The 57,042-nt window shown below is 68.2% G+C and carries 47 protein-coding genes and 3 pseudogenes (1 of these 50 running past the window's edge); 21 read left to right on the plus strand and 29 right to left on the minus strand.

The window, feature by feature from the left end; genetic code table 11:
* Both ACIBGM_RS04285 and ACIBGM_RS04290 read left to right on the plus strand, forming a co-directional pair.
* Positions 1–314, plus strand: partial view of a response regulator transcription factor gene (locus ACIBGM_RS04285; RefSeq protein ID WP_360517484.1) — the 3' portion only. The gene continues 355 nt to the left of window position 1, outside the view; only the last 314 of its 669 coding nucleotides appear in the window; its start codon lies off the left edge, out of view; it ends in the stop codon at positions 312–314.
* A complete protein-coding gene (locus ACIBGM_RS04290; protein ID WP_396384448.1) occupies positions 299–1,576 on the plus strand; it encodes a sensor histidine kinase in 1,278 nt (425 codons plus the stop codon). The genes ACIBGM_RS04285 and ACIBGM_RS04290 overlap by 16 nt, the downstream gene beginning before the upstream one ends.
* 337 nt (positions 1,577–1,913) lie before the next feature.
* On the opposite strand, the gene ACIBGM_RS04295 is transcribed toward ACIBGM_RS04290, so the two are convergent.
* Positions 1,914–2,495, minus strand: a complete 582-nt coding sequence (locus ACIBGM_RS04295) for a 4'-phosphopantetheinyl transferase family protein (RefSeq protein WP_396384449.1) — start codon at positions 2,493–2,495, stop codon at positions 1,914–1,916.
* Positions 2,496–2,519: 24 nt separating this feature from the next.
* Here ACIBGM_RS04295 and ACIBGM_RS04300 point away from each other — a divergent pair, with 24 nt between their 5' ends.
* The 4 genes from ACIBGM_RS04300 (at position 2,520) to ACIBGM_RS04315 (ending at position 8,728) form a co-directional block, all read left to right on the plus strand.
* Complete coding sequence (locus ACIBGM_RS04300; RefSeq protein ID WP_396384450.1) at positions 2,520–5,114, plus strand: AMP-binding protein; 2,595 nt, start codon at positions 2,520–2,522, stop codon at positions 5,112–5,114.
* Complete coding sequence (locus ACIBGM_RS04305) at positions 5,093–6,130, plus strand: iron ABC transporter substrate-binding protein (RefSeq protein WP_396384451.1); 1,038 nt, start codon at positions 5,093–5,095, stop codon at positions 6,128–6,130. The genes ACIBGM_RS04300 and ACIBGM_RS04305 overlap by 22 nt, the downstream gene beginning before the upstream one ends.
* Before the next feature lie 79 nt (positions 6,131–6,209).
* A complete protein-coding gene (locus tag ACIBGM_RS04310; protein ID WP_396384452.1) occupies positions 6,210–7,697 on the plus strand; it encodes an ABC transporter permease in 1,488 nt (495 codons plus the stop codon).
* Complete coding sequence (locus ACIBGM_RS04315; protein ID WP_360517502.1) at positions 7,694–8,728, plus strand: ABC transporter ATP-binding protein; 1,035 nt, start codon at positions 7,694–7,696, stop codon at positions 8,726–8,728. The genes ACIBGM_RS04310 and ACIBGM_RS04315 overlap by 4 nt, the downstream gene beginning before the upstream one ends.
* 88 nt (positions 8,729–8,816) lie before the next feature.
* Here the strand turns inward: ACIBGM_RS04315 and ACIBGM_RS04320 are convergent, their stop codons facing one another.
* From ACIBGM_RS04320 to ACIBGM_RS04340, 5 genes and pseudogenes are all read right to left on the minus strand, one after another.
* Positions 8,817–9,812 carry a sigma-70 family RNA polymerase sigma factor gene (locus ACIBGM_RS04320; protein ID WP_396384453.1) on the minus strand — a complete coding sequence of 332 codons (996 nt, stop codon included), beginning with the start codon at positions 9,810–9,812 and terminating at the stop codon, positions 8,817–8,819.
* Entirely contained in the window at positions 9,809–9,934 is a 126-nt protein-coding gene (locus ACIBGM_RS04325; RefSeq protein ID WP_396384454.1) for a hypothetical protein, read from the minus strand. Before ACIBGM_RS04325 ends, ACIBGM_RS04320 begins: the two co-directional genes overlap by 4 nt.
* Positions 9,935–9,999: 65 nt before the next feature.
* Entirely contained in the window at positions 10,000–10,998 is a 999-nt protein-coding gene (locus ACIBGM_RS04330; RefSeq protein ID WP_396384455.1) for an NADPH:quinone oxidoreductase family protein, read from the minus strand.
* Between the two features lie 586 nt (positions 10,999–11,584).
* Complete coding sequence (locus ACIBGM_RS04335) at positions 11,585–12,412, minus strand: substrate-binding domain-containing protein (protein ID WP_360517582.1); 828 nt, start codon at positions 12,410–12,412, stop codon at positions 11,585–11,587.
* 51 nt (positions 12,413–12,463) lie between these two features.
* Positions 12,464–12,670: pseudogene (locus ACIBGM_RS04340) on the minus strand (LacI family DNA-binding transcriptional regulator); the annotation flags it as partial.
* Positions 12,671–13,090: 420 nt separating this feature from the next.
* Between ACIBGM_RS04340 and ACIBGM_RS04345 the strand changes: the two are divergent.
* From ACIBGM_RS04345 to ACIBGM_RS04365, 5 genes are all read left to right on the plus strand, one after another.
* Entirely contained in the window at positions 13,091–14,434 is a 1,344-nt protein-coding gene (locus ACIBGM_RS04345) for an extracellular solute-binding protein (RefSeq protein WP_396384456.1), read from the plus strand.
* Positions 14,434–15,381 carry a carbohydrate ABC transporter permease gene (locus tag ACIBGM_RS04350; protein ID WP_396384457.1) on the plus strand — a complete coding sequence of 316 codons (948 nt, stop codon included), beginning with the start codon at positions 14,434–14,436 and terminating at the stop codon, positions 15,379–15,381. Before ACIBGM_RS04345 ends, ACIBGM_RS04350 begins: the two co-directional genes overlap by 1 nt.
* Positions 15,378–16,256 (plus strand): carbohydrate ABC transporter permease, encoded by an 879-nt coding sequence (locus tag ACIBGM_RS04355; RefSeq protein ID WP_396384458.1) that lies wholly within the window; start codon positions 15,378–15,380, stop codon positions 16,254–16,256. The genes ACIBGM_RS04350 and ACIBGM_RS04355 overlap by 4 nt, the downstream gene beginning before the upstream one ends.
* 54 nt (positions 16,257–16,310) lie before the next feature.
* On the plus strand, positions 16,311–18,569 hold the full coding sequence (locus ACIBGM_RS04360; RefSeq protein ID WP_396384459.1) for a glycosyl hydrolase family 65 protein: 2,259 nt from the start codon (positions 16,311–16,313) through the stop codon (positions 18,567–18,569).
* Positions 18,570–18,639: 70 nt separating this feature from the next.
* Positions 18,640–20,928, plus strand: a complete 2,289-nt coding sequence (locus ACIBGM_RS04365; RefSeq protein WP_396384460.1) for a glycoside hydrolase family 3 N-terminal domain-containing protein — start codon at positions 18,640–18,642, stop codon at positions 20,926–20,928.
* Here the strand turns inward: ACIBGM_RS04365 and ACIBGM_RS04370 are convergent.
* The 4 genes from ACIBGM_RS04370 to ACIBGM_RS04385 form a co-directional block, all read right to left on the minus strand.
* Positions 20,912–21,190 (minus strand): hypothetical protein, encoded by a 279-nt coding sequence (locus tag ACIBGM_RS04370; RefSeq protein ID WP_396384461.1) that lies wholly within the window; start codon positions 21,188–21,190, stop codon positions 20,912–20,914. The two genes, ACIBGM_RS04365 and ACIBGM_RS04370, sit on opposite strands and share 17 nt — an antisense overlap.
* Positions 21,191–21,408: 218 nt before the next feature.
* Positions 21,409–22,044: an SMI1/KNR4 family protein gene (locus ACIBGM_RS04375; RefSeq protein ID WP_360517534.1), complete on the minus strand. Its 636-nt coding sequence runs from the start codon at positions 22,042–22,044 to the stop codon at positions 21,409–21,411.
* Positions 22,045–22,052: 8 nt separating this feature from the next.
* Complete coding sequence (locus ACIBGM_RS04380) at positions 22,053–22,352, minus strand: MFS transporter (RefSeq protein WP_360517537.1); 300 nt, start codon at positions 22,350–22,352, stop codon at positions 22,053–22,055.
* Between the two features lie 227 nt (positions 22,353–22,579).
* On the minus strand, positions 22,580–23,206 hold the full coding sequence (locus tag ACIBGM_RS04385) for an SDR family NAD(P)-dependent oxidoreductase (protein ID WP_396384462.1): 627 nt from the start codon (positions 23,204–23,206) through the stop codon (positions 22,580–22,582).
* 154 nt (positions 23,207–23,360) lie between these two features.
* Here ACIBGM_RS04385 and ACIBGM_RS04390 point away from each other — a divergent pair, with 154 nt between their 5' ends.
* Both ACIBGM_RS04390 and ACIBGM_RS04395 read left to right on the plus strand, forming a co-directional pair.
* Positions 23,361–24,380 (plus strand): sigma-70 family RNA polymerase sigma factor, encoded by a 1,020-nt coding sequence (locus ACIBGM_RS04390; protein WP_396384463.1) that lies wholly within the window; start codon positions 23,361–23,363, stop codon positions 24,378–24,380.
* A 24-nt stretch (positions 24,381–24,404) separates the two neighbouring features.
* Positions 24,405–25,664 (plus strand): AlkA N-terminal domain-containing protein, encoded by a 1,260-nt coding sequence (locus tag ACIBGM_RS04395; RefSeq protein ID WP_396384489.1) that lies wholly within the window; start codon positions 24,405–24,407, stop codon positions 25,662–25,664.
* Here the strand turns inward: ACIBGM_RS04395 and ACIBGM_RS04400 are convergent, their stop codons facing one another.
* The 10 genes from ACIBGM_RS04400 to glyA form a co-directional block, all read right to left on the minus strand.
* Entirely contained in the window at positions 25,665–26,444 is a 780-nt protein-coding gene (locus tag ACIBGM_RS04400; RefSeq protein WP_396384464.1) for an isocitrate lyase/phosphoenolpyruvate mutase family protein, read from the minus strand.
* Positions 26,441–26,737, minus strand: coding sequence for a putative quinol monooxygenase (locus ACIBGM_RS04405; protein ID WP_396384465.1), 297 nt, complete (start codon positions 26,735–26,737; stop codon positions 26,441–26,443). Before ACIBGM_RS04405 ends, ACIBGM_RS04400 begins: the two co-directional genes overlap by 4 nt.
* A gap of 278 nt (positions 26,738–27,015) precedes the next feature.
* Positions 27,016–27,306 (minus strand): proline racemase family protein, encoded by a 291-nt coding sequence (locus ACIBGM_RS04410; protein WP_396384466.1) that lies wholly within the window; start codon positions 27,304–27,306, stop codon positions 27,016–27,018.
* A 39-nt stretch (positions 27,307–27,345) separates the two neighbouring features.
* Positions 27,346–28,209 (minus strand): formyltetrahydrofolate deformylase, encoded by an 864-nt coding sequence (purU, locus tag ACIBGM_RS04415; protein WP_360517555.1) that lies wholly within the window; start codon positions 28,207–28,209, stop codon positions 27,346–27,348.
* A 15-nt stretch (positions 28,210–28,224) separates the two neighbouring features.
* Positions 28,225–29,595 (minus strand): L-serine ammonia-lyase, encoded by a 1,371-nt coding sequence (locus ACIBGM_RS04420; RefSeq protein ID WP_396384467.1) that lies wholly within the window; start codon positions 29,593–29,595, stop codon positions 28,225–28,227.
* Positions 29,595–30,167 (minus strand): sarcosine oxidase subunit gamma family protein, encoded by a 573-nt coding sequence (locus tag ACIBGM_RS04425; RefSeq protein ID WP_360517561.1) that lies wholly within the window; start codon positions 30,165–30,167, stop codon positions 29,595–29,597. Before ACIBGM_RS04425 ends, ACIBGM_RS04420 begins: the two co-directional genes overlap by 1 nt.
* Complete coding sequence (locus tag ACIBGM_RS04430) at positions 30,160–33,033, minus strand: sarcosine oxidase subunit alpha family protein (RefSeq protein WP_396384468.1); 2,874 nt, start codon at positions 33,031–33,033, stop codon at positions 30,160–30,162. Before ACIBGM_RS04430 ends, ACIBGM_RS04425 begins: the two co-directional genes overlap by 8 nt.
* Positions 33,030–33,317, minus strand: coding sequence for a sarcosine oxidase subunit delta (locus ACIBGM_RS04435; RefSeq protein WP_396384470.1), 288 nt, complete (start codon positions 33,315–33,317; stop codon positions 33,030–33,032). Before ACIBGM_RS04435 ends, ACIBGM_RS04430 begins: the two co-directional genes overlap by 4 nt.
* A 29-nt stretch (positions 33,318–33,346) precedes the next feature.
* Positions 33,347–34,570 carry a sarcosine oxidase subunit beta family protein gene (locus tag ACIBGM_RS04440; protein ID WP_396384471.1) on the minus strand — a complete coding sequence of 408 codons (1,224 nt, stop codon included), beginning with the start codon at positions 34,568–34,570 and terminating at the stop codon, positions 33,347–33,349.
* Positions 34,567–35,856 (minus strand): serine hydroxymethyltransferase, encoded by a 1,290-nt coding sequence (gene glyA, locus ACIBGM_RS04445; protein WP_396384472.1) that lies wholly within the window; start codon positions 35,854–35,856, stop codon positions 34,567–34,569. Before glyA ends, ACIBGM_RS04440 begins: the two co-directional genes overlap by 4 nt.
* 72 nt (positions 35,857–35,928) lie before the next feature.
* Between glyA and ACIBGM_RS04450 the strand changes: the two genes are divergently transcribed.
* On the plus strand, positions 35,929–36,621 hold the full coding sequence (locus ACIBGM_RS04450) for a GntR family transcriptional regulator (RefSeq protein WP_396384473.1): 693 nt from the start codon (positions 35,929–35,931) through the stop codon (positions 36,619–36,621).
* A gap of 27 nt (positions 36,622–36,648) precedes the next feature.
* Here ACIBGM_RS04450 and ACIBGM_RS04455 read toward each other — a convergent pair whose 3' ends face one another.
* The 6 genes from ACIBGM_RS04455 to ACIBGM_RS04480 form a co-directional block, all read right to left on the minus strand.
* Entirely contained in the window at positions 36,649–37,530 is an 882-nt protein-coding gene (locus ACIBGM_RS04455; protein WP_396384474.1) for a glycine betaine ABC transporter substrate-binding protein, read from the minus strand.
* Positions 37,531–37,594: 64 nt separating this feature from the next.
* A complete protein-coding gene (locus tag ACIBGM_RS04460; RefSeq protein ID WP_396384475.1) occupies positions 37,595–38,518 on the minus strand; it encodes an ABC transporter permease in 924 nt (307 codons plus the stop codon).
* Positions 38,511–39,536, minus strand: coding sequence for a betaine/proline/choline family ABC transporter ATP-binding protein (locus ACIBGM_RS04465; protein WP_360536161.1), 1,026 nt, complete (start codon positions 39,534–39,536; stop codon positions 38,511–38,513). The genes ACIBGM_RS04460 and ACIBGM_RS04465 overlap by 8 nt, the downstream gene beginning before the upstream one ends.
* Before the next feature lie 269 nt (positions 39,537–39,805).
* Entirely contained in the window at positions 39,806–41,113 is a 1,308-nt protein-coding gene (locus ACIBGM_RS04470) for an MFS transporter (RefSeq protein ID WP_396384476.1), read from the minus strand.
* 178 nt (positions 41,114–41,291) lie between these two features.
* Positions 41,292–42,866 carry a helix-turn-helix domain-containing protein gene (locus ACIBGM_RS04475; RefSeq protein ID WP_396384477.1) on the minus strand — a complete coding sequence of 525 codons (1,575 nt, stop codon included), beginning with the start codon at positions 42,864–42,866 and terminating at the stop codon, positions 41,292–41,294.
* A gap of 77 nt (positions 42,867–42,943) precedes the next feature.
* Entirely contained in the window at positions 42,944–43,642 is a 699-nt protein-coding gene (locus ACIBGM_RS04480) for a GntR family transcriptional regulator (protein ID WP_360536167.1), read from the minus strand.
* Positions 43,643–43,762: 120 nt separating this feature from the next.
* On the opposite strand from ACIBGM_RS04480, the gene ACIBGM_RS04485 reads away from it, so the two are divergent.
* The 4 genes from ACIBGM_RS04485 to hrpB all read left to right on the plus strand — a co-directional run bounded on the left by ACIBGM_RS04485 (position 43,763) and on the right by hrpB (position 50,297).
* The gene (locus ACIBGM_RS04485; RefSeq protein ID WP_396384478.1) at positions 43,763–45,184 is read left to right on the plus strand and encodes an NAD(P)/FAD-dependent oxidoreductase; all 1,422 of its coding nucleotides are present in this window, start codon (positions 43,763–43,765) and stop codon (positions 45,182–45,184) included.
* 11 nt (positions 45,185–45,195) lie between these two features.
* Complete coding sequence (gene dapA / locus ACIBGM_RS04490; RefSeq protein WP_360536171.1) at positions 45,196–46,095, plus strand: 4-hydroxy-tetrahydrodipicolinate synthase; 900 nt, start codon at positions 45,196–45,198, stop codon at positions 46,093–46,095.
* A gap of 29 nt (positions 46,096–46,124) precedes the next feature.
* On the plus strand, positions 46,125–47,633 hold the full coding sequence (locus ACIBGM_RS04495; RefSeq protein ID WP_396384479.1) for an aminobutyraldehyde dehydrogenase: 1,509 nt from the start codon (positions 46,125–46,127) through the stop codon (positions 47,631–47,633).
* Positions 47,634–47,747: 114 nt separating this feature from the next.
* The gene (gene hrpB, locus ACIBGM_RS04500) at positions 47,748–50,297 is read left to right on the plus strand and encodes an ATP-dependent helicase HrpB (RefSeq protein WP_396384480.1); all 2,550 of its coding nucleotides are present in this window, start codon (positions 47,748–47,750) and stop codon (positions 50,295–50,297) included.
* Between the two features lie 487 nt (positions 50,298–50,784).
* Here hrpB and ACIBGM_RS04505 read toward each other — a convergent pair whose 3' ends face one another.
* Positions 50,785–51,000: a hypothetical protein gene (locus ACIBGM_RS04505; RefSeq protein ID WP_360536175.1), complete on the minus strand. Its 216-nt coding sequence runs from the start codon at positions 50,998–51,000 to the stop codon at positions 50,785–50,787.
* A gap of 88 nt (positions 51,001–51,088) precedes the next feature.
* Here ACIBGM_RS04505 and ACIBGM_RS04510 point away from each other — a divergent pair.
* A pseudogene (locus ACIBGM_RS04510) lies at positions 51,089–51,313 on the plus strand (RNase H family protein); the annotation flags it as partial.
* Between the two features lie 129 nt (positions 51,314–51,442).
* Here ACIBGM_RS04510 and ACIBGM_RS04515 read toward each other — a convergent pair.
* Positions 51,443–52,417 (minus strand): alpha/beta fold hydrolase, encoded by a 975-nt coding sequence (locus ACIBGM_RS04515; protein WP_360536217.1) that lies wholly within the window; start codon positions 52,415–52,417, stop codon positions 51,443–51,445.
* A 259-nt stretch (positions 52,418–52,676) separates the two neighbouring features.
* Between ACIBGM_RS04515 and ACIBGM_RS04520 the strand changes: the two genes are divergently transcribed.
* On the plus strand, positions 52,677–53,657 hold the full coding sequence (locus ACIBGM_RS04520) for an LLM class flavin-dependent oxidoreductase (protein ID WP_360536177.1): 981 nt from the start codon (positions 52,677–52,679) through the stop codon (positions 53,655–53,657).
* A gap of 170 nt (positions 53,658–53,827) precedes the next feature.
* Here the strand turns inward: ACIBGM_RS04520 and ACIBGM_RS04525 are convergent.
* A pseudogene (locus ACIBGM_RS04525) lies at positions 53,828–54,502 on the minus strand (hypothetical protein); the annotation flags it as partial.
* Between the two features lie 568 nt (positions 54,503–55,070).
* Between ACIBGM_RS04525 and ACIBGM_RS04530 the strand changes: the two are divergent.
* Positions 55,071–56,534, plus strand: coding sequence for an MGH1-like glycoside hydrolase domain-containing protein (locus ACIBGM_RS04530; protein ID WP_396384481.1), 1,464 nt, complete (start codon positions 55,071–55,073; stop codon positions 56,532–56,534).
* Positions 56,535–57,042 lie beyond the last annotated feature (508 nt).

The raw sequence follows: 57,042 nt of genomic DNA on the forward strand, positions 1-57,042 counted from the left end.
GCGCTGCCGAGCGACCGGCGGTGCTGGAGGCCGGTGAGCTCCGCCTCGATCCGGCGTCGCGGCGGGCCTGGCGCGGGGAGGTCGAGTTGGTGCTGACGGCGAGGGAGCTGTCGGTGCTGGAGTTCCTGATTCGTCGGTGTGGTCAGGTGGTGTCGAAGCGGATGATTCTGGATCACGTCTGGGACTACGACTTCGAGGGCGACCCGAACATCGTCGAGGTGTACGTCCGTCGCCTTCGGACGAAGGTTGGGGAGCGGTGCATCACTACGGTGCGTGGCTCGGGCTATCGGTTGGCGACATGCGGATCCGAGTGACGCTGGCCGCCGTACTGGTCGTGGGACTGGCTCTCTTGGCGGGTGCCTTCGTCCTGGTGACCCTGCTCGGCTCGGTGCTGACGGCCCAGGTCTGCACCGCCGTTCGGGAGCGTGCGGCGGAGTTGTCCGGGTCCGCCGTACGAGCGTCGTCGACGAGCACCGAGTTGGTGCAGGTGATCGACCGGTCCGGCGTGGTGGTCGGCGGCAAGGACATCGGAAGGCTGGCGTCGCCGGGCCCGGCGTGCGTGACGGTCGAGCCGTCCGGCTATCCGGAGGACTTCGTGTTCGCGGCGTCGTCGTTGGAGTCCGGTGGAGAGGTGATCGTCGGGCGGCCGCTGGTCGACGTACTGGACTCGACGCGGTTCGTGAGCCGGGTGCTGGTGGTCGGGGTGCCGGTGATGATGCTGGTCGTCGGTGGCGTGACGTGGGCCGTGACCGGGCGCATGCTGGCGCCGGTGAGCGCGATCCGGCGTGAGGTCGACGAGATCACAGCCGGCGAGTTGCATCGCCGGGTGCCCGCCGTACGCAGGGATGAGATCGGCCTGCTGGCGCGGACGATGAACCGGATGCTCGACCGGCTGCAGAGCTCGCACGAGAGCCGGCAGCGGTTCGTGTCCGATGCGTCGCACGAGTTGCGGTCACCGATCGCGGCGATCCGCCAGCATGCCGAGGTGGCGCAAGCTCATCCGGAGCGCACGACTGTCGACGAGCTGGCTGCGATCGTCCTCGACGAGGACCTGCGACTGCAGCAGCTCGTCGACGATCTCCTGCTGCTGGCCCGGTCCGACGAGGACCACACCGAACCACGCCTGACTCCGGTGGATCTCGACGACCTGCTCTTCGCCGAGGCCGAATGGTTGCGTAGAGCAACGAGCCTGACGATCGACACCTCGGCGGTCTCGGCCGGCCAGGTGCTGGGTGACGAGGGCGCCCTCGCCCGGATGATCCACAATCTCGCCGACAACGCGGCTTGCTACGCTCGCAGCCGGATCTCCTTCGCGTTGACCGAGTCCGCCGGCACCGTCGTCCTCATAGTCTCCGACGACGGCCCGGGGATCCCGCCGGAGGACCGCTTCCGGGTCTTCGACCGCTTTGTCCGTCTGACCTCCGCTCGTTCCCGCGAGACCGGCGGCACCGGCTTGGGGCTGGCGATCGTCGCCGAAGTGATCCGGCGTCACCGTGGCACGATCCGCATCACCGCCGCGTCCACCTTCGAGGTCCGCCTCCCGCGAGGCGATCGCGCAGTCGCTCAGTCGAGGTAGCTGCTGCTGCCGAGGCCGAGCGCGAGGCCGCCGACGATGAGCAGGCTTGCCCAGACCGCGCGTTGGCGGAGCGCCGCGACGATACCCAGGACGGCGAGAGGTCCCGGGGCGCATCTGCAGTTCGTCTTCGCCCACGAGCGCCGGCATCCCCCATCTCCAGGCGATGAGTCCCGGCTGAACGCATCTGCTCAGGCTGGATTCAGCACCGGCCGCCGTTGCGGCATGGCGACCATCGAGGCAATCGGCCTCACCATGCGGTTCGGCACGCGCAACGCCCTCGAGGGGCTCGCGCTCGTCGCGGAGCCGGGCGAGGTGCTCGGCCCGGACGCTCCCGGCACTACTCGGGATCGTGGTCCTCGCCGGGCGCCGCCGTACGGCGAAGCAATCCACTTGATTCGACCACGGTGACACCGGCGGTGGGCTGGTTGGTGGCCAGTGTCATCACGTGTCCGGGTGCGGGGTCCGGGAGGCGGTGAATGGTCAGGCCGGATCCGCCGCCGGCTTTGAACTGGGCTTCGGTGAGTGTCCAGGCGATCACCTCTGGAACCGGGCGGTCGTTGATCCGCTCGACGTCGACTCCGACTCGGCCGCCGCCAGGAAGGACCGCGACGGCGACCACCATTCCGCTGTGGGAGACCGACACGTCCAGATCGGTGCCGGGCAGGGTTGGGCGGCCGTGCCAGCCGCCGCATTCCGGGCAGGTGCGATCGACGACGACCTCTCGGGCCGGGATGCCGAGCATGGAGCCTGCGACCGAACGCAGTAATGCCGCACCGATCAGGATTCGGGCGCGATCGGCTTCACCTGCGATGCGGTCGATGCGCAGTCGATCACGGTCGTCCAGCAGGTCCAGTAATTTACTGTCGGCGACCGTCAAACCGGCAGTGAGCACCGTGATTCTCGACGCCTGGACGGCCATAAGACCTTAGGTTAGCCTCACCTTGTGTCCCTGCTGGATTCGCGGCGGGCGTGCGCCGCCGTCCCGGTGTCAGACACGGCCGAAGCGGATCGCCTTGCCCTGATCGATTCGGCCGGAAGCCTCACGTACGGGGAACTGACCGAGCGGCTGGCCGCGCTCACCGCCTTGCTGCCTCCCGCCCACACCGGGCGGCGACTGGTTCATGTGCCGCTGGCGCCAGAGCGCGACCTCGTGCTTGCCTACCTTGCGGTGCTGGCGGCGGGCCATGTGGCCTTGGTGACGCCGCCCCAGCATCGGCTGATCACCACCGCCTATCCGCCGGACGTTTGGCTGCGGGCCGACGGCACCTTCGAGCCCACGTCGCCGGACGTCGGGCCGAGGCACCTGCTTCATCCGGATCTCGCGCTGTTGCTCAGTACGTCGGGCAGCACCGGCTCACCGAAGCTGGTCCGGCTCAGTCACAGCAATCTGGTCAGCAACGCGAAGGCGATCGCGGCCGCGTTGTCGATCACTCCCGACGACCGCGCGGTCACCTCGCTGCCGCTGCACTACTGCTTCGGCCTCTCTGTGCTCCACGCCCAGCTGCAGGCGGGGGCAACCACCGTGTTGTGGTCTGGATCGGTGACCGAGCCGGGGTTCCCCGACGAGTTGCGTCGGCAGCGGGTCACCATGCTCGCGGGCACCCCGCATGTGGTGGATCTGCTGGACTCGCTCGGCGTACTGGACGACCTGCCGTCTCTGCGCCTGCTTGCCCAGGCGGGCGGTGCACTCCCGCCGGATCGAGTCCGCGCGATCGCGGCCCGGGGCCGAGCGGCAGGTTGGGGACTGGCGGTGATGTACGGCCAGACCGAGGCCACTGCCCGGATGGCGGTCCTTCCACCGGAGCTCGCAGAGCGAAGCCCGGACGCAGTCGGCCGGCCGATCGCGGGGTCCGCTTTCAGGCTTGACCCGACTGGGGTAGAGCAAGCCGCGAACTCAGCCGGCAGTCCGGTGGGCGAACTCGTGTTCAGTGGTCCGGGTGTGATGCTCGGGTACGCCGAACACCCCGACGACCTCGCACTGGGCCGAATGCACACCGAACTGCGGACCGGTGACCTGGCCCGGATCGATGCCGACGGTCTGGTCCGGATCGTCGGGCGGCGCTCGGACTTCGTGAAGATCGTCGGGATCCGGATCGACCTCGGCCAGGTCGAGCGCACCCTTCGTGGACATGGGCTGCAGTGTTGTGTCACCGGCACCGACGACCAGCTCCAGGTGACGTATCGGGGCAGCGGGCCGACTCCCGACATGATCCGCGAGCGGGCCGCTCTGGTCTCCGGACTCGGCCGATCCGTGGTCTCGGTCCGCGTGGTCGACGAGCTCCCGATGCTGCCCAACGGCAAGCCCGACCGCCGGACCTGCGCCGAGCTGCACACCACCGAGACCTCCGTCGAATCAGGTGACACCTTCAGTGCGGTGGTCGCCGTACTGGCGCCGTTGGTCGGTCGTGGCGGCGTCGACCCGGATCGGTCGTTCGTCGAGCTGGGCGGTGACTCCTTCAGCCACGTCGCGGCGTCGGTCGGCCTGACCCGTCTGCTCGGCGATCTGCCACCCGACTGGCATCACCGGCCGGTCCGCGAACTGCTCGCGATGGCCGACGGGCGGTCGCGCGCTCGCAGGTGGCATCCGCTGCTTCAGCAGGTCGAGACCACCGTCCTGTTGCGGGGCCTTGCCGTGGTCACGATCTGCGGAAGTCACGTCGGGCTGTTCAAGCTGGCTGGGGGAGCGCACATTCTGATGGCGGTGGCCGGCTTCCTGTTTGCCAAGTATGTGCTTTCGTCGCCGACGACGGCGGATCGCGTACGGCGGACCGCTCGGATCGCCGTCGCGGTCGTGGTGCCCTCGGTAACGGTCGCTGCGGTGATGCTGTTCGGGTTCGGATCGGCCGGCTGGTCGAACGTGGCGATGGTGCACTGGCTCGTGCGGCCGCTCGAGCTCAATATCTTCTGGTTCGTCGAGGCCTTGGTGGTCATCATCATCGGCACCGTTGCCGTGCTGGCCGTTCCACGGATCAGGGCCGCGTACGCCGCCGACCCCTGGCGCACAGCGATGATCGCTCTCGTCATCCTGCTGGTGCCTCGCTACGTGGTGCTTTCGCTCTACCCCGGGCCGCTACGCGGTCTGCCCGGCACGGTCGCCTGGTTGTTCGTCGCGGGAGTCGCGATAGCGGTCGCCGACAGCCGGAAGCGCCGCCTGGTCACGACGGTGGTGGCCGTCGTCGCCGCCGTCGAGTTCTTCATCGGCGAGGGAGAACGCAATCTGGCGATCATGGTCGGCCTGACCGTCCTGGCGCTGGTTCCGGCGTTGCCGGTACCGCGAGTGCTTGTTCGCCCCCTCGCCGTACTGGCGGCCGCGTCCCTGCACATCTACCTGGTGCAGTTCCAGGTGTTCGAGGTCTTCAGCGGACCGATCATCCAGTTCACTGCCGCGATCGCGATCGGTCTGGTGTTCAGTGCGGCCAGCAACTACGTCCTGCGCCGGCGGGTGTCGCCCGTACCGACAGTCGCAGTGACCCTTCGTCGCCTTGCGGCCAGGCAACCGTTGAGAGAGGACATGACATGCGTCGACGCACGTTCCTGACCGGGCTGGGTGCCCTTGGCGCCGCAGGGCTGGTGGGGTGCCGGGCCGAGGGCAAGGAGGACGGGGCGGAGGCATACGTCGCCGACCCAGGGTCCTTGCAGGTCTACTCGGCGCAGCACCAGAACCTCACCACAGCGTGGGCCGAGGCGTTCACCACGGCGACCGGGATCAAGGTGCAGATCCGGAAGGGCGCCGACTCGTCGATGGGTCACCAACTGGTCGCCGAAGGGTCCGAGTCGCCGGCCGACGTGTTCCTCACCGAGAACAGTCCCGCGATGACGCTGGTCGAGCGGAACAAACTGCTCGCCCCGCTGGACGCAGCAACCCGGGCTCAGGTGCCGGCCAACCTGACGCCGTCCTCGAAGGCCTGGACGTCGATCGCCGCCCGCTCGACGGTGCTGGTCTACAACACGAGCAAGGTGACCAAGGATGATCTGCCGAAGTCGCTGATGGATCTGGCCCAGCCGCAGTGGAAGGACCGTTGGGGCTGTGCGCCCGGGGGAGCGGACTTCCAGGCCATCGTCGCCGGCATGCTCGCAGGTCAGGGCGAGCAGAAGACCACCGACTGGCTGCAGGGTCTGAAGGACAATGCCCGGGCGCTGCAGAACAACATCGCGACGATGAAGTCGGTCAATGCGGGCGAGATCGAGTGCGGCGTGATCTACCACTACTACTGGTATCGCGACCAGGCAGGCACCAAGGAAGGCAGTGGCAACACGGCCCTGCACTACTTCCGCAACCAGGACCCCGGCGCGTTCGTGTCACTGTCGGGCGGCGCCGTGCTGGCGTCGGCGAAGAAGGCTGCCGAGGCGCACAAGTTCCTGGCCTTCATCACCAGCAAGGCCGGTCAGCAGGTGCTGGTCGACTCGAACTCGATGGAGTACGCGGTCGGTATCGGCGTGGCCTCCGCGCCCGCGCTTCCGCCGTTGAACAGCCTGCAGGCGCCGCCGGTCGACCCGTTCACGCTGAACTCCGACAAGGTGAACGCACTGATGACCGATGCCGGGATCCTCTGACCTCCGCGAGGCGCCTTTGGCGGGACCGCTGACTGCGCCCGCTGGGGTTCGGTCGCGCCGGGGGCCGTGGTTCGTTGTTGTGTCCGCGGTGCTGGTCGCCGTAGTGATGGTCGTTCCGGTCCTGGTTGTGGTCGACCAGGCAGTGTCGGCCGGTGGCGAGCTGACCCGGCTGTTGCTGCGTCCGAGAACGGCCGAGTTGCTGGTCAACACCGTGCTCCTGATCGTGCTGACCGTTCCGCTGACGGTGCTGCTGGGCTGCGGCGCGGCCTGGTTGGTCGAGCGAACGTCACTGCCTGGCGCCGGAGTATGGCGCACGCTTCTGCTGGCTCCGCTCGCGATCCCCGCTTTCGTCAGCAGCTACGCCTGGACATCAGTACTGCCATCGGTCCAGGGGCTCGGCGGTGCGGTGTTCATCACGACGCTCGCCTACTACCCGTTCGTCTTCCTGCCGGCCGCCGCCCTGCTGCGGGCACTCGACCAGGGACATCTTGACGTCGCACGGTCGCTTGGCCGCTCGGCGGTCGGCGCAGTGTTGCGGGTGGTGATGCCACAGTTGCGCCCGGCGGTCGCGGGTGGTGCGCTGCTGGTGGCACTGCATTTGCTTGCCGAGTTCGGCGTACTGCAGATGATGCGGTATCCCACCTTCACCACGGCGATCTTGCAGCAGTTCGCGGTCGGGTTCAGCAACGCCGCCGGCAGCGTGCTGGCCGCCGTACTGGTGGTGCTGTGTTTGGGGGTGCTGGCCCTCGAGGTGCCGCTGCGCGGACATACACGGATCGCACGCATCGGTTCGGGCGCAAGGCAACGACCGATCGCTTATCGGCTGGGCGGGTTGACCATCCCGTCGGTCGTCGCGCTTGCCGCGCTGGTCGGCCTGGCGCTGATCGTGCCGCTGATCCTGGTACTGCGTTGGTTGCTACGGGCGATCGCGTCGAGCGCGGTGGACGTCGGGCTGCTGCTGGCTGCGACAGGTTCCACAGTCGGCCTGGCGACCATGGCAGGTCTCGTGGCGTCGGTCGCAGCGTTGCCTGTGGCGTGGCTGTTGCAGCGGTACCCGTCTCGGCTCGCACTGATGGTGGAGCGGGTGACGTATGTGGCGAGTGCTCTCCCCGGCGTGGTGATCGGGCTGGCGTTGGTGACGCTGGCGGTGCAGTGGGCTCGTCCGGTGTACCAGACCGCCGGGCTCGCGGTGCTTGCTTACACGGTGCTTTTCCTGCCTCGTGCCTTGATCGCCTGGCGGTCCGGCATGGCCGCAGCGCCGCCTGAGCTCATCGAGGCGTCGCGCTCGCTCGGGGTCTCTGGTCTCAGTACTCTCGTCCGTGTGGTTCTCCCGCTGGTGTCGCCGTCCGCGCTGACCGGATTCGTCTTGGTGTTCCTTGCCGCATCGACCGAGCTCACCGCAACTCTGCTGCTCGCGCCGACCGGTACCGAGACGTTGGCAACGGCCTTCTGGTCCGCGAGTGACGAGCTGGACTACGTGGCGAGCGCTCCGTTCGCGGCGGCGCTGATCGCGTTGTCCGCTCCGCTGACCGTCGTACTGCGTCGTCAAGTCATGGACCAGCGATGAGCGGCCCGGGTATCGCGATCACCGGACTGTCCGTCGGGTACGGCGGTCCGCCCGTTCTGGACCAAGTCGACCTGAGCGTGCGCGCGGGCGGCACCACGGCCGTCCTCGGTCCGTCCGGGAGTGGCAAGACCACGTTGCTGCGGGCAATCGCTGGCTTCGTCCGACCCGATCAGGGGCGGATCGAGGTGGATGGCCGGGTGTACACCGACGGATCGATCCTGGTCGCTCCGGAGCGGCGTGGAATCGGCTATGTCCGGCAGGACGGCGCGCTGTTCCCGCATCTCGATGTCACCGGCAACATCATGTTCGGGTTGCCGCGGGCCGAACGGCGCAGAGCTACCCAGGTGGGCCAACTGCTCGAACTTGTTGGCCTTCCGGCGAACCTGGCTCGCCGGCGACCGGATGAGCTGTCCGGTGGGCAGCAGCAGCGGGTCGCACTCGCCCGGGCCCTGGCCCGTGAGCCCGCAGTTGTGCTGCTCGACGAGCCGTTCTCCTCGCTCGACACAGCACTTCGCGCCGCCACTCGGGAAGCTACGCTCGCGGCCCTGGCGGAGCGTGGTGCGACGACCGTCCTGGTCACGCACGACCAAGCCGAAGCCCTGTCGTTCGCTGACGAGGTGGCCGTCATGTTCGACGGCCGGTTCGCCCAGGTGGACAGCCCGGCCAGCGTCTACGGCAAGCCGGCGACACCCGAGATCGGCCGGTTCCTGGGCGACGCGATGCTCCTGGACGGACACGCCGACGGCCGAACAGTCGACTGCGCCCTCGGCCGACTCGAGCTCGCTGAACCAGCCACCGGCGACGTGCTGGTGATGCTCCGCCCAGAGCAACTCGACCTCTGCGAACCGTCCGACCGAGCCGCACAGGTGGTCTCAGTCACCTATCACGGCCCACACACCATGGTCGCGCTCGAACTGCCCGACCAGAAGACCCGGCTGACGGCACGAGTCCCCGGCGACCATCCCCTCAACGTCGGCGACAAGGTCGGCATCGCCGTACCAGCACCAGTTCGTTCGTTCCCACACCGCTGACGAGACCATCCGCCCCTGTCTGGAGCTCAGTCCATCTCGAGAACGTCGAGGCCATCGGCGGCGGTACCCTCGCGTAGCATTGGGCGGGTCAGTGCGCGAACACCTCCGGGAAGCCGAACCTCGCGACCAGCGCGGGATCGTGGAACTTGATCACGCTGGAGATGCCGGTGGGGGTGGGGGACAGCACCACGGCGCCGTCGGCGCGGAACTCGCCGTTGGCGTTCCGGTGGTATACGACGGCGGCGGGCTGGCCGTTGGCGGTGGTCGCGATCATTCGCCAGTCGCCCGGTGCGCCCAGCACGTAGGTGTCGAGTATGTGGATGCACATCGCCCTGCCCGACTGCCAGTCGCGGAACGGCGTCGCCTCCAGCGTGGCGTCCGCGCGCAGCACTTGTTCCAACAGGCCGGCATCGGAGCGCTCGAAGGCCGCGATGTAGCCGTCGAGCAGCGCACGTGCCCGTTGATCGGTCGGTTCGAGCAGTTCCGCGGGCTCCGGCGCCAAGGTGTCCATCCGGGCCCGTGCGCGCTGGAGACCGCTCTTGACCGCCGCAGTGGTGGTGTCGAGGATCTCCGCGGTCTCGGCTGCGGAGAATGCCAGCACTTCGCGCAGGATGAGGATCGCCCGTTGGCGAGCAGGCAGGTGTTGCAGGCTGGCGACGAGCGCCAGCCGCACAGACTCGCGCGCGACCACCACCGCGGCCGGGTCGTCGGCGGGTGGGGCGATCCACCGGTCCGGCAGCGGTTCCAGCCACGAGACCTCGCCCGGCTCAGTGGGACTCGGCGCGCGGTCGGGTCCGTCATACGGGCCTGCCAGCCCCGAGGGAAGCACCCGGATCGGGCGCGGCTCCATCGCCCTCAGGCAGACGTTGGTGGCGATCTTGTAGAGCCAGGACCGAATCGACGCTCGGCCCTCGAATCCAGAGTAGGACCGCCACGCCCGCAGATAGGTCTCCTGCACCAGGTCCTCGGCATCATGCGCTGAGCCGACCATGCGATAGCAGTGCGCCAACAACTCCCGGCGGAACCGCTCAGTCTCGTCGGTGAACCGGTCTCGATCGGGTGCCGCCCGCAGATGCGATGTCACGCCGCGAGCCTAGTGTTGCAACGCCCTTGCGCGTGGTCCACGATCAGAAGCGCCGGATATTGTTTCGCCAGCGGGATGTGGACATCGTTCTGCTCGACGGCGGGCGCCGCGGTTGCGGTCATCTGTTTCAGCTCCAGTCATGGGCCCTCCGGTGTACGGCGGCACCGGCTCGGCACCACGGGTTTCGTCAGGGCAGCAGTGCCAGCTTGCCTACGGTGGCCCGCGCTTCCAGTTCCGCGAGTACCTTCGATCCTTCGGCCAGCTCGTAGGTCGTGGGCCGGCTGGGGCGCAAGACGCCGTCCGCGACGAGTCCGAACAGCTCACCCATCACCTCGCCGAAGATCTGCGGTGCGGCCTGGATCAGGGTGCCGACGTTGAGGCCGATGAGCTGGATTTGGTGCTTGTAGACCAGTTCCCAGTTGCTGATCGCCGCTTCGCCGCCGGCCAGGCCGTAGACGACGACCCGGCCGGTAACCCGCTTGGTCGCGGCCAGGCTGGCTTCGAGGGTGGCGCCGCCGACCGACTCCAGCACCAGGTCGACGCCCGCACCGCCGGTCAGTCCCAAGACCTCCGCCGCGATGTCTGCGCCGCGCGAGTCGATGACGTGGTCAGCGCCGAGCGCCCGCACCACTTCGTGCTTGGCCGGCGATGCCGTGGCGATCACCGTCGCGCCGTAGTGCTTGGCCATCTTCACCGCGGCCTGGCCGGTCCCGCCGGCCGCGGCGTGGATCAGCACGGTCTGCCCTGCGGCGATGCGGCCCAGTGGCTTGAGCGCCGCCAGCGCGGTCGGCCAGTTCACGACCAGACCCAGCGACTGCTCGTCGGTCCAGCCCGCCGGCACCGGCACCGCGCCGGCCGCCGGAAGCACCATGTACTCGGCGAAGGCGCCGCCACTCACGCCGACGCCGATGACGTGCGCGCCGGGCTCCAGGCCGGTCACCCCTGCACCGACTGCGGTGACTTCCCCGGCGCCCTCGATGCCTGCCAGATACGGCGGCTGCGGGCCGCCTGCGAACATGCCACGGGCCTGCGAGATGTCGACAAAGTTGACACCGGCGGCGGTGACACGGATCAGGACGTCGCTCGGACCTGGGCTCGGTACCGGCGCGTCGGTGATCAGGCGCATGTCCTGCGGGCCGTTGAGGGAAGTCTGCTGCAGCGCGCGCATCGTCGCGGGAGTGCTCATCGGCGATCAGCCCTTCTTTCTCGGCGTACCTGAGAGAGACCGGCGCATGCGCGCCGCGCCTCCCGCTATGTAGATCCCGGCCACCACCCAAAGGAATCGCCCGCGCCCGAACCGCACGGGGGTCGGCTTGCACCGAGCGTCAGCCTGCTGCCCACGTCCGACCTTGACCTCCCCGCACGGCAGCACGTGCGACCGGAACATCGGCGCAGGCCCGCTCTCGTCCTTGGCAAAGCTGCGGTCGGAAGAGTTCAGTCAACTAACGCTTACTGACCCTTGTCGAGGGAGAGCGTGACTTCCTGCTGCCGAGTGTCGAGATGCAGGCCTTTTAGTAACGCGCGCTGGATGCCTTCACCGTCCGGTGTCGGCGATGTAGGAGCGCAGGGCTGATGTGGGTCATCGAGCAGTTGCACGCAGCGGCGAACTCGATGCCGTTCGAGCCATCCATCGTCTGACTCAGAGGGTGTAGGCGCTCCCCGGCACTAGAAGGACCAGGCGTCACAGCACGCGCGTGCCGGCCGGCCTGCCTGCAGCCGCTCCGTGGGCGTCGAGACCGCAGCGGGCTGTAGCCGCTCCGCGTGACTGAGGCTCATAGGGGCACGGTGCTTTCTCGGACCACGAGGGTGGGCCGGAGCAAGACCTGTTCGGCCTTGGCATCTGGATTCTTGAGCAACTCCAGGAGTAGGCGCATCGTGTGTCGTGCGGCCAGATCCAGTGGCTGGGCGAGGCTGGTCAACCCCGGGTCGGCGACGTGTGCGCCGACGCTGTCGTCGAATCCTACGACGCCAACGTCGTGGCCGGCGGTCAGTCCCCGCTCCCGGCATGCACGGAGCGCACCGATCGCAAGCGTGTCGCTGACGCACACGAATCCGGTCGGTGGCGTCTTCTTGTCGAGGAGTCGACCAGCCAGCTCCCGGCCGGTGCTGATCTCGTCCGTCCCGCGGACTGCGAGGCCACGGGTCGCGAGGCCGAGTGAGCTCATGGCGCGGCGCCAGCCTGACTCCCGGTCGTCCCCGAGGCCGCTGGGCCTTTCCCAGCCCAAGTAGGCGATGCGCTGGTGACCGCGTTCGGCGAGATGGTGCACTGCCTGCTCGACACCGGCGGCGCCGTCGACGTCGACCCACCACATGTCCGACATCGGGTGATCCCACGGGCGCCCGAAGGCGACGAAGGGAATGCCGCGTTCGAGCAGGAAGGTGATCCGAGGGTCGTTGTTCCGGGTGACAGTGATCACGAAGCAGTCGACGGTCTTCGTGCTGAAGATTTCCTGGATGACCCGGATCTCCTCCTCGTCGGTGGCGGCGGCATGGCAGAAGACCGCGTGGTCGGCTTGGTGTGCCGCTACCGAGAGTTGGTAGAGATAGCTTGCACTGATCCCGCCCGACTGAAGTTCGGTCGGGAACAGCCGAAAGCCCACGGCGCGCGGAGAATGTGTTCGGAGCGAACGGGCAGCTTGGTTCGGTCGATAACCCAACTCGTCAACCGCTTTGAGGACCCGGCGCAAGGTTGCCGGGCTGAGACGCTCCGGGGAGTTCAGGGCGTAGTGAACGGTCTGCTTGGAGACTCCCACCCGCGCCGCCACCATGGCCATGGTCGGCCTTGACGACCCAGACGTCCCCCCAGCGGCCGCCCCGCGCCTGCGCGGTGGCACCGATGCTTGATCGGTAAAATCCATCTACACATACTCGCGGGCGGGAGCCGCGACGTCAAGCAGGTTCGAGCCGTCCGCCCATGTCGTCGGGCCGATCGGGCTGCTGGATCGCTGCGGACGTCCGTCGACCCTCCCTCCGGTAGGTCGTCGGTAGCCTCGGGGGCGCGAAGAATCCCTTGAATAGTGAGGGTTTCGGCAACCAGGCAGCGAAGACGCCAGGTCCCTGCCAGGGCTGATCGAGTGTGGGCGGCTCGTCGCCGACCGCCGTCGATCTGACCGCAGACGACCTCTTGACTGTAGTGACCGGCAGCTCTACGGTCCCGTTTTATCGGTAACACAAATTGGTCCGCGAATCTGCGGCCACCAGCTCGAACAGGCGCCGTGACGCGGCGAAACGATCAAGAGCTGCTCTACGGCGACGTACCGCCACCGGAAGGGACGACTATGTTCAGTCGCAGCAATGTGATCAAGGGGGTGGCCGCCACCTCGGTTGTGGACCGCCGTACCCTCCTCAAGGCGGGCATGTTCGCCGGTCTTGGTTTGGCGGCCGCGCCCGCGCTTGCCGCCTGCGGCAACGGCTCCTCGGGCGGCTCCTCGGGCGGACCTGGATTGACCTGGGCAGGTTGGGACGGTCCACCCGCGTCGGAGCGGTTCCGTCAGTTCTCCGAGAGGATGACCGGCCAGTTGGGGTTCAAGGTCACGTACCAGCAGGTGGTGGGCGACTACCTCGCCAAGTTGCTGTCGCAGTTGTCGGCCAAAGCTGCTCCGGCTGCCTTCTACGTCGGTGACATCTACATGGCCAAGCTGATCGAGACCAAGCAGGTACTCGACCTCACCAAGTACCTGGACAGCGGAGACGCCGCGGTCAAGCTCGATGACTTCTACGACGGGCTGTACCAGTGGTGCAGGCCCGCCGATGGCAGCCCCGGGCTGTTCGGGCTGCCCGTGGACTGCAATCCGGCCGTGATCTGGTTCAACAAGGACCTTCTGGCCGCCGCAGGTGTCACCGCCGACCCGGCTGCGCAGTTCGCTGCGGGCACCTGGACCCAGGACGCACTGACCGACATGTTGGACAAGATCCGCGCCACCAAGAAGAAGGGTTTGCTGATCGGTAGCGGCTGGTACGACTGGTTCGGATGGATCACCACCTTCGGCGGCACGCTCTTCGACGAGTCCGGTAAGGCGGTGTTGGACGCCGACCCCAAGTCGCTGGAGGCTTTGGCTTGGTTGTTCGAGCAACTCAAGTCCGGAAACATCACCTACACCGGGTCCCTACCCCAGGGGCAGAGCGGTGACGTGCTGTTCTACGCCAACCAACTGGGCAGCATCGCCACCGGCCGCGTGATCCTGCCGAACGTGAGGAAGCTGAAGTTCGGCTACGACATCGCCCCGTTCCCGTCCTTGTCCGGTAAGGACATCATGCCGGTACCGGTCAACACGGCAGCGCTCTCGGTCAACGCGAACACCGAGAACCAGGACCAGGCGCTGAAGTTCCTCGGCAACTTCGTGAACGCCGGGGGGCAGGAGTTCCGGCTGGCCGACGGCGGCAACGCGGTGCCTTCGGTGAAGGGCCTGGAGAAGATCGTCACCGAAGGCGATGACCCGGCGCACGGAAAGCTGTTCAACGACGTGGCCGCCAAGGGCTACGCCGTTCCCAGGGCGATCGCGGGCAAGCCGACGGTCCTCACCGAGCTGCCGCTCCTGGTGGACAAGATGTTCAAGGCGGGCAACGAGACGCCGCAGTCGTTCAGCGGCAAAGTGGTCCAGCTGATCAACGGCACCAACTGATGGCCGTGCTGACCGCCGGGTCCCAGAACGCTGCGCAGGCGGGGATCCCGGACCACGACCGGAGCCGCGTGCGCCGGCGCCGCAAGGAGACGGTCGCGGGCTACCTGTTCCTGGCTCCCCAGCTGTTGGGTCTGGCGTTGTTCATGGTGGGCCCGCTGGTGTTCGCTCTGGTGCTGGCGTTCTACCACTGGGACGGGTTCGGCACCCGCTCCTTCGCCGGCCTGTCCAACTTCGTGGATGTGCTGTCCGACCCACGTATCCGGCGCTCGGCGGTGAACACTGTCTGGTTCACGGTGCTGCAGGTGCCGGGACTGATGCTCACGGGCTTCTTCTTCGCGGTGCTGATGCAGCGTGCCGGAAAGCTGACCTCGGTGTACCGGCTGGCGTTCTTCGCCCCGGTGATCACCTCCTCGGTCGCGGTCGCGGCGATCTGGCTGTGGCTGTTCAACCCCGACATCAGCCCGGTCAACCACGCGCTGAGCGCGATCGGGCTGCCCGCGCCGAACTGGCTGCAGGACGCCCGGTTCGTCATCCCCGCCTTCGCGCTGGTCGGGATCTGGCAAGGCCTGGGCTACCAGCTGGTGATGTTCATGGCCGGGTTGCAGAGCATCGACCGCACGTTCCTGGAGGCCGCCGAGCTGGACGGATGCTCGGAGTGGCGGAAGTTGCGGCACGTCACCATCCCGCTGCTGTCTCCGACCATCCTGTTCCTGTCGATCACCTCGATCATCGGCTCGTTCCAGGTGTTCGACTACATCTACGTCTTCTTCGGTACCGCGGCCCCGGACGCCGGCCGCACCGTCGTCTACGAGATCGTCCAGCTCGCCTTCGGGACGTTCGACTTCGGGCAGGCGTCGGCTCTCGCCTTCCTCCTGTTCCTGGCCCTGCTGGGGGTCACCGGCTGCCAGCTCGCAGCCCAGAAGAGATGGGTCCACTACACAGAATGAGCGCCTTCTCCGACACCACCGGCCAGGCGGTCACGACCGCCAAGGCCCGCGCCGGGCGCGCGCCGCGCACACTGCTGCTGCACGCGGTCCTGCTCGTCGGCGGCGTCGCCATGGCGCTGCCGTTCGCCTGGATGCTGTTCTCCTCGTTCAAACCCCTGGGCGAGATCTTCATCCAGCCGCCCAAGCTGCTTCCGCAGGACTGGGACCTGCAGGGCTACCGCACCGCGCTCGGTGGCGCCGACTTCGTCCGCGGGTTCTGGAACAGCACCTACATCGCGGTGACGGTCACCGTCCTGTCCCTGCTCAGCTCGGCGATGGCCGCCTACGCGTTCGCCCGGATCGAGTTCTGGGCCCGCCGTGGGCTGTTCATGGTCTTCCTCGCGACCATGATGATCCCTGGCCAGCTCACGATCATTCCGCTGTATATCATCATGGGCTGGCTCGGCTGGGTGGACACTCACACCGCGCTCATCGTGCCGTCCGCCCTGTTCAACGCCTTCGGTGTCTTCCTGTTACGCCAGTACATCAAAGGCATCCCGTTGGAGTTGGAGGAAGCCGCCCAGCTCGACGGCGCCGGCCGGATCCGCACCTTCGTGACGATCGTCCTGCCGCTGCTGCGCACCCCTCTCACAGCCTTGGGGATCTTCACCTTCCTCGGTCAGTGGAACAGCTTCTTCTACCCGCTGATCTTCCTCAACAGCTCGGACAAGTTCACGTTGCCGTTGCTGGTCAACCAGTTCAAGGGCCAGTACACCTCCGACTGGCCCGCGCTGATGGCCGCCACCACGTTGCTGGCCGCACCGATGCTGATCATGTTCGCGATCGCCCAACGCCAGATCGTCGAGGGCATCGCCCTGTCCGGCTCCAAGTCCTGAGCCACTGCCGGCCCATATCTCCCCAACAAGACCCAGCCATGGAAGGGCGATCGCTTGACCTCCCACGGAGATCCCTCCGACCAGTACAACCCCACCCACGCCCTGGGACCTACGGGGTCCCAGCCCGACGCCGAGTGGACGCTGAGTACCACCGAAACAGACGACGACAATGCGCCGACCTTCCTCGGCAACGGCTATTTCGGCGGCCGGATCCCCGCAGCGGGGATGGGATACGCGACGACGCCGGTCGAAACCCAGGCGCACCTGGCCGGGTTCTTCGCCCAAGACGGCCCGGTCGAGAAGTTCGCGAACATCCCGACCTGGTCCACGCTGGCGTTCTCCGACGAGTCGGGCACCTTTGGCCGGCTGCCACAGACGGCGCAGGCAGATGAACAGGATGAGTGGGAGCACGGGGCGGTGAGCAACTACCGGCAGACGCTGGACCTGCGGGCCGGGTTGCTGACTACCCAAGCTACGTGGACCTCGCCGGCGGGCCACCGTACAGATCTCAGTTACCAGGTACTGGTCCACCAGGCGCGGCATCGGGTGGCCGTAGTACAGCTCACCTTCACCCCCCACTGGAGTGGAAGCGCGCGCGTGTCCGGGATCTTCGACGGCACTAGCGCAGGGCTGACCGAACGGTCGAGCAAGGGGTACGACGGCGCGGCGGCCGAGGCGCATGAGGCGGTGACCACGCTCGGCACGGGGATCAGCGCCGCGCTCGCGTTGCGGCTGAACCTGCCCACCGGGGTGGCGGCAGACGTCGCCGAGTTCGAGACAGACCAGGTTCAGTCGGTCGGTGTGCAGGCAACGTTCGATGTGAAAGCCGGCAGCACGTACACGGTCACCAAGTACGTCGGCGTGGCCAGCTCCCAAGACTCCGAAGACCCGTTGTCGGCTGCTCGCGCCGCCGCGGCGGCCGCGGCGGACACCGGGTACGGCGACCTGCTGGCCGAGCATGAGGCGGCGTGGGCCGACCTGTGGCGGGCCGATATCGAGGTGCTGGGGGATCCCGTGCTGCAGCTACAGGTCCGCGCAAGCATGTTCTACCTGCTGGAGAGCACCCGCGCCGGGGTGGACTGGAGCCTGTCCCCGTGCGGCCTGTCCGGCGACGGCTACAACGGGCACGTCTTCTGGGACGCCGAGACCTGGATGTATCCAGCGCTGCTGGCCCAGCACCCGAATATCGCGGTGGGTATGAACACCTATCGACAGCAGCGTCTGGCCGCGGCCCGGGAGTATGCGACCCGAACAGGATTCGCGGGTGCCAGGTTTCCCTGGGAGAGCGCGCTGCGAGGTGACGAACAGACCCCACCCGGCTTCGAAACCGGTGACCTCGAGCACCACATCATCGCCGACGTCGCACTCGCCCACTGGCAGTACTACCTCGCCACCGGCGATCGCGGCTGGCTCGCCGAGAAGGCGTGGGCGGTGCTGGAGGGCGCCGCCGAGTTCTGGGTGAGCTCCGCCGTACCCGACGATGCCGGCGGCTACGAGATCAACCAGGTGATGGGTCCGGACGAATACCACTTCCCGGTCGACAACAGCGTCTACACCAACGTCGCGGCCGCGGGGACCCTGCGGATCGCCACCCAGGCGGCGAAGATCGTGGGCGTGGCCGCAGACCCGGAGTGGGATCGGGTCGCTGACGGCCTGCGCGTCCCGCTCGACGAGGATCTGGGCATCCATCCGCAGTACGACGGCTACGACGGCGAAATCGTCAAGCAGGCCGACGTGGTAATGCTGCAGTATCCCTGGGAGCACCCGATGCCGGCCGACGTCGCGCGGAACGATCTCGACTACTACGTGCCGCGCACCGACCCGGACGGTCCGTCCATGACCGACTCCATCCACGCGATCGCCCACGCCGCACTGGATACGCCCGGGTCCGCATCCTACGACTTCATGCGGCGCAGCGTGGACCCGTTCATACGCGGACCGTTCAACCAGTTCGCCGAGGAGCGGCACGGAGGAGTATTCACCTTCACCACCGGACAGGGCGGTTTCCTGCAGGTGTTCCTCTACGGCTTCAGCGGGATGCGCTGGCGTGAAGACCGACTCAGGCTCGACCCGACCCTGCCACCTCCCTTGGACGGCCTCACACTGCGCCGGATGCTGTGGCAGGGACGCGAGTTCGACGTCGCGATCGGCCCGGAGCACACCACGATCACGCTGACCGGAGGGCTCCCGACGAGCGTCGAGGTAGCGGGCGCGACACATCCACTGCGGCAGGGCACACCGCTGATCGTGGCGACGCGCCGGCCTGACCTGCTGCCCATCAGTGACCTTACTGGCGCGTCGAGGAGAGCGTGACCGCAAGCTCGCGTCGGATGCATAGTCTCGACAGAACCCCGGCCCAGAACGCACAGGAAGCCCACTGACCATGACCTCGCCGACCTACCGGGACGCTTCGAGACCGCTCGAGGAGCGCCTCGAGGATCTCCTCGCCCGCATGACGCTGCCGGAAAAGGTCGGACAGATGCTGCAACTGGACGCCCGGGACGACCTGGAAGACGTCGTGGCCACGAAGCTGGCCGGGTCGATCTTGCATGCCTCGCCCGAGCGCATGCTCGCCGCCGTCGAGCTGGCGGCCTCCACCAGGCTGGGTATCCCGCTGCTCACCGCTGACGACTGCATCCACGGCCATTCGTTCTGGCCGGGTGCCACGATCTTCCCCACCCAGCTGGGAATGGCCTGCACCTGGGATACCGAGCTCGTCGAGCGGATGGCCCGGGCGACCGCGGTGGAAGTCGCCGCGACGGGTATCCATTGGACCTTCTCACCGGTGCTGTGCATCACCCGCGACCTGCGATGGGGCCGGGTGAACGAGACCTTCGGGGAGGACCCCCTGCTCATCGGGGAGCTGGGTGCTGCGATGGTCCGCGGGTATCAGGGAGCGGGACTGGACGACCCGACGGCAATCCTGGCGTGCGCCAAGCACTTCGCGGGCTACTCGGAGACGCAGGGCGGACGCGACGCGAGCGAGGCGGACCTGAGCCGGCGCAAGCTGCGCTCCTGGTTCCTGCCGCCGTTCGAGAGAGCTGCTCGCGAGGGCTGCCGCACGTTCATGCTCGGCTACCAGGCGATGGACGGGGTCCCGATCACGGCGAACAAGTGGCTCTTGAACGACGTCCTCAAGGGCGAATGGGAGTTCACCGGCACGCTCGTGACCGACTGGGACAACGTGGGCCGGATGGTGTGGGAGCAGAAGGTCTGCGCAGATGCCGTCGAGGCAGCAGTGGTCGCGGTGCAGGCCGGAAACGACCTGGTGATGACCACGCCGGACTTCTTCGAGGGCGCCCAGGAAGCAGTCGCGCAGGGGCGACTGGCAGAGGAGACGATCGACGAGGCCGTCCGGCGGATCCTGCGGCTGAAACTGGAACTGGGCCTGTTCGAGGACCCCCGCGCGCCGGACCGGGCACGCCAGGCCGACGCGATCGGGTGCGCCGAGCACACCGCCCTCAACCTCGAACTCGCCCGGAGGTCGCTGGTGCTGTTGCGCAACGACGGCACCTTGCCCCTCGACGGCGGATCGACCGCCGACGGCCAGGGTCACACGGTCACCGCTGGGGGCCCGCGCACGATTGCCGTGATCGGTCCCAACGGCGACGACCCGCAGGCCATGCTCGGCGACTGGGCCGGCGCATCCGGTCAGGTGGACTGGATGCCGGACGGGCACCCGCGCGAGACCGTCACCACGGTGCTCGACGGGTTCCGTGCAGCCGTTCCCGACGAGTGGACGGTCACCTACGCCCGAGGCGCCGACATCGAGCGCCTCGTACCGGACCCGCAAGGACCGATGTACCCCGACGGACAGCCACGTCCGCCCCTGTTTGCGCCGGCTCCAGTGGACGAGGCTCTGATCGCGGAGGCGGTGAGCCTCGCGCGCGCAGCCGATTACGTTGTCGCCGTTGTCGGAGACACCGTTGCGTTGACGGGGGAAGGTTGCTCGACCGCGACCCTGGATCTACAGGGCGGACAGGTCGCCCTCCTCGAGGCCCTCGCCGCCACCGGCACACCCGTCGTCGTGGTGCTGCTCCACGGCAAGCCTTCAGTACTCCCCGAGGCGGCGCTGGCGGCGGCAGCGCTGATCGACGCGTTCAACCCAGGTATGCGAGGCGGTCAGGCCGTGGCTGAGCTCGTACTTGGTCTCATCGAGCCGTCGGGGCGCATGCCCTTGTCCGTGCCACGCCATGTTGGGCAGCAGCCTGTCTACTACAACCAGGTGCGCGGCCAGCATGGTGACCGTTACTCCGACCTGACCCAGGAACCACTCTTCGTCTTCGGGGAGGGCCTGTCCTACAGCACAATCGAGTACGCCGACCTGGCCCTACTCGATGAAGTCGTGGCATTGGACGACGTAGTTCGCGCCGAGGTAACCGTCTCCAACACCGGCGACCGACCGGTGCTGGAGACCGTGCAGGCCTACATCAGCGACCTGGTCACGAGCGCCACGTGGGCAAAGCAGGAACTCAAGACCTGGCGACAGGTCGCGGTTCCTCCCGGTGAGAGTGTACGGGTCCGGCTGGCGATCCCCGCCGCGGAATGCTCCCTGGTCGACGCCGAAGGGCGACGGATCGTCGAGCCCGGAGAATTCGACCTGCTCGTCGGCCACAGCTCACGCGCCGCCGACCTGCTTCGCGCCCGTTTCGCCCTCAGCCAGCATCACTGAACATGTGCGGAATCGGGCGGCCAAGCATCGCTGACCGAGCGTCGGAGTGCCCGCCAATGTGAGCTGCGCGTGCAAGCCGGTGTCGTTTCGCACAACCCACCTGTGACCGCTTGATCTTGGTAAGTGAGGCGAACCAGTAGATGCGAAAGTCCTCGTCGTCTCCCTCGGCTGTGAAGGTGGGCTCGTCGCACATCTCCACAACGAGGTCCACCCGCCACAGCGTGACGGCTTGGCGTGCGATGTCGGTCAGGATGTCGTGCACGGTCTTCCGGTGGTATGAACCGCGCAACCCGTGGACGAGTGCCTTGAGTACGGCGGGCTTCGATTGTGACTGCAGGACCGCCCCGCATCGCATGAGCATCCAGGCTTCCGGCTCGATGATCCAGTCGTCGCCGAAGTGCTCGTCATCGCCGAGGTCGACCTGGAGGCGTTCGCGAGGTACTGCTCGGCCTCGACGTACTCGGGGTCGTAGATCGAGCCCTACACCGCGAACCACCGCAGGTAGCCGTCGTCTACGTCTGGAAGCTGCGGCGAGAGCCGCTGCTCCGGCCAGACGGCTCCGTTTGAGTAGGTTCGGAGGGCCGGTCGGCCGTCGACGAGCGCGGCCGCGACGTCGTCGAGCATCTCGCTGACGCTGCCCCACCAAGGCGCCGATGCCCCGCCGCCCTCGGGGTACCACTCCCAAACAAACCCGAACTGGTCGCCGTCGCGTAGGTCGACGTAGAGGTGGCCGGCGTCGCCTGCGGCTGCGATCGGTAGAAAGCTGTCGAGCCATTCCGTCGTCGGCCGCCCGGCCGGATCGCAGGCACCTGGCCAAGGGCCGGGCCCGCTGATCCGATGCTGGATCTTCTGCAGCATCTGCCGCGTAGACAGCATGTCCTTCACTGGGACCAGGTTGTAGAGGGTCGGGATGAGTGAACCTTGGATGGCGCGGTGCTCTGTGCCGTTGGCGAGCTCGAGCAGTGCGACCAAGTCAGCTGGAAGCGGGCGGTTGATCGCCGCTTCGAGGTAGCGGAGATCGACGGCCGTAGCGGGTGGGTTGATCAGGGTGGCCGTGGCCTGATCGTGCGCGGTAAGCCAGTTGATGATCCGATGCCAGGATGTGGTGACGTCCATGCGACCGGTCAGATCCGGCTCTGGGTGGCGGTCGGCCGACGAATGAGCAGAGCCCGGGCGCCGATCAGGAGCTCGGCGGAGCCCGCCACGCCCGCGATCAGTGAGGCGGCCGAGAACAGGATCAGCCCCGTCACCAGCATGCGGCGGCGTCCAAGCAGGTCGGCCAATCTGCCGCCGAGCAGCAGGAATCCGCCGAGCATGAGGCCGTACGCGATGACGATCCACTGCACGGTGCTCTGCCTGATGCCGAGGTCCTGCTGGATCGAGGGCAGGGCGACGTTCACGATCGCGATGTCGAGCACGACCATGAACTGCGCCGCGCAGGACAGTAGGAGGACATCCCCTTGCTCGTGTGTGCTTTGGTTGCTTGGCTGTCAGTCATCGAGGCCGCCCATCGTCAGGTTGACCGTGGTTCCCGTCATGCCGCCGGCCTTGTCGGAGGCCATGAAGGCCGCGACGTCAGCCAGCTCGTCGAGAGTCATGAGCCGTCGCGGATGCGTCTTGCTGGCGAGCATCTCTTGCCACTGGTCCCAGGTCAGGCCGGATGCCTTGGCGCGAGGCTCATAGCCTCCCTGATCGTGCGGGTCTCCGGCATGCCCGCTGGCCGCAGACCGACCACGCGAATGCCGTGTGGTGCCAGCTCGGCGGACAGACCGCGGGTGAGTGCCTCCTTGGCGGCCTGCGCCGGGCCGTAGCCTCCCACCAAGGGGATGCCCGTTCGCGAGTGGAGCGCGGAGACGCTCATGATCACCCCCGCCCTGTTCGGAACCATGCGCCGGGCGACCAGGCGTGCGGTCAGGAAATACGATCTCGTGTACGTCGCGATCGGCAGCGAGAACCGCTCGACATCCAGCTCGGTCAGCGGCACACCCACGATCTCCGCATTCGGGATCCCGACCGCGTTGAACGAGATGTCGACGCGGCCCGCCCGATCGATCACGGACTGCAGATGCTCGTCCACAGCCTGCTCGTCGAGAGCGTCGACCTCGGCCGCCTCGGCGGATCCGCCGGCCGACACGATGTCCTTGGCGACCACCTCGACCGGCGCCGGCCGGCGCCCGGTGAGAAACAGTTTGGCCCCTTCGCGGGCAAAGGCGACGGCGACGGCGCCGCCGATACCGCCCCCAGCTCCGTAGATCACCGCAACTTTGTCTTTCAGCATCATCTCTGGTCCCGTTCTGTGCCTGGGTGGTCCGTCGATGATGTAGGCACCGCGATGCCGGGAAACTGGGCGCCGTCCAGCCGCCCAGTTCGCTCTTCGGCCGGTGTCTGTACAGCATGGAAGAGCGACAAGCTGCGGGAAGTAGGTGAGGTTGGTGACAGCCGACCTGATGAGCCGGGCACGGGCCGGGGACGGTGACGCCTTTCGGGAGCTGACCGAGCCGTATCGCCAGGAGTTGCTCGTGCATTGCTACCGGATGCTCGGATCGTTCCAGGACGCCGAGGACGCACTGCAAGACACGTTCCTGGCCGCCTGGCAGGGTCTTGAAGGGTTCGAGGGCCGCGCCTCACTGCGCACCTGGCTGTACCGAATCGCCACCAATCGGTGCCTCAACGTGCGTCGCTCGGCGAGCCGGCGCCCGGCCAAGGAGTGGGACGTGCCCAAGGTTCAACCGCCCGAGCCGACCCGGCTCGGCGAAGTCGTCTGGCTCGAGCCGTTTCCGGACGCGCGAATCGAGGGTGCGACCGAGACGCCGCCGGGCCCGGAGGCACGCTACGAACAGTCCGAAGCCATCTCGTTGGCCTTCGTGACTGCCCTCCAGGTGTTGCCACCTCGTCAGCTCGCCGTCCTCATCCTGCGCGACGTCCTCGCCTACCGCGCGAACGAGGTGGCCGACATGCTGGACACGACCGTCGAATCGGTCAACAGCGCCCTCAAGCGAGCGCGCGCCGGCCTGCAGCGCCACCGGCCGCGGACCGCGGAACCGCCTCCCGTCTCGGGCTCAGCGTCCGAGGACGCGATCGTGGCGGACTTCGTCCGCGCGTGGGAGTCCGCCGATCTCGACGCGCTGGTGGGCCTGCTGACCAACGACGTCTTCGTGTCGATGCCACCGATGCCTTTCGAGTACCTCGGCCGAGACGCCGCGGCCCGGTTCTGCGCCGGCATCTTCGGCTCGGGCCGCAGGTTCGACCTGGTGCGGACGCGAGCCAACGGTCAGCCGGCGTTCGGGGCCTACCTGCGAGCACCCACCGGCGTCCGCCACGGGGTCGGTCTTTACGTCCTCACCCTCAGCGGCAACCGCATCTCCGCCATGACCCGCTTCGAAAACACCGTGCTGCCCTGGTTCGGCCTCCCACGATCGCTGCCAAGCCGAAGTGTCGGCGGGCGCGGTTAGCGTGGTCGGGTGGCGTATTCGGCGGTGCGAACGACCGGGATCTACTGTCGGCCGGGGTGTGGGGCCAGACCGTTGGCGGAGAATGTGCGGACGTTCGAGCTCGCGGCCGCGGCGGAGGCCGCGGGTTATCGCGCCTGTCTGCGGTGCCGGCCGTACCGGATCGCGGGGACGGTTGCGGACGAGGCGCCCGAGCTGGTCTGCCGGGCCGTGCAGTTGATCATCAGCGGCGTGCTGGACGAGTCGGGTGAGGCCGCGCTCGGTGCCCGGGTCGGGCTCTCGGCGCGGCACCTGCGGCGGATCTTCCACGAACACCTCGGTGTCACGCCCGACCAGTTCGCGCGATCGCGACGCGCCCACTTCGCTCGCCGGTTGCTGGACGATTCCGAGCTGAGCATCGCGGAGGTCGCGTTCGCGTCGGGGTTCGGCAGCCTGCGCCAGTTCAACCGGGCTATGCGCGAGATCTTCCGCGCTTCACCGCGCGAGCTCCGCGAACGCCGCCGTCACGGCGATCGCCTGGCCGCGGATGGAGGTCTGGTACTGCGTTTGCCGTACAACCCACCGTACGACTGGGACGCGATGGTCGCCTTCCTCGGCGCGCACGCGATCCCGGGCGTCGAGTCGGTCGAGGACGGTGTCTACCGCCGGACCATCTCGCTCGACGGTGATCCCGGTGTGCTCGAGATCGGCCCGGGCGATGCCGATCATCTGTTGCTGAAGGCGCATCTGCCGTATTGGGAAGGCATCATTCATGTCGCCGAACGCGCTGCCCGCCTGGTCGGCCTGCATTCCGAACCTGTCCTCGCCCGGGCGTTCCTGGCCGATGATCCGGTCGTCGGTCCGTTGATGGCGGCTCGCCCGGGCGTTCGCGTGCCGGGTGCGTGGGGCCCGTTCGAGGTCGCCGTCCAGGCGGTAGTTCGCGATCACCTTCCGGAGCTGGCCGCTGACGACGTACTCCGCAAGCTGGTCGAGGTGCACGGGTTGCCGGTGCCGGGGCTCGGCCATGGGCTCACCCATGCGTTCCCGTCTGCGGAGACGCTTGTCAGCGCGAATCCTGAGCTGGTCGGACCGCTGACCCAGGAGGTTGCTGCAGGCAACGTCTGGCTGGACGGCGGGGAGGACGCCGAGGAGCTGATCCGGTCGCTGGCGGTGGTGCCGGGAGTGAGCAGGAAGGCGGCGCATCAGGTGGCGATGCGACTCGGTGCTCGCGATGCGTGGCCGCTCGAGGGGGAGTCCGAGCACTTGCGCCCGTGGCGTTCACTGGCGGCCGCCTACCTGCTCGCGTGATCAGCGCAGCAGCGTGTTGTGTCTGCCGAGGTCGGCCGCCGTGCTCAGCGTTCGATACGTGCCGGTCGACAGGAGCTCTTGCGCGGCAGCCGCGGCCAAACCATAGGCGCCGGCTGTGATCGCGGGCCCGACGCTGATCCTGGCCACCCCGAGCTCGGCGAGTTCGGCGACCGTCGGTGCACCTGGTCCGACCATCACGTTGAGCGGCAGTGGTGATTCCTCGACCAGCTTCCGAATTGTCGGTGCATCGACTACGCCGGGAACGAACAGCACGTCCGCGCCGGCCTCGGCGTACAGTTTCGCCCGTTCGATCGTGGCGGTGCCGTCGCCGAACAGGTACGTGTCCGTACGAGCGTTGATTACCAAATCGATGCCGGCTGCGACGGCAATGGTGCGAGCGCCTGCGATTCTCGAGGCGTGCCGGGCCGGATCGACCAGCGCACCGTCTGCGCTGTCCTCGAGGTTGATGCCTACGGCACCCGCTTCGATGACGTCGGCAACTGTCGCCTCGACGTCGCCGTACCCGGACTCGATGTCCGCCGTCACCGGAATCGACACCGCCGCGACGATCGACCGGAGCGCCGCCATGGCCGTCGTGCGGGTCAGTCCGCCCGCGTCCGTCACACCTGCGGCCCACGAGACGCCGGCGCTCGTCGTCGCGATCGCGCGGGCTCCCGCGGCCTCGATCGCCCGGGCCGATCCGGCGTCCCAAGCGTTCGGCAGCACCAACGGCGGCTGCTTGTGTAGGGCCCGGAGCCGCCGGGCCGCGTCCGACGTCACAGGCTGACCACCAGTTCGTGGTCGATCTCGACGAACTCGACGATCAGGTCGGCGAACTTTCCGGCGATCAGGTCCCGGTACGCCGCCGATCCGGTGTGCGCGTCGTACGCCGCCTGGTCCACGAAGTGCTCGACGAACAGCAGGTAGTCGGGGTTGGCCGGATCGCGGTACACCCGGAACGACATCGTCCCGTCCTCGACCGCCGGACCCTGCGGCGCGAATGCCTGCACGATCTCCTCGGCCGCCGCCTGATTGCCGTCCTTCAGTTTGATGGGGAACACCTTTGCCAGCACTTTCGATCCCTCCTGGGTTGACTTGGTCCCCTCAAGACTCGCCCGCCCGCCACCCCCGCGTCTGGCCATATCCGGTCATGTCTGTCCGGCGGCAGGACGTCGTGACGCCTGCTCCGAAACGAATTGCGTGAGGAGTACGACGCGGCTGCGGCGGAGAAGCAGGAGGCCGAGAAGGCGCTCGCTTCGTTGCCGATCGAGCTGAGGATCAGATGGGGTTGGTGACAAGCGCTATCGCGTACGCTGCGGTCAGGCTAGGTGTTGAGTGGCGACGACGGTGCTCACAGGCTGGTCTCGCCCCAGAGGTCGCCCATCGTGAAGCCTCGTGGGAACGGGTCGCTCGGATCCAGCAGGACCTGGGTGATGCCGGTGATCCACGCCCGCCCGCGGATGGACGGTACGACGGCGTCGCGGCCGTGCACGCGTAGCTTCTCGTGCAATAGTCCGACGAACGTCGTACCGGCTGCGCTCTCGTGGACGAACGGAACCTCGAGCCCGAGCTCACCGCACGCATGCATCACGAGTACGCCGCACATCGCTGGGTGGCCACCTGGCTCGCGGAGCAGGAGCATGCGGAGGTCGGCTTGCCCTGCATGATCGATCCGTTCTGGTCAGCGGAGGATGACGGTGCGGTTGCCGTGGAGGAGCACACGGCCTTCGCAGTGCCACCGGATGGCCTTCTGCAGCGCTCCCGCCTCGGCATCCCGGCCGACGGCGACCAGATCCTCGGCGTGGTGCCGGTGGTCGACCTCAATCACTTCCTGGGCGATGATCGGGCCTTCGTCGAGGTCGGCGGTGACGTAGTGTGCGGTGGCACCGACCACCTTCACGCCACGGGCATGGGCCTGGTGGTAGGGCTTCGCGCCCTTGAAACTCGGCAGGAACGAGTGGTGGATGTTGATCACCCGGCCGCCGAGCTGGGCACACAGCTCGTCCGAGAGCACCTGCATGTAGCGCGCCAGGACCACCAGCTCCGCGTCGTACGCCGCCACCAGGTCGATGAGCGTTTGCTCGGCCTCGGGCTTGTTCGCCGGGGTGACGGGCACGTGGTGGAACGGGATGCCGTGCCAGGCGACGAGGCCCTCGTGATCGCGGTGGTTGGAGACCACCGCGACGATGTCGATGGGAAGGTCACCGGTGCGGGCGCGGTAGAGCAGGTCGTTCAGGCAGTGGTCGAACTTCGAGACCATCACCAGCACTCGGCTCAGGCGGTCGGCCCGTTCCAGCCGCCACGACATGGAGAACCGCTCGGCGACCGGCGTGAAGTCGTCCCGCAGTTGCTCGGTGACGTCCACGCCGTCGGCGCAGACGACGTGTACGCGCATGAAGAAGTGGTTCTCCAGCCGGTCTCCGAACTGCTGGTTGTCGACGATGTCGCAGCCGTGGTCCAGCAGGAAGCCACTGACGGCGTGGACGATGCCCGGTGACTCCGGGCAGTCGAGGGTGAGGACGTGTTCCAGGGTTGCATCGCTCATGGCGTTCCTGCCGATTCAGCACTCGATCACGTTGACTGCGAGGCCGCCGCGGGCGGTCTCCTTGTACTTCGTCTTCATGTCCCGGCCCGTGTCGCGCATGGTCTTGATCGCCTTGTCCAGGCTGACCTTGTGGCTGCCGTCGCCTTTGATGGCGAGCCGTGCGGCGTTGACCGCCTTGACCGAGGCGATCGCGTTCCGCTCGATGCACGGGATCTGCACCAGACCGCCGACCGGGTCGCAGGTGAGGCCGAGGTTGTGCTCGATCCCCACCTCGGCTGCGTTCTCCGCCTGTTCCGGTGTGCCGCCCAGCACCTCACACAGGCCGGCCGCGGCCATCGAACACGCCGAGCCCACTTCGCCCTGGCAGCCGACTTCGGCGCCCGAGATCGAGGCGTTGGTCTTGAACAGCACGCCCACCGCCGCGGCGGTGAGCAGGAAGCGCACGATGCCGTCCTCGTCCGCGCCCGGCACGAACCACACGTAGTAGTGCAGTACGGCGGGGATGATGCCGGCGGCGCCGTTGGTCGGAGCAGTGACGATCCGGCCGCCGGCGGCGTTCTCCTCGTTCACCGCGAGCGCGAACAGGTTGACCCAGTCCATGACGTGCAGCGGGTCCCGGCCCGACGACTCGGAGAGTTCCTGGAACAGTGCAGGTGCCCGGCGCGGGACCTTCAGGCCGCCGGGCAGGACGCCCTCACGATGAAATCCGCGCTCCACGCACTGCGCCATGACAGACCACAGATGCAGCATGCCGTCGCGAATTTCCTGCTCGGAGCGCCAGGCCTGCTCGTTGGCGAGCATGACGTCGCTGATGGACATGCGCTCGCGAGCGCAGATGTCCAGCAGTTCCGCGCCGGTGCTGAAGGGAAACTTGATCGGCGTCTCGTCGGGGACGATCCGGTCGGAGCCTGTGGCCGACCCGTCCACTACGAACCCGCCGCCGACCGAGTAGTACGTCTTCGCGAGCACCTGCGTTCCGAGTGCGTCGTACGCGGTGAAGACCATGCCGTTCGGGTGTGCCGGGAGGCTGCGCCGGCGGTGCATGACCAGATCCTCGTCAAGGTCGAACGGTACGGCGTGAGCGTCGTTCAGCCGCAACCGGCCTTCGGCCCGCAGCCGGTCCAGCCGCAGGTCGGCAAGGTCGGTGTCCACGGTTGCCGGGTCCGCGCCTTCAAGCCCCAAGACGACCGCCTTGGGTGAGCCGTGCCCGTGGCCGGTGGCGCCGAGCGAGCCGAACAGTTCGGCACGCACCCGGGCAACGTTCGGCAGCACGCCGGCTTCGGCGAGCCGGCCGGCGAACGTCTTTGCCGCGCGCATCGGTCCCACGGTGTGCGACGAGGAGGGGCCGATGCCGACGGAGTAGAGGTCGAACGCGGACAGCGCCATCAGCCTGCGTACTCCCGGATCGCGTCCAGCAGCCAGCGGGCGACGTAGTCGGCGAAGCTCGAGCGCGGCAGGAGCCGGTACTGGTTGTCGCCGATCTGCCACAGCAGCACCGGCACTCTGGCCAGAGTGGTGGCGACAGCGTGGCCCGGTCCGAACGAGCGGGGGTGCAGATCTAGTGGGCAGCCCTTCTCGAGGGCAGCGCGTGCCTGTGGTCCCGTGATTTCGATGACCGTCCGGTTCGCCGAGACGTCCAACGCCAGGCCAGGGTCTTCGCCGATGGCAGCCTCGAGCTGGTCGGCCAGCGCGACCGGGTCGTTCCTGGTGACGACGAGCCACTCGTCCGGGCCGAGCCAGAGTGTCTGCCCGCTGGTTTCCCCGCAGTTGGTCGGCAGCGGCGCTCCGAGGACGGCGGCGACGCGCTCGGCGGCCGGTGCGGACGGATCCACCCGCAGGCTGATCATCCCGAGGAAGGGCGTCTCCGACACGCTCACCGTTGCTCCGGCCGAGGCTGCGGCCAGCTGATCGGCAAGGTGCTCCAACGGGCTCCGCCGCAGGTTCGTCAGGTCAGCCATCTCGCTTTGTCCCTTCGGGGTCGTACAACACGGGCGAGGTCACCTCGACCTCGACCAACCGGTCGCCGACCGGTGCCAGTAGCACCTCGCCGAACCGATCGCGGCCGCCCTCGACGAGAGCCAGCCCGAACGGCCTGTTGAGTGCCTCGCTGTGGTAACTCGACGTCACGTGCCCGAGCATCGGCACGGGCCCGTCGACTGCAGTTGCGGGTGCACCGGGCGCGACGAGTTGTGTCCCCTCGGGCAGCCGGGTACTGCGATCTGTCGGCAGCACACCGACGAGGTGCTTGCGGTCGGTGCGAGAGGTGTCCGGGCGGCTGTACGAGCGCCGGCCGACGAAGTCCTTGACCTTCGAGACGACCCACTCCATCCCGGCGTCCTGGGGCGTCACCGTGCCGTCGGTGTCCTGCCCGACGATCGGGTAGCCCTTCTCGGCCCGCAGTACGTGCATCGTCTCGGTCCCGTACGGCGTGATGCCAAGGCCGGCGCCAGCTGCGTGGACCTCCTCCCAGACCGCGCGCCCGTACCAGCCGGCGACGTTGATCTCGAAGGCGAGCTCGCCGGAGAACGAGATCCGGCAGATCCGGGCCGGGATCCCGGATGCGAGCGTGGTCTCCCGAAAGGTCATGAACGGGAAGGCCTCGTTGGAGACGTCGAGCTCCGGAGCCACCTGGGCGACGACCTCGCGGGACTGCGGCCCGACGACTGCAACGGTGGTCCACTGCTCGGTCACCGACGTGCAGACCACGTCGAGTTCGGGCCACTCGGTCTGCAGCCACTCCTCGAGCCAGTCCAGGACCCCCGCGGCACCTCCCGTGGTGGTGGTCAGGAAGTAGCGGTCCTCGGCGAGCCGCAGCGTCACGCCGTCGTCGAACATCATCCCGTCCGGCCTGCACATCACGCCGTACCGGGCCGACCCGACCGGCAGCTTCTTGAAGGCGTTGGTGTAGATCCGGTTCAGGAACTCTCCGGCGTCGCGGCCGCGGACCTCGATCTTGCCGAGAGTGGAGGCGTCCATCATCGCCACGCCGTTGCGGGCGGCCCGGCACTCACGCCGTACCGCGGCGTCCATGTCCTCGCCAGGCTGCGGGTAGTACCAGGGCCGCAGCCATTGGCCGACGATCTCGAACTCCGCGCCGTGCTCGACATGCCAGGAGTGCACCGGCGTGGTCCGCTCGGGGTCGAACAGGTCGCCACGCTCACGTCCGGCGAGGGCTGCGAACGGGATGGGGGAGTACGGCGCCCGGTAGGTGGTGGTGCCGATCTCGCCGAGGTCGGACTCGGCCAGTGCTGCGGCGATCACCCCGATGGCGACGACGCCGGACGTCTTGCCTTGGTCCTGGCCGGTTCCGATGGACGTGTAGCGCTTCACATGTTCCACACTGCGCATGCCCGCGCCGGTGGCTCGCCAGACGTCGGCGACGGTCTGGTCGCGTTGCTGGTCGACGAAGTGCTGGTTCCACTCACCTGGCTCGCCGTCGATGCCCGGCACCAGCCAGACTGGTCGTACTGCTCCGTTCCAGCCGCCTGCGCCCCGGGGTGTCGTCACCTCCGACAGGTAGCCTCGACGTCGTGCCGCCGCAACGCCCGCGACGCCTCCAGCGCCGAGGTTCGCGTTCAGGCTGAACTCGCCGGCTGCGGAGCCGACCACGAACTGGTTGCGTACGGCACCGAAGGGGACGAACGCTGCGATCCGGGCGTTCCAGGTCAGCCGCCCCTGGCGCTGACTGTGCAGGTGCACGACCGGACTCCACCCGCCCGAGACGGCGACCGTGTCGCAGGCGACGGTCGACCGTTCGCCGACGAGCTGTCCCTCGGCGTCGATCGAGCTGATCTCGACCGCGGACACCCGCGGGTCTCCGTGTGTTGCCACCAGGACTGTGCCCAGGTCCACGCGGACGCCAAGCGAAGCGCAGGCGGCGGCGCGGTCTGACGGCGTCGGCCGTGCATCCAGCACTGCGGGCACCTCGACGCCGGCCGCGAGCAGGTCGGCGACGAGTGCGTAGGCGCTGTCGTTGGTCGTCGCGACGACCACCTTGCGACCGGCGGTGACGGCGTACCGGTTCAGGTACGTGCGGACCGCATCCGCGAGCATGACGCCGGGGCGGTCGTTGCCGGCGAAGACGAGCGGCCGCTCGTGGGCACCGGTGGCCAGGATGATCTGGCCGGCCCGGATGTGCCAGAGCCGTTGCCGGGATACGTGAGCCGGGGGCTCGTCGAGGTGGTCGGTCCGTCGTTCGACGGCCAGGACGTAGTTGTCGTCGTAGCTGCCGAAGGCCGTTGTCCGAGGCAACAGGGTGACTTCTGCGGATTCCTCGAGCCGGGCAGTGACCTCGGCCACCCACTCCAGCGCAGGCCGGTCGTCCACGAGCTCCTGGCCGCTGGACAACAGCGATCCACCCAGCTCCGACTGTTCGTCGACAACGAGCACCCGGGCGCCGCCGGCCGCGGCCGCGTCGGCTGCCGCGAGGCCGGCCGGTCCGGCCCCGATCACCAGGACGTCGGTGTGCACGAACTTCTTGTCGTACTGCGCCTGGTCCGGTGCGGGATCGAGATGCCCAAGTCCGGAGAGCGTCTGCGCGCTGAGGCCGTCCACCAGTTCGCGGACAGTCGCGGGCACCATGGGCTCGGAGCAGTCACCACCGATCTGCAGCAGCGCGTTCGGCTCCTCGACGCCGGCCGCGACGATCCCGCGGGGCCGCTTCCGGTAGATGGATGGGCCGACCCCGATCTGTCCGTGCGCCAGCAGCGCGGACGCGATCGTGTCGCCGGGATGGCCGACGTACTCGACGTCGTCGACGATGAACGCGAGCTCCCGGCTGCGGTCGATCCGGCCGCCGACGGGGAGCCTTCGGGACTGCGTCATCGTGCGCCTCCTGGCTGGGCGGGTGGAACCGCGCCGGTGTAGACCGCGTGGACTTCGTGGGTCGCGGTGTCGCGGACGACGTTGAACCATCGGCGGCAGCCGGCGCTGTGTGACCAGCGTTCGGCGAACGGGCCTTTGGGGTTGTCGCGATAGAACAGGTACTCCGCCCATTCCTCGTCAGTCAGCGCAGACGGGTCCTCGGGGTACGGCACGTGGGCCTGGCCGCCGTAGTGATACTCGGTCTCGTCCCGTGGTCCGCACCAGGGACAGGTCAGCAGCAGCATCGGAGGTGCTCCTTCTCGGGCTCTCGGGCTCAGTGGGCGACGCCGGCCGCGCCGTGCTCGTCGACGAGTGCGCCGGTGACGAATCGCTCCAGGCCGAACGGACGGTTCAGTTCGTGCGGCTCGCCGGTGGCCATCGTGTGCGCCATCGCCCAGCCGGCGGCCGGCGTGGCCTTGAAACCGCCGGTGCCCCAGCCCGCGTTGACGTAGAGGTTGTCCACCGGGGTGGCCCCGATGATCGGCGAGGCGTCCGGGGCGACGTCCACGATGCCGCCCCAGGTCCGCAGCAGGTGGGCGCGGGCGAAGATCGGGAAGAGCTCCAGCGCAGCGGCCATCTGGTGCTCGATGACGTGGAAGGACCCGCGTTGCCCGTAGCCGTTGTAGGCGTCCACTCCCGCACCCATGACGAGCTCGCCCTTGTGCGCCTGGGAGACGTAGACGTGGACGTAGTTCGACATCACCACGGTCGGATGGACCGGCTCGTAGAGCTCGGAGACGAGCGCCTGCAACGGGTGCGACTGGACCGGCAGCCGGAAGCCCGCCTTCTCGGCGAGCACGCTGCTGTGACCGGACGCGGCGAGTCCGACGCGGCCGGCGTTGATCCGCCCGCGCGTGGTGTCGACGCCGACGACCCGGTTGCCGTCCTTGACGAACCCGGTGACCTCGCAGTTCTGGATCAGGTCGACGCCGAGCTGATCGCACGCTCGCGCGAAGGCCCAGGCGACGTGGTCGTGCTTGGCGATCCCGGCCCGCGGCTGGAACGTCGCGCCCAGCACCGGGTAGCGCACGTCCGGTGAGACGTTGACGATCGGGCAAACCTTCGCGACCTCGTCGGTCTCGAGCCATTCGGCGTCGACCCCGTTGAGACGGTTCGCGTTCACCCGGCGAGTGCTCTCGCGGACGTCCTGCAGGGTGTGCGCGAGGTTGAGCACGCCGCGCTGGCTGAACAGGAAGTCGTAGTCCAGCTCGGCCGGCAGCTGCTCCCACAGCTTGAGGGCGAACTCGTAGATCGCCGCGCTCTCGTCCCACAGGTAGTTGGACCGGATGATCGTGGTGTTACGGGCCATGTTGCCGCCCGCGAGCCACCCCTTCTCGAGGACGGCGATGTTCGTGATGCCGTGGTTCTTGGCCAGGTAGTAGGCGGTCGCCAGGCCGTGACCACCGCCACCGACGACGACAGCGTCGTACGAGGACTTGAGGTCGGGGTCTCGCCAGAGCCAGGCGGGGTGCTCGGGCAGGTGTGCGGTGGTGGTCATGCGGTGTCCTCCTCGGCGAGGTTCTGGTAGAGGGGGAATTTGCCTGCCAGGGTTTCCACGCGGCCGCGGAGCTCGGCCGCACGGGCGTCGTCGAGCGGGGCGGCCAGTGCGGCGGCGATGATGTCCGCGACCTCCTCGAAGGCCACCCCGTCGAATCCACGGGTCGCCAGCGCCGGCGTGCCGATCCGCAGACCGGACGAGATCATCGGCGGCCGTGGGTCGAACGGAACCGCGTTGCGGTTGACGGTGATCCCGATCGCGTGCAGCCGGTCTTCTGCCTGCTGACCGTCGAGCTCGCTGTTGCGCAGGTCGACCAGCACCAGGTGGACGTCGGTCCCGCCGGTGAGCACCGAGATGCCGGCCGCGGCGACGTCGGCCGCCGACAGCCGGCGGGCCAGGATCTGCGCGCCCTCGAGCGTGCGCTGCTGGCGGTCCCGGAACTCGGCCGCAGCCGCGAGCTTGAACGCCACCGCCTTGGCCGCGATCACGTGCTCCAGCGGGCCACCCTGCTGGCCGGGAAAGACCGCCGAGTTGATCTTCTTCGCCAGCTCGGCCCTGCTTAGGATCACCCCGCCGCGCGGGCCGCCGAGCGTCTTGTGCGTCGTGGTGGTCACGACGTCGGCGTACGGCACCGGGTTCGGGTGCAGGCCGGTGGCGACCAGGCCGGAGAAGTGCGCCATGTCGACCATCAGGTACGCGCCGACCAGGTCCGCGATCCGGCGGAACCCGGCGAAGTCGAGCTGCCGGGGGTAGGCCGACCAGCCGGCCACGATCAGCTTCGGCCGGTGCTCGACGGCCAGCCGCTCGACCTCGGCCATGTCGATCCGGAAGTCGTCGGACGAGACCTGGTAGGCCACGACGTTGTAGAGCTTGCCGGAGAAGTTGATCCGCATCCCGTGCGTGAGGTGGCCGCCGTGCGCCAGGTCGAGGCCCAGGATGGTGTCCCCGGGGTCGAGCAGCGCGAACATCGCGGCCGCGTTCGCCTGCGCGCCGGAGTGCGGCTGCACGTTCGCCGCCTCCGCGCCGAACAGCGCCTTGACCCGGTCGATCGCGAGCTGCTCGACCACGTCGACGTGCTCGCAGCCACCGTAGTACCGGCGCCCCGGATAACCCTCGGCGTACTTGTTCGTCAGCACCGAACCCTGGGCCTGCATGACCGCCCGCGGCGCGAAGTTCTCCGACGCGATCATCTCCAGCGTCGACTGCTGGCGGTGGAGCTCGGCGGTGATGGCGCGGTGGACCTCAGGGTCGAACGCCGCGAGGCCGAGGTCATGGGATGCGGTCACGATGAGGGCCTCCACCCTGGTGCACGATTGAAAACCAACTGATATATCAATTGTTCCGGTAACGTACGTCATATGTCGGAGCACGTCAACACTTCTCACGGTCCGGGCCGCGCCGTCCTGGCGGGGGACGCGGCCGAATCGCTGTCGGACCGCGCCTACCACGAGATCCGCGATCGCCTGGTGATGCTGGATATTCGTCCCGGCAGCCCGATCAACGAGGATCAGCTGGGCGCTGTGCTGGGCATCGGCCGCACTCCGGTCCGGGAGGCCCTGAAGCGGCTCGCCTACGAGCGACTGGTCGTCGCTTATCCGCGGCGCGGCACCTTCGCCACCGACGTCAACATCACCGATCTGGCCCACATCTCCGAGGTGCGTCAGCACCTGGAGCCGATCGCGGCTGCGGGAGCGGCGCGCCGGGCCACCGCACCCGAGCGTGCGTCGCTGCGCGAGTTGGCCGACACGCTTCAGTCGGACGCGACCTCGCGGATGGAGGCGCGCGACCTGATGCGATTGGACCTGCAGGCGCACCGCGCGCTGTACGCGGCGACACACAACCCGTACCTCGAGGACACCTTGGTCCGCTACGACAACCTGGCGAACCGGATCTGGTGCCTGTTCATCCAGCGCCTGCCGGGTATGGCCGGCCATATCAGTGAGCACGGCCCGCTCCTGGAAGCGGTCGTCGCCGGCGACGCGGACGGAGCGGCCGAGCTGGCCCGCAACCATGTCGTCCACTTCGAGCAGGAGGTCCGGGCCCTGCTCTGATCCGGCGACAACCACCTCCGCAGCAAGCTACTTCTTGGCGGTCCAGCCGTCCGCGACCGCCTGGTTCTTGGCGATCCAGTCCTGGACGGCGGTGTCTTCCTTACCTTGACCGGCGTTGGTGATGTCCAGCATGAGCGTGGAGAGCTGGTCCTCGGTCATGTGGAATCCCTTCCACTCGTCCACGACCGCCGAGTTCGCGGCGAAGTCCTTGCTCACGACAACCTTGTAGGTGTCGTTGCCCGGGTAGGCCTTCTTGTCGTCCTGGAGCATGGTGATCGGGTACCGTTCGAAGGCCCAGTGCGGTGTCCACAGCGTCACCGCGATGTTCTGTTTCTGCGCGATCGCCTTGTCCAGCGCGGCCAGCATGGCCGGTGTGCTGCCGTCGATGATCTTGTAGCCGGACAGGTCGTAGGTCTTGGTGGCGTCCTGGCTCGTCTGCCGCATCAGACCGGACCCGGCCTCGATGCCGACGATCTGCCCGCCGAACTGCGCGGACTTCCCCTGCAGGTCGCTGAGCTTCTTCAGGCCCGAGTAGTTCGGCACCGCGATGCCTTGCAGCAAGGTGTCGTACCACTGGCCGACAGTGGTGAAGTCCTTGCCGAACCGGTCCCAGTAGTCCTTGTGCGTGATCGGCACGCCACCGAAGAAGACGTCGAGCTGGCCGTTGGCGACGCCCTGGTACACGGTGGCGACCTCGAGTTGCTGCATCTCGACCTGGTAGCCCTGCTTCTCGAGCAGGTTCTTCCACAGGTAGCTGACGGCGATCACTTCGTCGAACGGCACGTAGCCGATCGTGACGGACTTGTCGTCGCCGCCACCGCCGTTCGAACTGACGGACTGGGCGTTACCGCTGCAGGCGGCAAGCAACAGGGCGACCGCGAGAGCGACCACGGCCGTCAACCGCGGCATGCGCCGCCTTCCGAGGTGGGACATGGGTGTTCCTTTCAGGGGAGTTGGTACGGCGACCGCTCGTTCAGGCGGGGGTCTTCGCGGGGGCGGCGACCGGTTCGGGGTCCGCGGCCGGCTCGGGCGCCGGCGCGGGAGTGCCGGCAGGGGCGCGGCGCGTTCGCCGGCGGCTGCGCTCCCGGGGGAACGCCCCGGTGACGCGGTCCAGGTACATGGCGAGGAAGACCACGGCCAGGCCGCCTTCGAAGCCGACCCCGATGTCGAGCCGGCTGATGCCGGTCACCACCACGGAGCCGAGGCCGCCGGCGCCGACGAGGCCGGCGATGACCACCATGGACAGGGACATCATGATGACCTGGTTGAGGCCGGCCATGATGGACGGGATCGCCAGCGGGAGCTGGACCTGCCGCAGGGTCTGGTTGGGTGTCGCGCCGAACGCGGCGGCCGCCTCCACCATTTCCTTGTCGACCTGCCGGATACCGAGCTCGGTGAGCCGCACCGCCGGCGGGATGGCGAAGATGAATGTGGCGACGACGCCCGGGACGAGTCCGATCCCGAAGAAGAAGACCGCCGGGATCAGGTAGACGAACGCGGGCAGCGTCTGCATGAGGTCGAGCACGGGACGCAGGAAGTGATTGGCCGCGCGACTCCTGGCCGCCCAGATCCCGGCCGGGATCCCGACTCCGACCGCGAGGATCGAAGCCACGATGACGACCGCGAGGCTCTCCATCGCCTGTGTCCACAGCTGCATGCCCTGGATGAGCAGCATGCCGGCGATCGTGAAGACGGCGAGGCCGATGCCGCGGGCCCACAGCGCCAGAGCGGCCGCCGCCGCCGTGACGACGAGTGGGTGCGGCGCGGTGAGGGCCTGCAGGATGATGTCGACGCACCACAACATGACCGCGGAGATCGCGTCGAAGAAGGCCGCGAGGTTCTCGCGCATCCAGTCGACGACCTGCTCGGTGGCGTCTCCCACGGGGATGTCACGCATGGCGACCACCTGCCAAGGCCTGGACGAGGGTGGTGCTGGAGATCTCGCCGACGAGGCGACCGGAGTCGTCCAGGACGCAGACCGGCGTACTGCCCTCGCCGATGAGTGGGAAGATGTCCATCAGCCGGGTGTCCTTGACCACGGTGGCGACGTTCGTCAGGTCCGTGCTCCCCGCCATGACCGCGGGCTCGCGCATGACTCGTTCGGCGGTGACGACGCGGGAGCGGTCGACGTCGGAGACGAAGTCGGCCACGTAGTCGTCGGCCGGGTTGGACAGGATGTCCGATCCGGTGCCGAGCTGGATCAGCTTGCCGTCGCGCATGACCATGATCCGCTCACCGAGGCGCATCGCCTCGTTGAGGTCGTGGGTCACGAACACGATCGTCTTCTTGAGCTGGCTCTGCAGGTCGAGCAGGAGGTCTTGCATGTCCCTGCGGATCAAGGGATCCAGCGCACTGAAGGGCTCGTCCATGAGCAGGATCTCGGCATCGGTGGCCAGCGCCCTGGCCAGCCCGACGCGCTGCCTCATACCGCCGGACAGCGCGGACGGCAGTTCGTCACCCCAGTCCTTCAGGCCGACCCGGTTCAGCGCCCAGTTCGCGCGCTCGACCCGCTCGGCCGTCGGCACGCCGCGGATCTGCAGGCCGTAGGCGACGTTCTCCAGCAGCGTGCGGTGCGGAAAGATCGCGAAGTGCTGGAAGACCATGTTGACGGTGTTGTTCCGGAGGCGGCGGAGCTCGCGGGGAGCGGCGGAGCTGATCTCGACACCGTCCACGGTCACGGTCCCGGCGGTCGGCTCGACCAGCCGGTTGAGCATTCTGAGCAGCGTCGACTTACCTGATCCGGACAGGCCCATGATGACGAACAGTTCGCCGCGGGCCACTTCGAACGAGACCGAGTCGACCGCCGGCCGCCGCCCAGGGTCACGTGGCTTGGCTCGGCCCCAGGAGCGCTCCCGCTCGGCCTGATAGACCTTCGTCAGGTCCTGCACCTCGATCATCGTCGGTGGCGATGCCATCTCGTTCTCCCTGTCGTTCCCTCGGTACGGCGCACGCACTCGGGCGGTTGCTGCACGGTCCTGGCGGCGCGGGGCGGGCTCGCCGGCACTCGGCACATCACTGGAACGTCGTCGGACCTGTGATGCGGGTCTCAGGGCAAGACCATAGGATGTGATCACAGATCTCACAAGCGTTCACCGCGGTTTCTTTTAGATTGGTCCGTTGCAGCGCGGGCAGGCGTGCGAACGGCCCCGACCCCAGAGAGGGGCGGGGCCGTTGTGGCGCCCGGCTAGTGCGAGTACACCGCGGCTGTCTCGCTGAGGCTCTTGCCCTTCGTCTCCGGGGCCAGCCACTGGGACAACGCGGCGCCGAGGGCCGCGATGCCGGCTGCGATCAGCATGCTCGGGCCGATCCCGAGGGCTGACATCGACACCGGCAGCAGGAACGTGCCGAGGCCGGCGCCGATCCGGCTGACGGCGGCCGCGAAGCCGGTCCCGATCCCGCGGACCTCGGTCGGGAAGACCTCTCCCGGGTAGACGCTCGTCAGCGTGTTGTACATCGCGTTGAAGAACGAGAAGACCAGGAACAACGCGAGTACGACGAACGGCGGCGCGCCTGCCCAGAGGGCGATGACCGCGAGAAGAACAGTGCACAGCCACTGCGGTGGGACGGTGAGAGCCCGGCGGCCGACCTTGTCGATCAGCAGGACGGTGACGACGACGCCTGCCAGAGCGAGTGCGGAGAGCGCGACTCCGCCGGTGAGGTTCCCGCTGAGGCCGTACTTCTCGAGCACGCTGTCGGCGAAGGTGGCGATCGCGAAGTACGGCGTGACCGCGCAGAACCAGAAGCCCGAGGTGAACAGCGTCGCCCGCCAGTTCTGGGCGGAGAACAGGCTCATCAGACTCCCGTTGGCCGCCTGCTGGTGGGACTCTTCCCGCTTGACGTCGGCCACATCTGCCGAGCTCTCCATATACCGGCCCGCGATGTCGAGAGCTTCCCTCCGGCGCCCCTTGTTCAGCAACCAGTGTGGCGACTCGGGCAGACCGAGCCGGGCGATGAACAGGATCACCGCGATCAACGTGCTCGATCCCAGGATGGGTCGCCAGCCCAGGTCGGTCGACGTGATCAGCACGTGGCCCACGATGAAGGCGACCATGAAGCCCGCGTACCAGGCGACCACGGTGGCGCCGAGCAGCCGGCCGCGGAGGCGGGCGGGGGAGAACTCCGACATCAGCGGCCAGCCGATGGAGTACTCACCGCCGATGGCGACGCCCATCAGCAACCGGACGACGAACAGCTGTACGGCGGAGTCGACGAAGAACTGCGCCGACGAGACGGCGAACTGGAGTGCCGAAGCGCAGACGAACAATCCCATGTCCACGAGGAACATCGGTTTGCGGCCCCATTTGTCGGTCGCCCAGCCGCCGAGCGGCGAACCGATGAAGATGCCGAACAGCGGGGCGGCGGCGATCAGGCCGACCCACATCGCCGACAGGTGCAGGTCGGCCTCCATCTCGCCGGCCACCGGACCGATCACGCCGAGGATGTACCCGTCGAGGAACATCCCACCGAGCAGGACGCCGGTCAGCCTTCGCATGAAGCGGCGCTTGAACGCCGCGTCGCTGTGGGGCGAACTTTCAGCTTTGTTGTCCAGAGATGCCATCGTTCACTCCCGTCGTCGGACTTGCCCGGCAGCGTGCAACCGGCACGGAAAGGGCGTCCAGAGTTCAGGAGAGCTCAGCGGTTCGAGTCAGAAGTTCGTGACCGGCGATCGATCACCGGATGGCCGACAGATGGGTGAGCATGAAGTGGGCGCAGTTGTCGATCTTGCTGCGCCAGGCCGCGACGGCGGCGTCCGGATCGCGATGGCGGATCTCGTCCAGGATCCGCCGGTCGTCGGCGAGGATCTCGCCGGTGGGGTAGCGGTAGCTCAACCCGAAGATGGTGATGAAGATGCGCAGCTGGAGGGTCAGGCGGATGAACATCCACCCCACCCGCGGCATGGCCGCCGCCTGTGCCAGCTCGTCCTGCAGGTCCAGGTCGATGGCGCCGGCCTCGAGGACGAGCTCGAGCTGGTCGCATCGGACCAGACCGGCGTAGTGGTCGTCGACACCCGGCGGCAGCGGATGGTCCACGGACGCGAGACGACGCGCGATCGCCGTGCCGAGCAGGCCGCGTGCCGTGTAGGTCTCGACCACGTCCCGGGGCGTGGGAACCGGGAGTCGGTACCGGCCACTGCGCTTGTCGATCAGCGCTTCCTCGGCCAATTGCGCAAGGGCATTCGAGGCGCGTCCGGACGAGACGGCCGACAGTTCGGCGATGCGCCGTACCGAGATGACCTCGCCGGCACGCAGTTCGCCTGTGCTGACTGCGGCGCAGATGCCGCGGACCACATGCGTCAGATCCCCGGCCGGGGGCTCGGTCTGGGCGGTGCCGGCGAGAGACGAGGCCTCGGGTGCGCGCGACCACGTGAACTGGCGGGCGCCCTCGCTGCGTGCGACACGAACGAGGCGCTGGATTTCCCGGAGCTCGTCGAGTTGCGTCGGATCGACTGCGTCAGCGACGCGATGCAGCAGGCCGAGCCAGTGCTCGCCGGTGAATGAGTACGCCGTGAAGTCGGGGTTGCCTGCCAGCCACAGGTGCGCTGACGCGGTGAGTTCCACGTCGACGAACAGTGTGATGGGCCGCACTGACGGGAGCCGTTCGGCTGCCCGCCGAAGTATGGCGATCGCGCGCTCACCGGCGCCCGCCCGCGCCGGTCCGTGACCGGCGATCCGCCCGGACAGAAGGGTGGCGCACAGGACGGTCTCCATGGCATCCAGCCGGACTCCCGGTGGGCGGCTGGGCGACGGCTCGCTCAGCGGATGAAACCCGAGGACGCAACCGGCCCGGTGGACGTCGAGATAGACGAGCGTCGACGGCGGCAGCACCTCGACTGGCGCCGGGTCGAGGCGAGAAAAGTAGCGGCGCCGGATCCGGCTCACGGTGGCTTGGCTGGTGCCTGTGGCTTCGGCAACGGCGCGAGTCGTCCATCGCTTGGCTCCTGCCGGCGGCGTGTCGAGTGCGCAGCCGAGGACGTCGAGGATCACGTCGTCCGCGGCCGGTGGGCGACCGCTGCGAGTGGCGTCGTCGAGGCCGTCGATGCCGCCGTCGCGATAGCGCTGCCACCATTTCGCAGCCGTCGCCCGGCTGACCGACGATCGGCGGGCAGCTTCGGCCAGGCCGAAATCGGCGCAGTCGACGACGAGTCCAGCCCGGATCGCCAGACCTTGCGGCGTCGTTCGCGACCGGGCAGTGCGCAGCAGGGCCGTGCGTTCGTCGGGAGCGAGTTGAGAGACGGGCGCGACCACGATGCGACGATACTTTCTTTTGACTCAGCCGGGGAGCAGTCGGCGACAGCTCGCATCCAGTGATGCGACCACAGTGATTAGACGACGCCGGCCTTGTCTTCCTCGTCCTGGGCAGCCAGGAGGGCTTTGATGCGCAGGGTCGCGTTGTCGAGGGAGGCGTCCGACACCGACCTCGCGGTCTCGGCGTCCTGCTTGCGCGCGGCGGCCACGAGGCGCTTCTGGTAGCGCCACAGCGAGTCCTCACCTTCGGCGTACAGCGTGCCCTGCGCGCCGACGATCTTGTAGGCGCGGCAGTGTTGCCAGAGGGTCCGGATCATGTTGACCAGCACGGGATTGCCGGACGCGGTGTAGAGGATCTCCAGCAGCGCCTCGTCGTGGTCGAGGATGTCGACCACGCGCCGTTCGGTGATCGCGGTGACCATCAGGTCGTACTCGGCCTGCATCCTGGCGCAGTCTTCGGCACTGATCTGCTCGGCGCCCAACCGCGCGGCTTCGCCCTCGAGCAGTCGGCGTACGCCGTACACGTGCACGAGCTCCTGGAGTGTCAGGCCCTTCACCACCGCACCCTTGTGGGGCTCGCGCTGCGCCAGGCCCGCCTCTTCGAGACGGCGGATCGCCTCGCGGACGGGCATCACGCTGGTGCCGACCTGCGCGGCGATGTCCCGGACCCGCAGGCGGGACCCAGCGGGGAGTTCGCCGGTGATGATCGCCTCGTGGAGAACGGCGTACACCTGGTCCGTCAGAAGGGTCGGCTCGAGCCGCTTCGAAAGGGTCACAGCCCAACGATAGACACCTCGGAGCCGCGGCGTCTCCGACTCTTGCGTGATCTGTGATCACAAACTACGGTGAGGTCCTAGCCGAGTCAGGCACGGGGAATCGCGTAGAAGGGCACCTCCATGAGAGATGTCGTGATCGTTGGAGGCGGAATCGCCGGTTTGGCCGCCGGGTGGCGCCTCCGGCACTGGGACACGGTGCTGCTCGAGGCCGGCCACCGCGTCGGTGGGCGGATCCGGTCCGAGCGCCGCGGCCAGTACTGGCTGAACTGGGGCGGACATGTGTACGCCGGCGGCAACTCGTCGACCGCCTGGTTGCTGGGAGACACCGGGATCGACTCGGTCGCGGTGCCCGGTTCGCTCACTGGTCTGGCCATGAACGGCAAGCTCCTGCTCAGCGGCCGCGTGGAGGGTTACCCGTTGCGGATCCCGATGTCGTGGCCCTCCCGGCTGTCGCTGTTGAGGGCCGGAGCCAAGGTCAGGCTCGCGGTCGCGAAGTACGCCAGGATCGTCGAGCTCCGCACCGGGGAGGACGAGGCCGCACGGCAGCAGCGGGTCTACGACTTCATGAACGACCGCAGCTTCGCCGACTTCATCGGGGAACTCTCGCCGGACGCCGAGGCGCTGTTCAAGCCCACGGTCACCCGCTCCGCCGCGGACCTGCACGAGATCTCCGCCGGCGCCGGCGTCGGGTACTTCAGCCTGGTCTGGAACATCGGCGCCGGGCTGTCCCGCAGCATCCTCGGCGGGCCGTCGACGCTGACCGAAGGGATCGCCGCGGCGCTCGCGGACCGCGTTCAGCTCGGCGCGGCCGTCGAGGAAGTGATCCAGAAGCGGCACTCCGTGCTCGTCCGCTACCGGCAGCACGGAGTCGAGCACGAGGTCGAGGCTCGCTGCGTCGTGCTCGCCACTCCGGCCACGGTGAGCCATCGCGTCGGGGTCGACCTGGATCGCGATGTCCGGGACGCGCTGTCGAAGGTCGTCTATGGGCCCTACGTGAGCGCGGCCTTCCTCACCGACGAGACCGAGCGCCGGGTCTGGGACGACGCCTACGCCATTGCGACCCCGAAGCGCTCGTTCAACGTGGCGCTCAACATGTCCAACATCGCCCGCGGTTATGAGGCCGAGCGGCGCCCCGGGAGCAGCATCATGACGTTCTCCCCGGCCGGCCTCGCGCGCGACCTTCTCGAGCTCGATGACGACGAGATCCGTAAGACCTACCTCGACGACCTGGATCAGGTGCTCCCCAACTTCGCCGACAACGTCGTCGAGGCCGAGGTGCAGCGGTGGCCGACCGGTGCGCCGTACTGCTTCCCGGGGCGAGGCAAGCTGCAGCCGGTGCTGACCCGCACGGGCGGCCGGGTATTCCTGGCCGGCGACTACCTGGGGACGCTCTACACCGAGACGGCCATTCACACAGGTCTCGCGGCAGCTCAGGACGCCCAGAGCCTGCTCGCCACGGACAGGCAGGGCACGCGCCATCCGTCGCCCGTCGGCCCATCCGTAAGCCACGTGTCGACGACGTCGACCGCAGTACGACGCTAGGAGACAACGACATGACCGCACAGCTGAGCGGAGTCCTCTCGGCTCTCGTCACTCCGTTCACCTCGACCGGACAGATCGACGAGGACAACCTGCGCCGACTGGTCGACCGCAACATCCAGGCCGGGGTCCACGGCGTCGTCGCCTGTGGATCGACCGGCGAGTTCGCCGCGATGAGCGCGGCGGAGCGCCGCTTCGTGGTGGAAACCGTGATCGATCAGACAGCCGGCCGGGTCCCGGTCGTCGCCCAGACCGGAGCGGTCAGCACTGCTGAAGCCGTGGAACTGTCGCGGCACGCGGAGAAGGCCGGGGCCTCCGTCTTGATGGTGGTCACCCCGTACTACGAGCCGCTGACCCTCGACGAGACGCTGCGGTACCTGCGGACCGTCGCCGGCGCCGTCGACATCCCGATCATGCTGTACAACCTGCCCGTTGCCACCGGCATCAACCTGGACCCGGCGACCGTCGGCCGGCTGGCGCGGGAGGTCGACAACATCCAGTACATCAAGGACACCAGTGCCGATCTGGCGCAGGCAGGGCAGCTGATCCACAACCACGGAGACGTCGTCTCGACCTTCGTCGGATGGGACAGCCTGTTGCTGGCGGCCTTGAGCGAGGGTGCCGCGGGCGTCATGGCCGGAACCGCCAACGTGATGGCCGCCGAGCTGGTCTCCGTCCACCGCGCGCTGGCCGAGGGCGATCTCAACCGGGCCCGGTCCGAGTGGGCGCAGATCTACCCCTTGATGGACGCGATCATGAACGCGCCGTTCATTCCCGCCGTCAAGACAGCCCTCAACGCCCTCGGCTTCCCGGCGGGCAGCCCGCGCCCGCCGTTGCTCGACCTCGACCCCTCGACCGCGGCAACGATCACCTCGCTCACCGCGGCCCTCCGGCAGCCGGCCGCGGCCGTCTAGACCTCGACCACGGATGGATGCGATTCCCCATGACAATCAGCACTGACCGCGCCGCGACGGTACGACGTGCGCAGCAAGCCGGGACCTTGATCGAATCGAGCGACCTACCGCCGACCCAGCACTACATCGACGGCTCGTTCCGGATCAGCCTGGCCGGCGAGACGATCGCGGTGGTCGATCCGTCCACCGAGGAGGTCATCGCCGACACCCCGGACGGCAGCGCCGAGGACGTGGACCAGGCGGTGGCGGCCGCCGTCACTGCCCAGGTGGAATGGGCGCGACTTGTGCCCAAAGCCCGGTCCGAGGTCCTGCACCGGATCGCGGACCGACTGGCCGACAACGCTGATCTGCTGGTGCGGCTGGAGTCGGCCAACACGGGCAAGCCACTTGCGGTGTCGCAGGAGGACGTCGACGGCACCATCGACACCTTCCGCTTCATGGCCGGTGCGCTCCGCGCCACCACGACCATGGCGGCGGGGGACTACGCCGAGAACCATCTGTCGGTCATTCTGCGCGAGCCGCTCGGAGTGATCGGCGTGATCACGCCGTGGAACTACCCGCTGCTGATGGCCGCCTGGAAGATCGCACCGATCCTGGCAGCCGGGAACACCGTGGTCATCAAACCGTCCGAGCAGACCCCGCTGACGACACTGAAGTTCGCCGAACTGGTGGCCGACCTTCTGCCACCCGGTGTGCTGAATGTCGTCACCGGTCGCGGGCCCGTGGCCGGCGCTCGCCTGGCTGCCCACCCCGACATCGCCATGATCGCCCTCACCGGGTCGGTCCGGAGCGGCCAGGCAGTCGCTCGCAGCGCCGCCGACACCCTCAAGCGGGTGCACCTCGAACTCGGCGGGAAGGCGCCCGTCGTCATCTTCGAGGACGCCGACCTCAAGGCGGCGGCGGCCTCGCTGCGCGTGGCCGGCTACTGGAACTCCGGCCAAGAGTGTGGCGCGGCCTGCCGCGTGCTGGTGCACGCGTCGGTTGCGGACGAGTTCGTCAAGAACCTGGTCGCCGAAGTGGAGGGCCTGGTCGTCGGCGAGCCGGCGGCCGGTGACGACGTCGAAGTCGGGCCGCTGGTGTCCGACGCGCACTTCAACCGGGTCATGGGCTATCTCGACCGGGCCGCCGAGCGGGGGATCCGGGTCGCTATCGGAGGGACCGCGATCGACGGTTCCGGGTACTTCGTGGCGCCGACCGTGCTGGTCGACGTACCCGAGGGTGACGAGTGCACCCGGGAGGAGATCTTCGGTCCCGTCGTGACCGTCGAAAGGTTCTCCGACGAGGACGAGGCAGTCCGCCGCGCGAACGACGTACCGCTGGGATTGTCAGCCTCCGTCTGGACCGAGAACGCCCGCCGCAGCCATGACGTCGCAGCACGACTCGATGCCGGCACGGTCTGGGTCAACTCGCACCTCGTGCTGGCCAACGAGGTGCCGTGGGGCGGATTCAAGGGCTCCGGCTACGGCCGCGACCTGTCCATCTACGCCCTCGACGACTTCTCCCGCACCAAACACGTCATGCACAACCACAGCCGCTAGGACCTCACTTCCGCGTCCCGATCCGGTCGGACATCCTCGCAACAACGTCGTACGCGTCGGTCATCCAAGCGATCCATTGGATGAGGCGTGGTGGCGGTCGGCTAGCGTCGGGGCGTGTTGCTGCCTGAATTGTCGGTGCTGGGGGCGGATCTGCCTGTACGGGCGGTTCTTCCTGCCACGGTCGATGCGGTGCGTTCGCGCGGTACTGCGGTGTTGGTTGCGCCGCCTGGATCGGGGAAGACCTCGCTGTTGCCGCTTGCGCTGGGCGACGCGCTCGGGGGCACGATCATCGTCGCCGAGCCGCGAAGGATGGCAACCCGCGCGGCTGCGGCGCGGCTGGCGATGCTGGTCGGCGAACCGCTCGGGCAGCGGATCGGCTACGCGATGCGCGGTGAACGCAGCGGTGGCCAAGGACTCCGTGTCGAGGTAGTGACGACAGGGCTCCTCGTACGGCGTCTGCAGCAGAACCCCGAGTTGCCGGGTGTCGCAGCGATTGTGATCGACGAGTGCCACGAGCGGCACCTCGATGCCGATCTGCTGCTCGCATTCTGCATCGACATTCGGGCGAATCTTCGGGAAGACCTGGCGATCGTTGCGACCTCGGCCACGGCGGACACGGTCAGGCTGAGTCGCGCGTTGGGCACGGACGCACCGGCGCCCGTGATCACCGCGTCTGCGGCGCTGTTCGACGTGGCGATCGAGTGGGCCCCACCGCCGGTCCCCGTGCCGCTGCTTCTCGGTGGGCGGGTCGATCCGCGCCTGCTGGATCACGTCGCGGCCGTCGTCCGGCGTGCGCTGACCGAGAACGACGGCGACATCCTCGTGTTCGTCCCGGGGGAAGCCGAGATCAACGGTGTGACTCGCCGGTTGGCCGGTCACAATGTCCTGCCGTTGTTCGGTCGCCAGTCAAGGGCTGAACAGGACCGCGCGTTGAGGCCGGCCGCCGCTCGTCGGATCGTGGTCACGACGTCGGTCGCGGAGAGTTCGCTGACTGTGCCCGGGGTGAGGGTCGTGGTCGACTCGGGTCTTGCCCGGGAGCCGCGGACCGATCAATCTCGTGGCCTCGGTGCGTTGGTCACTTGCCGGGTTTCGAGATCGTCGGCCGACCAGCGAGCGGGTCGCGCCGGGCGGGAGGCGCCCGGCCGGGTCTATCGGTGCTGGTCTGCCACCGACCACTCGCATCTCGACGATCACGCGGCGCCGGAGATCGCGATCGCCGATCTGGCGGCCTTCGCCCTCGACCTCGCGGCGTGGGGTGCGCCTGCTGGTGACGGTCTGACCTTGCTCGAGGCGCCGCCGGTGGTGGCGATGACCGCCGCCACCGAATTGCTGCGCCGCCTCGATGCCCTTGACGACGGCGGCCGGATCACCGAGCGGGGACGGCGGATGGCGGCGATCGGGGCGCATCCTCGGTTGGCTCGCGCGTTGCTGGACGGGACGCCGCGGGTCGGCGCCGACCGGGCACGCGAGGTCGTCGCGATGCTCTCGGACGACTCCGGCCGCGATTTCGGCGATGATCTACCGGCCCGCTGGCGAGCCCTCCGCCGTGGCGAGGACCGCGGCGCCACGGCCCGCTGGCGAGAAGAAACAAAGCGTCTCGGCCGAGGCATGACCGGCGACCCGTTGGGTGGAGACGGAGTGCGGCCGGCGGTCGATGGGCGGGCTGGTCGGGGGACGCGCGCAGTCCCGGATGATCTTGCGGTGGGCGTTGTGGTGGGGCTGGCGTATCCGGATCGGATTGCGCGGGTCCGGGGGATCGACTCGGCGACGTACCAGATGTCTGGTGGTACAGGTGCTGCGCTGGATCCGCAATCGCCGTTGCGGACCACGACCTGGCTAGCGATCGCGGTCGCTGACCGGGCACCCGGTCGCGCCGACGCCAGGATCCGTTCCGCGGCGCCGATCGATGAGCAGACCGCGCGAGATATCGCAGGCGACCTCGTGTCGACCACCGACGAGATCCGCTGGGACTACGGCCGGATCGTGACGCGGCGCGTCGAAGCACTCGGCGCGATCGTGCTCAACGATGTCCCGCTGGCAAAGCCCGACCCGCTGCTCGTCCAAGCGGCCGTCCGCGACGGTATCCGGCACAGCGGTCTGTCCGTACTGCGCTGGTCGGAGGCCGCACTCGCCTTGCGGGAGCGGCTCGCGTTCTGCCACGCCCACCTCGGAGCGCCGTGGCCCGCGGTCGACGACGACGCACTGCTGGCAGGTCTCGACGAATGGCTGGGCACCGAGCTTGCCTCGGTGCGAGGCGCGCGCGACCTTGCCCACATCGACGTGGCTTCGGCGCTCCGGCGACTCTTGCCATGGCCCGCAGCAACCCGGTTCAGCGAACTCGCACCGGAACGGCTCCAGGTCCCATCGGGCTCCGAGGTGCGACTCGCGTACGACGGTGTCGAGCCGCCGGTCCTCGCTGTGAAGCTGCAGGAGGTGTTCGGCTGGACTGCCACTCCGGCCGTCGCGGACGGTCGGGTCCCAGTCGTTCTGCACCTACTGTCGCCCGCCCGGCGCCCGGTCGCGATCACGAGCGACCTCGCCTCTTTCTGGAAGCAGGGCTATCCCCAGGTCCGAGCCGACCTGCGAGCCCGCTACCCCCGCCATCCGTGGCCGGAAGATCCACTCACTGCCATCCCGACCAAGCGAGTAAAGCCACGCCGGTGAACCGAGCTGCCCTGGGCAGTGTTCATGTACTGTCTGCGCCGTTACGGGACTCGACAATTGTGGACCAAGGCATCAACGTCGACGAAGTTCCGAAGGGGTACCGCCTCCGGAGCGTGGGTGGTAGCGGGTCGGGATTGGTCCAGTTTCGCCTCAGATCCCAGCGCAAACCGGGCGCGGGCTGATCGCCTCGCCGGTGCCGGCCAGCTGGCCGAAGTCGTTGACGAGCAACGGTTTCCGCTCGTCGCCCAGGCCGGTCCTGACTTGGTCGAAGCCCAGACCGAAGCCGGGTTCTCAGGGAAGAAGTGCTGTGGGACACAAGACGAGCGCGCGCCGGGGTGACCAGAGCCGTCTGGACGCCCTACGGGCGGCGAAGTACTCACTACCGCCGAAGCCGACAGATTGACTGCGAGGGCGACGACCCACTGCGGGGAGGGCCTGCGCTGTCGGCGGCGTTGCTGCAGGTACATCTGGCTTCGAGGCTCCCTCGCTAAGGCTGCAGCGCGTGGGTTTGGAGCCCGGGTCCCACACCGGCAGCCTGTACCGCCACGGCCAGCCCCGTGGACGCGTTGGCCGCCAACGACGTCGCGCGTCGATTGCCGATTGCCAGACGTGATCGGTGCTCGCTTCCCTCGGCCATGCGAGACATGCCGCGATCCATCGGCAGGCCGGCGATCACCGTGCCGGACGTCAGGCCGTTGCCCATGCCGAAGACGCCCTGGTCAGGCTGGGCCTGGGCGGCGTCGACGACCGAGTACGCCTCCGGTCATGAGGCTGTCTCGACGAACCAGCGGATGGAGATCCGCGCTGCGCTCGAAGCCATCCGGGCGAACGACGGTCCGCTGCTGGTCGTGTCCGACTCGACGTACGTCGTCAACTGCTTCCGCGACCGGTGGTACGAAGGGTGGCTCGACCGCGGCTGGCTCACTTCGGCAAAGAAGGCGGTCGCCAACAGAGACCTGTGGGAGCCGCTCGCGGCGCTGGTGACCGAGCGCGGCGATGTCGCCTTCCACTGGGTGAAGGGCCACTCCGGCAACCGGATGAACGACTTCGTAGACCAATTGGCCGTCGCCGCCTGCGACCCCGCCACTGATCTCTGGTCGGCCAATCGATCCCAGTCGGCTCCCGCGCGCAACGGCTCGAGTCGATCAGGAATTCGTGGCCACCCACCAGGCGGCGATCTGGGCTCGCGAGCGGACTCCGAGCCGGATGCGGATGCGTTCGATGTGTCCTTCGGCGGACCGTTCGTCGATGCCGAGTTGTTCGCCGATCTCGCGGTTGGTGAGCCCTTGCGTGACCAGGGCTGCGACCTGTCCCTGGCGGGCGGTTAGGTGCGGAGCAGTTGCGCCGCGCAGCGCGGGGAGGCCGAGGAAGTCTCGGATCACGGTGAGGAGGGCGTCGGCGTCGCCGATGTAGGGCAGATGCGAGCGTCCAGGCAGGATGCGAAGCGTCGCCGCTGGGATCCCGGCAGCGATCAGCCGGGCCTGGTCGAGCGGGGCGGCGCGGTCGTGTTCTCGGTGCACGACGAGCGTGGGGGCACGCACGTTCGCCAGGCTGCCGGTAACGTCGATGCGGTAGCAAAGTGTCAACAGGTCCGCGGCGGTTGCGGCCGAGGACGCTTGCCGTTGGTAGGCGGCGAGCGCCGACCGGGTGCCGGTCGACGCCTCCGGCGCGAAGATGTCGGTCAGCACATCGGCGCCTAGTCCCCAGTGGCTGCGCACCAGGCCGACGACGTGCTCGCGTACCGGCACGGGACCGATGTCCACGCCGCGCGCCCACCCGCCGTACAGCACGAGGCGGTCGACCTCGGTGGGGTGTCGCGCTGCCCACTCGATCGCGATCGGTACGCCGAGTGAGCTGCCCATCACCTCGTACCTGTCCACGCCGGACGCGGCGACGACTGCGTCAAGGCTGTCCAGCTCCGATTCGAGGGAAGCGCCCGCGGGCGCGGCGCGATCGGACAGCCCGCACCCGGGCCGGTCGTAGCGGAGCACGGTCCGTCCCCGGGCGAGTCCCTCGAACAGGTAGCGCTCGGCCGGCAGCGCCCAGCTGAGCTCGAGGTGGCTGAGCCAACCGCCGATGAACAGCAGTGGAGGCCCGGCTCCGGCGGCCGCATACGCCACTGTCGTTCCATTCGGCAGGCAGGTCGAATCCAGCCGTTGTTCCAATTGGCTCCTCCCTTCGCCAGATGTCCTGCATACAGCCTCTTGCAAGTCACTTCCTGACACCAGCACGAGGCCGGCTGCGGTGGGTCGAGATTGGGGTAGTTCCACGCCTGACGCACCTCCGCCGAACCGATGAGGATGGTGGGGTGCCGTGCCACGCACGGTCGACAACCGCGGCCCCGCATCCGGGCGGGGCCGACACGAAGGGGGACCAAAGATGACGGGTACGGTGGGCGTCGCGTTCACTCCGTTCGAGGACCGGTTCGAGGTGATTGAACGGGCGGCGGTGCTGGCCGAGGAACGGGGGCTTGAGTCGGTCGGGGTCGCCGAGGCGATGACGCTGGACGCGCCGATCGTGCTCGCCCGGCTTGCCGAGCGCACCGAGCGGATCGGTTTGGTGACTGGCGTGCTGTCGGTGTGGGGTCGCACCCCGGCCACGCTCGCACTCACCGCCGCCGAGCTGCAGCGCTCTTCCGGGGGCCGGTTCGTCCTCGGCCTGGGCGCCAGCACCGCGCCGATCACCGAGGGCTTCCATGGGCAGCCGTGGCAGGCGCCGCTGCGGAAGCTGCGCGACAGCCTTGTAGCGGTCCGTACGCTGCTCGGCGGTGGGCGGCTCCCAGCGCTGCAAGACGGTGTCCGGCCGCTGCGGCTGGGCTGCCCGCCGGCGGTACCGGTGCCGATCGCGCTGGCCGCGATCACCACACCTAGCATCCGATTGGCCGGCGCCCTGGCAGAGCAGTGGCTGCCGTTCCTGCTTCCACCCGCGGCCCTTGATGCTGGTCGCGAACTCATGGCCGAGGCCGCGGCCAGTTCGGGTCGCACCGACGCCGCCACTGTCACCGCCTCCGTCCCGCTCGCCCTCGCCCCGGATCGCGATGGTGCGGCGCGCATCGCCGCGCGCTGGCTGGTCACCTACGCCACCCGGATGGGGCCGCTGTACCCGAAGATGCTGCGCGAGCACGGTTACCAGCACGAGCTCGACGCCCTCCTGGACTCCAACCCCGACCCGCGCGACGCCTACCTACCGGCCGCGGCCGAGCGGCTGGCACACGACGTGCTGTTCTTTGGTACCTACGACGAGGCACCCGAGCTCACGCGGGCCTGGCTCAAACACTCCGACGATCTTGCCCTCGTCGCCCCCTTCGGCCTCCCCGGCGAGCAAATCTCCGACACAGTCGAGGCAATCAGCCGCCCGTAAGAGACCCTGGATGTGTGCCGAGGGTAACGACTACTGTGCTGAGCTGGGGCTTTGCGCTGGTTCGCATTGAAGCGATAACCCGCCATCACGCTGTCACCGGCCGCGACACCCGGCTTGGTCAGGTGAGGTCGCCGCGCTGCGCGGACTCCCGGCATCAGCTCGGCGACGAACGCCCGATCGCCGCGCCACAGGGCGAAGTCGTGCACCATCGCGACCCACCACAGCGTGAACGGTGGGATAGGCGACGCCTGGCGGGATGGCATCCGGGACGCGACCAGCCCGGTGGCTTCCTGGCTGCGAGCGAAAGCGCGCAGAGCCTGCCGGGCGAGAGCGTCGTCGCCAGTGGTGGCGTACGCGACCAGGCACTGCAGGCGGGTGTCGCCAGCGCATTGACGCTGCTCGTAGTAGGGGCAGTCCATGGTCGTCTTGTGGCTGCACGCCTGCAGCGTCCGGAACGGTTCGGCCGCTGTGGTGAGGAGAACCTCGACGTAGCGGCCGGACTGCCACCACAGTGTGCTGTGCTGCTCTTCACCGCCGCCAGCGATGAAGAGGTCGCCGATGCCATCTTCCTCGAGCCCCGGGCGGCCGAACAGCTTGCCTGCGACAACGTCGCGATGTCCCTTACCTGCTTCGGGGTCCGTCTCGTACAGCGACTCCTGCCAATGCACCCGTACTTCGGCATCGCGTCCCCCTTCGAGGTCGAGGACGGGGTACGCGCAGACGTACTGGTCGAGGTCGATCAACACCCGTCGGCAGGTCCCAGCCGGCAGCACCAACGCAGTACCGCCGAGCAACCTCTGCCACTTGCCGGCCTCACCGTCCAGGTGGTCCGCCGGATGCACCACGCGGTGACGCGTCGGCTCGCCTGCCGGATGGTCCGCGACGTGGCGGACCCGCGCACCCGCTGCCCATCGCTGCCCGGGGGCAGGCAAGCGAGCCGGTACGAGCAACCGCAGCCCTTCGCTCGGACGAGCACTGTCGCGCCCACGCCCGAGATCGCCGGCCGCGGCGGCCGGCCAGTCGAGGCGGTCCGCGCCGGTCTGCCAACCCCAGGAGATCGTACGGCCGTCATAGACGTGCCTGGCCCCACAGCCACACCCATCGCCTTTTCACGCGGGCGGCAAGCCAGTGCCCGCCGGCCGGCAACCGCAGGCGGTAGCTCTCGAAGGACCGTGGCCGACCTCTCCCCGCGACGGGCCGCGGCCGACGAGATCGCCGTCGAGCCACAGCTCGTACCTCTCGTCGGTCCTTTCCGGTGTCGGCCATAGGCAACATCCGCTGCGAGGGCTGGAACGACTTGCGGCGCGAAAGGCATTGGACGCCGGCTGGGATCCGGTCGATGTCGAGGTCCATCCCTTGGGGACAGTGTGTACAAGTTGGTGCCTTGGTCGGCGGGTCTGATGGAATGAGCTGATGACCACGACAGACTCGCGGCCGGCGCTGCGGTTCGAGGATCCGGAGAGCCAGGCGCTGTACGGGGCGACATACGAGGCGGCGCTCGAGAACCTGCTGGGAACCAACACCGTTCCGTTCGGCGAGATTCACGCCAGGAGCGGGCTGATGAATCCAGCGGTCGGCATGGTCCGCGCTGGTGGTGGTTACGAGCAGCCCTGGACCCGGGACGCGACGATCAACAGCTGGAACGCCACCAGTCTGCTGGCGCCGGCCTTGGCCGCGAACACGCTGTGGGCGGTGGTCGAGAAGGATGCCGGAGGCAAGCTCAGGCTGCAGCAGGACAGCCAGCAGTGGGATCAGGTGGTGTGGACCGTCGGCGCTTGGCACCACTATCTGGTGACCGGCGACCGGGACTTCCTGCAGAGTGCGTTCGACGTCGTCACAAACACCCTCGCCCTCCGCGAGCAAGCCGCGGTCTTCGGCCCCGATGCGCACTACGGCCTGTTCACCGGCCCGTCGTTCTTCAACGACGGCGTGTCCGGATTCCCGGCGCCGACGGCGTACGGGGGCGAGTCGCGGGGGAGCGAGAGTACGTCGTACCCGGATGTCGTTTCGGCCATGTACCTCAGCACCAACGCGCTGTACTACGCGGCCTACACCTGCGCGACCTCGATGGCAGACACACTCGGCCGGCCGGCCGACGGCCACCGCGCCAAGGCGGCGGCGATCAAGCAGGCCATCAACCAACACTTCTGGAATCCACGGACCGGAAGCTACGACTACGAGCTCACGGCCGACGGGACTCCGGGCGCGTACCAGGAAGGTACGGGGCTGGCGTTCACCCTGATCTTCGGAATCGCCGACGCCGCGCAAGCCAGTTCCCTGATCTCGAATGCGCAGCGGATGACGTGGGGGATGCCCGACACGTATCCGCACTGGGACAGGTACTCCAACGCCGAGCCTGGACGGCACAACGCGATCGTCTGGCCGCTGGTGCAAGGACTCTGGGCGAAGGGCCTGGCCAAGCACGGCGATGTAGAGGGGTTCGCGACGGAGACCGGGCTGCTCGCGAAACTGGTCCGGAACAGCGGCGGGTTCTGGGAGATCTACGACGGGAACACCGGGGCCGTCGAAGGCGGCTACCAGGGTGCGACGGGCGTCCTGAAACGTGGCTGGGACTCGCAGCCCGACCAGACCTGGTCGGCGACAGCATTTATCGACATGATGCACACCGGGCTGTTCGGGATGACGTTCGACGACCGCGGCCTCACCTTGGCGCCGTCGCTCCCGCCTGGCTGGGGCGATGTCACGCTGAGCGGCTTGCGGTATCGCGACGCCGGCCTGACGGTGACACTTCGCGGTGAGGGCAACGTCATCCGCTCGTTCGAGCTTGACGGCAGACCGGGCACGGAATTCGTCGTACCGGCCTCCCTGAACGGAGACCACACAATCGCGATCATGCTGGACCCGTCACGCAGCTAGCGCGCCCCGACCTCAGCCGATCGTCCTACGTCCCCGCACAAGGCCGCTCAGTGTCCGCGCTGGCCACAGCCGGCGCCGCGGTCGGCGGCTCCCTGATCTGCGTAGCTGGGCTGAGCGGATGATCGCGCGGATGTGCCGAGGCTTCGTGCCCACCGAGAAGGCGAAGTACTACCCCGACGACGACTATCTCCTCGAGCGCGCCTCGACAGTCAAAACACTTCGAGGTCGCCCCGCCTGCTCCCTGACACCTAGGCGAGCGAGGGCGGACGCGAGCAGGTGCGGATCGCCGTCGATGGCAGTGGCCAGTTGGCCAGGGAGCGTTTCCCTCGGTGCCGTAGACCTCGATGTGCGGCAGGTGCCCGTCCCACGTCGAAGCTGAACTGCGCGGTCGCACACTCCGGGCCTCTCAATCGTGTCAACGGCAGCCGAAAACTGACCAGCTTGCGGCAACTGAATGTTGACCATCTTCTGGTTCATGGTTCGTCGGTCGGGGCGGTGGGGACGCGGC

Source organism: Kribbella sp. NPDC050470 (assembly GCF_044458365.1).
Lineage (GTDB): Bacteria > Actinomycetota > Actinomycetes > Propionibacteriales > Kribbellaceae > Kribbella.

Coding starts and splice junctions, on each gene's coding strand:
- ACIBGM_RS04485 (WP_396384478.1), top strand. CDS start 43,763: ATGAGAGATGTCGTGATCGTTGGAGGCGGAATCGCCGGTTTGGCCGCC.
- ACIBGM_RS04465 (WP_360536161.1), bottom strand. CDS start 39,536: ATGGCATCGCCACCGACGATGATCGAGGTGCAGGACCTGACGAAGGTC.
- ACIBGM_RS04430 (WP_396384468.1), bottom strand. CDS start 33,033: ATGACGCAGTCCCGAAGGCTCCCCGTCGGCGGCCGGATCGACCGCAGC.
- ACIBGM_RS04425 (WP_360517561.1), bottom strand. CDS start 30,167: ATGGCTGACCTGACGAACCTGCGGCGGAGCCCGTTGGAGCACCTTGCC.
- dapA (WP_360536171.1), top strand. CDS start 45,196: ATGACCGCACAGCTGAGCGGAGTCCTCTCGGCTCTCGTCACTCCGTTC.
- ACIBGM_RS04435 (WP_396384470.1), bottom strand. CDS start 33,317: ATGCTGCTGCTGACCTGTCCCTGGTGCGGACCACGGGACGAGACCGAG.
- ACIBGM_RS04315 (WP_360517502.1), top strand. CDS start 7,694: ATGAGCGGCCCGGGTATCGCGATCACCGGACTGTCCGTCGGGTACGGC.
- ACIBGM_RS04375 (WP_360517534.1), bottom strand. CDS start 22,044: ATGGACGTCACCACATCCTGGCATCGGATCATCAACTGGCTTACCGCG.
- ACIBGM_RS04530 (WP_396384481.1), top strand. CDS start 55,071: ATGACCACGACAGACTCGCGGCCGGCGCTGCGGTTCGAGGATCCGGAG.
- ACIBGM_RS04505 (WP_360536175.1), bottom strand. CDS start 51,000: ATGGGCAACGGCCTGACGTCCGGCACGGTGATCGCCGGCCTGCCGATG.
- ACIBGM_RS04420 (WP_396384467.1), bottom strand. CDS start 29,595: ATGGCGCTGTCCGCGTTCGACCTCTACTCCGTCGGCATCGGCCCCTCC.
- ACIBGM_RS04495 (WP_396384479.1), top strand. CDS start 46,125: ATGACAATCAGCACTGACCGCGCCGCGACGGTACGACGTGCGCAGCAA.
- ACIBGM_RS04330 (WP_396384455.1), bottom strand. CDS start 10,998: ATGAGCACTCCCGCGACGATGCGCGCGCTGCAGCAGACTTCCCTCAAC.
- ACIBGM_RS04295 (WP_396384449.1), bottom strand. CDS start 2,495: ATGGCCGTCCAGGCGTCGAGAATCACGGTGCTCACTGCCGGTTTGACG.
- ACIBGM_RS04355 (WP_396384458.1), top strand. CDS start 15,378: ATGAGCGCCTTCTCCGACACCACCGGCCAGGCGGTCACGACCGCCAAG.
- ACIBGM_RS04365 (WP_396384460.1), top strand. CDS start 18,640: ATGACCTCGCCGACCTACCGGGACGCTTCGAGACCGCTCGAGGAGCGC.
- ACIBGM_RS04520 (WP_360536177.1), top strand. CDS start 52,677: ATGACGGGTACGGTGGGCGTCGCGTTCACTCCGTTCGAGGACCGGTTC.
- ACIBGM_RS04385 (WP_396384462.1), bottom strand. CDS start 23,206: ATGCTGAAAGACAAAGTTGCGGTGATCTACGGAGCTGGGGGCGGTATC.
- ACIBGM_RS04305 (WP_396384451.1), top strand. CDS start 5,093: ATGCGTCGACGCACGTTCCTGACCGGGCTGGGTGCCCTTGGCGCCGCA.
- purU (WP_360517555.1), bottom strand. CDS start 28,209: ATGAGCGATGCAACCCTGGAACACGTCCTCACCCTCGACTGCCCGGAG.
- ACIBGM_RS04440 (WP_396384471.1), bottom strand. CDS start 34,570: ATGACCACCACCGCACACCTGCCCGAGCACCCCGCCTGGCTCTGGCGA.
- ACIBGM_RS04455 (WP_396384474.1), bottom strand. CDS start 37,530: ATGCCGCGGTTGACGGCCGTGGTCGCTCTCGCGGTCGCCCTGTTGCTT.
- ACIBGM_RS04325 (WP_396384454.1), bottom strand. CDS start 9,934: ATGACCGCAACCGCGGCGCCCGCCGTCGAGCAGAACGATGTCCACATC.
- ACIBGM_RS04450 (WP_396384473.1), top strand. CDS start 35,929: ATGTCGGAGCACGTCAACACTTCTCACGGTCCGGGCCGCGCCGTCCTG.
- ACIBGM_RS04460 (WP_396384475.1), bottom strand. CDS start 38,518: ATGCGTGACATCCCCGTGGGAGACGCCACCGAGCAGGTCGTCGACTGG.
- ACIBGM_RS04470 (WP_396384476.1), bottom strand. CDS start 41,113: ATGCGAAGGCTGACCGGCGTCCTGCTCGGTGGGATGTTCCTCGACGGG.
- ACIBGM_RS04380 (WP_360517537.1), bottom strand. CDS start 22,352: ATGGTCGTGCTCGACATCGCGATCGTGAACGTCGCCCTGCCCTCGATC.
- ACIBGM_RS04350 (WP_396384457.1), top strand. CDS start 14,434: ATGGCCGTGCTGACCGCCGGGTCCCAGAACGCTGCGCAGGCGGGGATC.
- ACIBGM_RS04290 (WP_396384448.1), top strand. CDS start 299: ATGCGGATCCGAGTGACGCTGGCCGCCGTACTGGTCGTGGGACTGGCT.
- ACIBGM_RS04345 (WP_396384456.1), top strand. CDS start 13,091: ATGTTCAGTCGCAGCAATGTGATCAAGGGGGTGGCCGCCACCTCGGTT.
- ACIBGM_RS04410 (WP_396384466.1), bottom strand. CDS start 27,306: ATGCTCCTGCTCCGCGAGCCAGGTGGCCACCCAGCGATGTGCGGCGTA.